This is a genomic window from Vibrio aestuarianus, from assembly GCF_012395185.1.
Classification (GTDB): domain Bacteria; phylum Pseudomonadota; class Gammaproteobacteria; order Enterobacterales; family Vibrionaceae; genus Vibrio; species Vibrio aestuarianus.
In genome coordinates, this window is sequence record NZ_JAAZTU010000004.1 from 1 (window position 1) to 57,671 (window position 57,671).

The 57,671-nt window shown below is 43.0% G+C and carries 50 protein-coding genes (1 of these 50 running past the window's edge); 33 read left to right on the plus strand and 17 right to left on the minus strand.

Features of this window, described 5'->3' with window-relative positions; all coding sequences use genetic code 11:
• Positions 1-192 precede the first annotated feature (192 nt).
• The 3 genes from nfo to HGG78_RS02400 all read left to right on the plus strand — a co-directional run bounded on the left by nfo (position 193) and on the right by HGG78_RS02400 (position 2,680).
• On the plus strand, positions 193-1,086 hold the full coding sequence (nfo, locus tag HGG78_RS02390; RefSeq protein WP_172531972.1) for a deoxyribonuclease IV: 894 nt from the start codon (positions 193-195) through the stop codon (positions 1,084-1,086).
• A gap of 273 nt (positions 1,087-1,359) precedes the next feature.
• Positions 1,360-2,040, plus strand: coding sequence for a uracil-DNA glycosylase (gene ung, locus HGG78_RS02395; RefSeq protein ID WP_172531973.1), 681 nt, complete (start codon positions 1,360-1,362; stop codon positions 2,038-2,040).
• An 88-nt stretch (positions 2,041-2,128) separates the two neighbouring features.
• Positions 2,129-2,680 (plus strand): hemerythrin domain-containing protein, encoded by a 552-nt coding sequence (locus tag HGG78_RS02400; RefSeq protein WP_172531974.1) that lies wholly within the window; start codon positions 2,129-2,131, stop codon positions 2,678-2,680.
• A gap of 47 nt (positions 2,681-2,727) precedes the next feature.
• Here HGG78_RS02400 and HGG78_RS02405 read toward each other — a convergent pair whose 3' ends face one another.
• A complete protein-coding gene (locus HGG78_RS02405; protein WP_053310814.1) occupies positions 2,728-2,907 on the minus strand; it encodes a DUF3545 family protein in 180 nt (59 codons plus the stop codon).
• A 707-nt stretch (positions 2,908-3,614) separates the two neighbouring features.
• Between HGG78_RS02405 and HGG78_RS02410 the strand changes: the two genes are divergently transcribed.
• From HGG78_RS02410 to deoD, 9 genes are all read left to right on the plus strand, one after another.
• A complete protein-coding gene (locus HGG78_RS02410) occupies positions 3,615-5,042 on the plus strand; it encodes an alanine/glycine:cation symporter family protein (protein ID WP_172531975.1) in 1,428 nt (475 codons plus the stop codon).
• 157 nt (positions 5,043-5,199) lie between these two features.
• Positions 5,200-5,973, plus strand: a complete 774-nt coding sequence (gene yaaA / locus HGG78_RS02415) for a peroxide stress protein YaaA (RefSeq protein ID WP_053310816.1) — start codon at positions 5,200-5,202, stop codon at positions 5,971-5,973.
• Between the two features lie 146 nt (positions 5,974-6,119).
• Complete coding sequence (locus tag HGG78_RS02420; protein ID WP_168521133.1) at positions 6,120-6,263, plus strand: DUF5363 family protein; 144 nt, start codon at positions 6,120-6,122, stop codon at positions 6,261-6,263.
• Positions 6,250-7,035 carry a TatD family hydrolase gene (locus tag HGG78_RS02425; protein ID WP_216835413.1) on the plus strand — a complete coding sequence of 262 codons (786 nt, stop codon included), beginning with the start codon at positions 6,250-6,252 and terminating at the stop codon, positions 7,033-7,035. Before HGG78_RS02420 ends, HGG78_RS02425 begins: the two co-directional genes overlap by 14 nt.
• Positions 7,036-7,242: 207 nt before the next feature.
• Positions 7,243-8,526, plus strand: coding sequence for a NupC/NupG family nucleoside CNT transporter (locus HGG78_RS02430; protein ID WP_172531977.1), 1,284 nt, complete (start codon positions 7,243-7,245; stop codon positions 8,524-8,526).
• Between the two features lie 529 nt (positions 8,527-9,055).
• Complete coding sequence (gene deoC / locus HGG78_RS02435; protein ID WP_172531978.1) at positions 9,056-9,832, plus strand: deoxyribose-phosphate aldolase; 777 nt, start codon at positions 9,056-9,058, stop codon at positions 9,830-9,832.
• A gap of 112 nt (positions 9,833-9,944) precedes the next feature.
• Positions 9,945-11,273 carry a thymidine phosphorylase gene (gene deoA / locus HGG78_RS02440; RefSeq protein ID WP_172531979.1) on the plus strand — a complete coding sequence of 443 codons (1,329 nt, stop codon included), beginning with the start codon at positions 9,945-9,947 and terminating at the stop codon, positions 11,271-11,273.
• A gap of 20 nt (positions 11,274-11,293) precedes the next feature.
• Positions 11,294-12,514, plus strand: a complete 1,221-nt coding sequence (deoB, locus tag HGG78_RS02445) for a phosphopentomutase (RefSeq protein ID WP_172531980.1) — start codon at positions 11,294-11,296, stop codon at positions 12,512-12,514.
• A gap of 78 nt (positions 12,515-12,592) precedes the next feature.
• Positions 12,593-13,312: a purine-nucleoside phosphorylase gene (deoD, locus tag HGG78_RS02450; protein WP_053310822.1), complete on the plus strand. Its 720-nt coding sequence runs from the start codon at positions 12,593-12,595 to the stop codon at positions 13,310-13,312.
• Positions 13,313-13,404: 92 nt separating this feature from the next.
• On the opposite strand, the gene HGG78_RS02455 is transcribed toward deoD, so the two are convergent.
• Positions 13,405-14,019: a YtjB family periplasmic protein gene (locus HGG78_RS02455; RefSeq protein WP_172531981.1), complete on the minus strand. Its 615-nt coding sequence runs from the start codon at positions 14,017-14,019 to the stop codon at positions 13,405-13,407.
• A 186-nt stretch (positions 14,020-14,205) separates the two neighbouring features.
• Here HGG78_RS02455 and serB point away from each other — a divergent pair, with 186 nt between their 5' ends.
• Positions 14,206-15,186 carry a phosphoserine phosphatase gene (serB, locus tag HGG78_RS02460; protein ID WP_053310824.1) on the plus strand — a complete coding sequence of 327 codons (981 nt, stop codon included), beginning with the start codon at positions 14,206-14,208 and terminating at the stop codon, positions 15,184-15,186.
• 61 nt (positions 15,187-15,247) lie between these two features.
• Here the strand turns inward: serB and HGG78_RS02465 are convergent, their stop codons facing one another.
• The gene (locus HGG78_RS02465; RefSeq protein ID WP_172531982.1) at positions 15,248-17,593 is read right to left on the minus strand and encodes a PilZ domain-containing protein; all 2,346 of its coding nucleotides are present in this window, start codon (positions 17,591-17,593) and stop codon (positions 15,248-15,250) included.
• A 191-nt stretch (positions 17,594-17,784) separates the two neighbouring features.
• On the opposite strand from HGG78_RS02465, the gene radA reads away from it, so the two are divergent.
• Positions 17,785-19,164 carry a DNA repair protein RadA gene (radA, locus tag HGG78_RS02470; RefSeq protein ID WP_053310826.1) on the plus strand — a complete coding sequence of 460 codons (1,380 nt, stop codon included), beginning with the start codon at positions 17,785-17,787 and terminating at the stop codon, positions 19,162-19,164.
• Between the two features lie 229 nt (positions 19,165-19,393).
• Positions 19,394-21,484 carry an elongation factor G gene (gene fusA, locus HGG78_RS02475; protein WP_172531983.1) on the plus strand — a complete coding sequence of 697 codons (2,091 nt, stop codon included), beginning with the start codon at positions 19,394-19,396 and terminating at the stop codon, positions 21,482-21,484.
• A gap of 151 nt (positions 21,485-21,635) precedes the next feature.
• Here fusA and HGG78_RS02480 read toward each other — a convergent pair whose 3' ends face one another.
• The 3 genes from HGG78_RS02480 to HGG78_RS02490 form a co-directional block, all read right to left on the minus strand.
• Positions 21,636-21,848 carry a VF530 family protein gene (locus HGG78_RS02480; protein ID WP_172531984.1) on the minus strand — a complete coding sequence of 71 codons (213 nt, stop codon included), beginning with the start codon at positions 21,846-21,848 and terminating at the stop codon, positions 21,636-21,638.
• A gap of 164 nt (positions 21,849-22,012) precedes the next feature.
• A complete protein-coding gene (locus tag HGG78_RS02485; protein ID WP_172531985.1) occupies positions 22,013-23,698 on the minus strand; it encodes an AMP-binding protein in 1,686 nt (561 codons plus the stop codon).
• Between the two features lie 131 nt (positions 23,699-23,829).
• Positions 23,830-24,564 carry a helix-turn-helix domain-containing protein gene (locus HGG78_RS02490; RefSeq protein WP_172531986.1) on the minus strand — a complete coding sequence of 245 codons (735 nt, stop codon included), beginning with the start codon at positions 24,562-24,564 and terminating at the stop codon, positions 23,830-23,832.
• A 331-nt stretch (positions 24,565-24,895) separates the two neighbouring features.
• Here HGG78_RS02490 and HGG78_RS02495 point away from each other — a divergent pair, with 331 nt between their 5' ends.
• The 15 genes from HGG78_RS02495 to HGG78_RS02565 all read left to right on the plus strand — a co-directional run bounded on the left by HGG78_RS02495 (position 24,896) and on the right by HGG78_RS02565 (position 37,594).
• Positions 24,896-25,072, plus strand: coding sequence for a Flp family type IVb pilin (locus tag HGG78_RS02495; protein ID WP_172531987.1), 177 nt, complete (start codon positions 24,896-24,898; stop codon positions 25,070-25,072).
• A 113-nt stretch (positions 25,073-25,185) separates the two neighbouring features.
• A complete protein-coding gene (locus HGG78_RS02500) occupies positions 25,186-25,347 on the plus strand; it encodes a hypothetical protein (protein WP_053310832.1) in 162 nt (53 codons plus the stop codon).
• Between the two features lie 70 nt (positions 25,348-25,417).
• Entirely contained in the window at positions 25,418-25,933 is a 516-nt protein-coding gene (locus tag HGG78_RS02505; protein WP_172531988.1) for a prepilin peptidase, read from the plus strand.
• 18 nt (positions 25,934-25,951) lie between these two features.
• Positions 25,952-27,295 carry an ATP-binding protein gene (locus HGG78_RS02510; protein WP_172531989.1) on the plus strand — a complete coding sequence of 448 codons (1,344 nt, stop codon included), beginning with the start codon at positions 25,952-25,954 and terminating at the stop codon, positions 27,293-27,295.
• Positions 27,292-28,041: a Flp pilus assembly protein CpaB gene (gene cpaB / locus HGG78_RS02515; RefSeq protein WP_168521162.1), complete on the plus strand. Its 750-nt coding sequence runs from the start codon at positions 27,292-27,294 to the stop codon at positions 28,039-28,041. The genes HGG78_RS02510 and cpaB overlap by 4 nt, the downstream gene beginning before the upstream one ends.
• 8 nt (positions 28,042-28,049) lie before the next feature.
• Entirely contained in the window at positions 28,050-29,507 is a 1,458-nt protein-coding gene (locus tag HGG78_RS02520; protein ID WP_053310836.1) for a type II and III secretion system protein family protein, read from the plus strand.
• A gap of 9 nt (positions 29,508-29,516) precedes the next feature.
• Positions 29,517-29,786 carry a hypothetical protein gene (locus HGG78_RS02525; protein ID WP_172531990.1) on the plus strand — a complete coding sequence of 90 codons (270 nt, stop codon included), beginning with the start codon at positions 29,517-29,519 and terminating at the stop codon, positions 29,784-29,786.
• Positions 29,787-29,801: 15 nt separating this feature from the next.
• Positions 29,802-31,040, plus strand: coding sequence for a TadE/TadG family type IV pilus assembly protein (locus HGG78_RS02530; RefSeq protein ID WP_172531991.1), 1,239 nt, complete (start codon positions 29,802-29,804; stop codon positions 31,038-31,040).
• A complete protein-coding gene (locus HGG78_RS02535) occupies positions 31,037-31,465 on the plus strand; it encodes a TadE/TadG family type IV pilus assembly protein (RefSeq protein WP_053310839.1) in 429 nt (142 codons plus the stop codon). Before HGG78_RS02530 ends, HGG78_RS02535 begins: the two co-directional genes overlap by 4 nt.
• A complete protein-coding gene (locus HGG78_RS02540) occupies positions 31,462-31,929 on the plus strand; it encodes a TadE/TadG family type IV pilus assembly protein (protein WP_071233060.1) in 468 nt (155 codons plus the stop codon). The genes HGG78_RS02535 and HGG78_RS02540 overlap by 4 nt, the downstream gene beginning before the upstream one ends.
• A gap of 9 nt (positions 31,930-31,938) precedes the next feature.
• Positions 31,939-33,159, plus strand: a complete 1,221-nt coding sequence (locus HGG78_RS02545; RefSeq protein ID WP_053310840.1) for an AAA family ATPase — start codon at positions 31,939-31,941, stop codon at positions 33,157-33,159.
• A 17-nt stretch (positions 33,160-33,176) separates the two neighbouring features.
• Positions 33,177-34,643, plus strand: a complete 1,467-nt coding sequence (locus HGG78_RS02550; RefSeq protein ID WP_053310841.1) for a TadA family conjugal transfer-associated ATPase — start codon at positions 33,177-33,179, stop codon at positions 34,641-34,643.
• 2 nt (positions 34,644-34,645) lie between these two features.
• Positions 34,646-35,617 (plus strand): type II secretion system F family protein, encoded by a 972-nt coding sequence (locus HGG78_RS02555; protein WP_053310842.1) that lies wholly within the window; start codon positions 34,646-34,648, stop codon positions 35,615-35,617.
• 2 nt (positions 35,618-35,619) lie between these two features.
• Positions 35,620-36,561, plus strand: a complete 942-nt coding sequence (locus tag HGG78_RS02560) for a type II secretion system F family protein (protein WP_053310999.1) — start codon at positions 35,620-35,622, stop codon at positions 36,559-36,561.
• A gap of 16 nt (positions 36,562-36,577) precedes the next feature.
• Positions 36,578-37,594, plus strand: coding sequence for a tetratricopeptide repeat protein (locus HGG78_RS02565; RefSeq protein ID WP_420911164.1), 1,017 nt, complete (start codon positions 36,578-36,580; stop codon positions 37,592-37,594).
• 43 nt (positions 37,595-37,637) lie between these two features.
• On the opposite strand, the gene HGG78_RS02570 is transcribed toward HGG78_RS02565, so the two are convergent.
• The 4 genes from HGG78_RS02570 to HGG78_RS02585 form a co-directional block, all read right to left on the minus strand.
• Positions 37,638-38,957 carry an O-antigen ligase family protein gene (locus tag HGG78_RS02570; RefSeq protein ID WP_172531993.1) on the minus strand — a complete coding sequence of 440 codons (1,320 nt, stop codon included), beginning with the start codon at positions 38,955-38,957 and terminating at the stop codon, positions 37,638-37,640.
• Between the two features lie 124 nt (positions 38,958-39,081).
• Positions 39,082-40,230 (minus strand): HD domain-containing phosphohydrolase, encoded by a 1,149-nt coding sequence (locus HGG78_RS02575; RefSeq protein ID WP_172531994.1) that lies wholly within the window; start codon positions 40,228-40,230, stop codon positions 39,082-39,084.
• Between the two features lie 125 nt (positions 40,231-40,355).
• A complete protein-coding gene (chrA, locus tag HGG78_RS02580) occupies positions 40,356-41,498 on the minus strand; it encodes a chromate efflux transporter (protein ID WP_172531995.1) in 1,143 nt (380 codons plus the stop codon).
• Positions 41,499-41,608: 110 nt separating this feature from the next.
• Positions 41,609-42,952, minus strand: coding sequence for an MATE family efflux transporter (locus tag HGG78_RS02585; protein WP_420911162.1), 1,344 nt, complete (start codon positions 42,950-42,952; stop codon positions 41,609-41,611).
• A 28-nt stretch (positions 42,953-42,980) separates the two neighbouring features.
• On the opposite strand from HGG78_RS02585, the gene HGG78_RS02590 reads away from it, so the two are divergent.
• The gene (locus tag HGG78_RS02590) at positions 42,981-43,232 is read left to right on the plus strand and encodes a hypothetical protein (protein ID WP_172531996.1); all 252 of its coding nucleotides are present in this window, start codon (positions 42,981-42,983) and stop codon (positions 43,230-43,232) included.
• On the opposite strand, the gene ygjK is transcribed toward HGG78_RS02590, so the two are convergent.
• The 7 genes from ygjK to ebgR form a co-directional block, all read right to left on the minus strand.
• Positions 43,233-45,608, minus strand: a complete 2,376-nt coding sequence (gene ygjK / locus HGG78_RS02595) for an alpha-glucosidase (RefSeq protein ID WP_172531997.1) — start codon at positions 45,606-45,608, stop codon at positions 43,233-43,235.
• Positions 45,609-45,623: 15 nt separating this feature from the next.
• Complete coding sequence (gene ygjJ / locus HGG78_RS02600) at positions 45,624-46,688, minus strand: protein YgjJ (protein ID WP_172531998.1); 1,065 nt, start codon at positions 46,686-46,688, stop codon at positions 45,624-45,626.
• 426 nt (positions 46,689-47,114) lie between these two features.
• Complete coding sequence (locus HGG78_RS02605; protein WP_172531999.1) at positions 47,115-48,548, minus strand: amino acid permease; 1,434 nt, start codon at positions 48,546-48,548, stop codon at positions 47,115-47,117.
• Positions 48,549-49,118: 570 nt separating this feature from the next.
• Complete coding sequence (locus HGG78_RS02610; protein WP_172532000.1) at positions 49,119-50,543, minus strand: amino acid permease; 1,425 nt, start codon at positions 50,541-50,543, stop codon at positions 49,119-49,121.
• A 177-nt stretch (positions 50,544-50,720) separates the two neighbouring features.
• Positions 50,721-51,173, minus strand: coding sequence for a beta-galactosidase subunit beta (locus tag HGG78_RS02615; protein ID WP_168521189.1), 453 nt, complete (start codon positions 51,171-51,173; stop codon positions 50,721-50,723).
• A gap of 3 nt (positions 51,174-51,176) precedes the next feature.
• Positions 51,177-54,278 carry a beta-galactosidase subunit alpha gene (ebgA, locus tag HGG78_RS02620; RefSeq protein ID WP_172532001.1) on the minus strand — a complete coding sequence of 1,034 codons (3,102 nt, stop codon included), beginning with the start codon at positions 54,276-54,278 and terminating at the stop codon, positions 51,177-51,179.
• 325 nt (positions 54,279-54,603) lie between these two features.
• The gene (gene ebgR, locus HGG78_RS02625; protein ID WP_171979487.1) at positions 54,604-55,587 is read right to left on the minus strand and encodes a transcriptional regulator EbgR; all 984 of its coding nucleotides are present in this window, start codon (positions 55,585-55,587) and stop codon (positions 54,604-54,606) included.
• A gap of 393 nt (positions 55,588-55,980) precedes the next feature.
• On the opposite strand from ebgR, the gene galE reads away from it, so the two are divergent.
• Together galE and HGG78_RS02635 are read left to right on the plus strand one after the other, a co-directional pair.
• Complete coding sequence (gene galE / locus HGG78_RS02630) at positions 55,981-57,000, plus strand: UDP-glucose 4-epimerase GalE (protein WP_172532045.1); 1,020 nt, start codon at positions 55,981-55,983, stop codon at positions 56,998-57,000.
• A 294-nt stretch (positions 57,001-57,294) separates the two neighbouring features.
• Positions 57,295-57,671, plus strand: partial view of a UDP-glucose--hexose-1-phosphate uridylyltransferase gene (locus HGG78_RS02635; RefSeq protein ID WP_172532002.1) — the start only. Its footprint extends 676 nt past the window's final position; 377 of the gene's 1,053 nt are visible here — the first part of the coding sequence; its start codon is at positions 57,295-57,297; its stop codon lies off the right edge, out of view.

Genomic DNA, 57,671 nt, shown 5'->3' on the forward strand with positions numbered 1-57,671 from the left:
TTTATGGTGGTTAATGTTTTGATTTGAATCAATAAATCTTTTAAAAACAATGATTTTAATTTTATTTTAAACCATAAAAAATATTTTAATGGTAATTTTGTTGTAATTTTACTACATAAGCGGGGTGGGTTTGACCTGCTCAATGTAAAATCAGACAATTAGAAACTAATGTTGAAAGTATAAAGTGATTTAATGACAAACAGAAAACAAGGTATCGGAAATAAGTTTATTGGGGCTCATGTATCTGCCGCAGGTGGTGTCGATCAAGCCCCACTAAGAGCAAGAGAAATTGGGGCTAATGCATTTGCCTTGTTTACTAAAAATCAGCGGCAATGGGTGGCCAAGCCTTTAGAGGAGGCAACCATTCGTGCCTTTAAGGCCAATTGTTTGATGCTAGGGTTTAATTCTGAACACATTCTGCCGCATGACTCCTATCTGATTAACTTGGGTGCTCCAGAAGCGGATAAGCTCGAAAAATCACGGCAAGCTTTTATCGATGAAATGGAGCGCTGCCAACAACTTGGACTGACGTTACTTAATTTTCACCCTGGCAGCCATCTAAAAAAAGTGTCGGAAAGCGAGTGTCTTGCCACTATTGCCGAGTCGATCAATTTGGCACATCAAGCTGTACCTGATGTGATTGCTGTTATTGAAAATACAGCTGGGCAAGGTACCAATTTAGGGTGGCGCTTTGAGCATTTGGCGCAAATCATTAAACAAGTGAATGACAAATCACGAGTTGGAGTGTGTTTGGATACTTGTCACACCTTTACTGCTGGTTATGACCTACGCTCGACAGAGGCTTGTGAGGCGACGTTTGCTGAGTTTGATCGCGTCGTCGGTATGCACTATTTACGGGCAATGCATATTAATGATTCAAAAGCAGAATTTGCTAGTCGAGTCGATCGCCATCATTCACTGGGCAAAGGGGAAATCGGTTGGGCCTGTTTTGAATATATTGCTAAAGACTCACGATTTGATGGTATCCCTTTGATTTTAGAAACAATTGATCCTGATATTTGGTCACAAGAAATTCAGACACTAAGGCAATTTCATGTTGAATCGCTCTCTATAATTGAATCGTAACTAAAGTTGGCATCTTTCTTTCATAGTGGCTTATGCATAGCTAAGTCTGTAATGAAGGAGGATGCCACTATGTTTCATTCAATGCCACGTACTGTAAATACTCACAGACCTGTTCGACTACCAATACCTAACCGCCATGTTACGGGGCAAGGACATGCTCGAACGCCGCAACAAAAGTCTCATTAATCAGCTAAAGCTCTGTGAAGTTGACTCATGCAGTAATGAGTATTTGTGGGTACAATGTTAGCCATACTTACTTCACAGGGCTCTTTTATGACTCAATCACTGACTTGGCATGATGTTATCGGCCACGAAAAGCAACAAGACTATTTTCAGCAAACAATGGCGTTTGTAGAAAAAGAAAGGTCGTCAGGGAAAGTCATTTATCCTCCAGCTAATGATGTGTTCAACGCATTTCGTTTTACTGAATTTGATGAAGTCAAAGTGGTTATCCTAGGGCAGGATCCTTACCATGGACCAAAGCAAGCGCATGGGTTGTGCTTTTCTGTATTACCGGGGGTGAAAACGCCACCTTCTTTAGTCAATATGTATAAAGAACTGGCGCAGGATATTCCGGGTTTTCAAATTCCCTCGCATGGATATTTAAAAAGTTGGGCGCAACAAGGTGTGTTGTTACTCAATACGGTTTTGACCGTTGAACAAGGTCAAGCTCATTCGCATGCCAATACGGGGTGGGAAACGTTCACAGATAGAGTCATAGATGCTGTTAATCAGCAGTGTGATGGCGTGGTATTTTTATTGTGGGGAGCTCATGCCCAGAAAAAAGGCCGTATGATCGATCGCAGCAAACATCATGTATTAATGGCTCCTCATCCTTCTCCTCTATCGGCCCATCGAGGCTTCTTTGGTTGTAAACATTTCTCTCAAACGAATCAATTACTTATCCAGCAAGGTAAAGAGCCTATTAATTGGCAACCTCTGCTCGATGAATGATAATTTGATGTTTTTTCGAGCAGTGTCAAAGCGTGGAGTGCAATCTTTTTATACACTTAGCTAAAGTTATGTGTAATGGAGAAGCACAATGATGATTGAAAGGATCCGAAGAGAGCATGGCTACATGGCGCGCTTGCTTGCAATTTTGCGTAGTAAATTGCACCAACTCAAGAATGAGCAAAGTGTTAACTATGCGTTGCTCAGAGAAATTGTAGATTATCTGGGGAGCCACTCCGAAACAGTGCACCACCCGAAAGAAGACATCATTTATCGCTACTATATTGAACACTATGGTCAACAAAATGAGATCGAAAATTTAGAGAAAGAACACTCGGAACTATCGGGTATAACCCATGATTTCCTAGATATTGTCGATATGATTTTGCAAGATGCAGTGGTTCCACAGCATGTATTCATTGAGCAGTTAGAAGCGTTCATCTCTTCCCAGAAGCAGCATTTAGAACTTGAAGAGCAGTCGATACTTCCATTGATTAGTCAAACCTTTACCATTGCGGATTGGCAAGCGGTAGAGGTTCAATGGAGTCAATCAGAGGATGACCCGGTATTTGGTGAAACGATTGCAGAACAGTATCAGCAACTGGCTCAGCGAGTGAGACAAACCGCTTCTGAATGCCAATAACGCGCAGTGAAAAAAGAGGCATCTACTCAAGATGCCTCTTTTTACGGTTAAATTTTGCTCAGTTCTGCTTCGAAGCAGACATCCATCTCCATCAATTCTCTTTGCAATCGTTTTTGATCTTGAATTAATTCTATTTCTCGCCACATTCGCTTTACTGGTTTAGCGCGGCTGGAGCGTATTTTCGTGATTTCCATTTCCAACATTTCGTCAAATTGCAAGCCTTCCATAAGCAACCTCTTGTTGTTGTGATTACGCCATGTCGTGCATTCTAGATAGCACATTTTCACTTAGCCTAACTATGATTTGTTTCTCATTTGTTTCCTTTTTATGAAGCTTTTATTGGATTTTGACCAGAATTTCACATTTTCAGTTGAGATGTTTGGTATGAAAAGCGAGCGATTAACCAAAGCAAACGATTTTATTCATATTTGAGAATGTTAACTAATTGTTGTTTTGAGTGTTTTGACGTGGGTGGGTGGTTTTTTTTTGAGCGCTTAACGAAAAATAATTATCTAATTATGCAAAATTCTTTAATCAATCGAATGAACCCTTGATTCTCAATGGCTGAGATTAAGTTGATGCAACTGAGTTTCTATGGTTGTTTTTTATTCTGCAATGTTGGTTTTTTGATTGTTATTTGTTTTATTGTTGTTGGTGTTTTGATTGATCTAATGTTAATCGAAGGTGATTTTATGGTGAAAAATAACATTTTAACTAAACTTGATGCATATTGATTTTTCACCTTTCAGGTTGCATTATCCGTTCGTCAAAAAATACGCGGCCTCTGCAAAATGTGAGATCTCTCGCGTTTTGGATGAATAGAACACATCTAATAATATCGATAAAAGCATGCTCGAAAGGATGTTGAACGAGACATGTGTGTTCTTTCATTAAATTTTCTGCGGCCAGCGCTATCACTCTATGAGAGGTTCTTGTGACAGACTTAATCAATTTAATGAATGATCTACTTTGGGGATCAATTCTTGTTTATCTTTTAGTCGGTGTTGGGGTTTACTTCACCGTTCGCTTAGGGTTTATCCAGTTTCGCCACTTTGGCCACATGTTCAGTGTGCTAAAAAATAGCCGTAAAGCAGACAAAGCGGGTATCTCCTCTTTTCAAGCATTATGTACTAGCCTTGCTGCTCGTGTCGGTACCGGAAATATGGCGGGGGTTGCTGTTGCTCTAACCGCTGGTGGGCCTGGTGCTATTTTCTGGATGTGGTTAATCGCCATGTTAGGTATGGCTACTTCTTTTGCAGAAAGTACGCTTGCTCAGTTGTACAAAACTCGTGACAAAGACGGTAACTATCGTGGTGGGCCTGCCTACTACATGGAAAAAGGTCTTGGCATGCGTTGGATGGGGGTCTTGTTCTCTATCTTCCTTATTATCGCTTTCGGTTTGGTGTTCAATGCCGTTCAAGCAAACTCCATTGCTGGAGCAATGAATAACGCATTTGGCTTTGAACCGCTTCATGTGGGTATTTTCATTGTTGCGATTTCAGCCTTTGTTATTTTTGGTGGTATTCGTAAAATTGCACGCACCGCTGAATTGATTGTGCCTTTCATGGCATTAGCCTATCTAGCGATAGCAATGTTTGTGATGGTAACCAATATTGAAAAATTGCCAGCCGTGCTCACGTTGATTTTCAAGAGCGCATTTGGCTTGCAAGAAGCCGCTGCGGGTGGTTTGGGTTACGCAATTGCACAAGCGATGATCAATGGTATCAAGCGTGGTTTGTTCTCAAATGAAGCGGGTATGGGTTCTGCACCAAATGCTGCAGCATCTGCAACTCCCTATCCGCCGCATCCTGCTTCACAAGGTTATGTGCAAATGTTGGGTGTGTTTATCGATACTATCGTGATCTGTTCAGCGACGGTTGCCATTATCCTAATGTCTGGTGAATATGTACCACATGGTGAAATTACGGGTATTGAATTAACTCAGCGCGCGTTAAGTTCTCAAGTTGGTAGTTGGGGGAGCATCTTTGTTGCACTTGCGATTTTCTTCTTCGCCTTTACTTCCATTATTGCTAACTACTCCTATGCTGAAACCAACCTCATCTTTTTAGAGCATAACAATAAGAAAGGGTTAACAGTTTTCCGAATTGTATTCCTTTCTATGGTGATGTTTGGTTCTTTGGCTACGTTGCCAACCGTATGGGCAATGGCGGATGTTTCGATGGGCTTGATGGCGATTGTTAACTTAGTGGCGATTCTGTTGCTGTCTGGCATCGTAATTAAACTGGCGAAAGACTATAACCGCCAGTTAAAGGCAGGCAAGGTTCCAACCTTTGATGCCAATGAATATCCAGAGCTAAAATCCCAGTTAGAAGATGGTATTTGGGATAACAACAATAAATAACCATTGTTACGAACAATTGAATAGATTGGCAAAGCCATGCAGACACTGCATGGCTTTTTTTGTACTCTGTTATCCATAAGATGAATTGAAGCCGTTGACTGCTTTGATTAAATAACCTCAACTCGGGTTAAATAATAAATATAGAGGAAAGAAAGGTATGCTTATTGTTGTATCTCCAGCTAAAACGTTAGATTACGAATCCCCGCTAGTCACCAATAAATTCACTCAGCCTGAACTCGTCGATCATTCCGCGGAGCTCATTGAGGTATGTCGTCGTCTAACTCCTAGCGACATTTCTCAATTAATGAAGGTCAGTGATAAAATTGCTGGCTTGAATGTGGCACGTTTTGCTCAATGGAGTAAAACCTTCACTACAGATAATGCAAGGCCTGCTATTTTGGCTTTCAAAGGCGATGTTTATACTGGTTTTGAGGCTGAAACGTTATCAGATGCTGACTTTGATTATGCTCAACAGCATCTAAGAATGTTGTCTGGTTTGTACGGCCTGTTGAAGCCGCTTGATTTAATGCAGCCCTATCGTTTGGAAATGGGAACGAAATTGAGCAATGCGAGAGGAGCTAATTTGTATCAGTTTTGGGGAGATATCATTACTGATAAGTTGAACCAAGCTCTGCAAGAGCAGGGGGATAATGTATTGATTAATTTAGCCTCTAATGAATACTTTAAAGCCGTCAATCATAAAAAGTTAGATGGTCAGATCGTTACTCCCGTTTTTAAGGATTGTAAAAAAGGACAATATAAGGTCATCAGCTTTTATGCGAAAAAAGCGCGCGGCATGATGGCGCGTTATATCATCGATAATCAAGTGTCCTCGCTTGAGCAATTGACTCAGTTTGATCGTGCAGGTTACTACTTTGTTGAACAAGAATCTTCAGCGACTGAGCTCGTTTTCAAGCGTGAAGAGCAGTAGTGATATAGTTATACCCTTCCTACTTGAAGTTGCAGCGGTGTTGGCTACGTTCCCTCACCCCAATCACATAGTTTATCTATGCTCATGGGGATTCACTTACTTGCCGCCTACCTGCAACTTCAAGTGGTTTGGGTATAGGTGGTAATATGTGGCAGTGGTTGAAAAGGCAAATCTCACGTTATGATCGTTGGTGCGAAAGTATGGGGCTGACACCTGATAAAAAGCGCAGTTGTGTCCCTTATCGACAAGACCCGGCTACGGATAAAGAGACTAAACGTGAGCATCAGTAAGTTACGTCTGTTTGATACTCATTGCCATCTTGATTTTTCTGTTTTTTCTGAAAATGTTGATCTACACATTAAACTTGCTCAGAAATCTGGAGTTGAGAAATTACTGGTTCCAGCGATTGGTCCAAGCAATTGGCAGCGAGTTGCTCAGTTGGCGGAAAGTTATCCTGCTCTCTATTTTTCTTTAGGTTTTCATCCTTATTTTTTATCTCAATCATCACATTCTTATATAGATCAGTTTGAACAAGCGTTAGATAACAGACACGAGAAGTGCCTGGCTTTAGGGGAATGTGGTCTTGATTTCGCTATAGATGTTGACTCTAAGTTGCAAGAATCGATGTTTGAAGTTCAAATTGAGTTAGCGAAAAAGACGGCTTTACCTCTTATAATACATAGCCGCAAAGCTCACAATCGTGTTCTCCAGCTTTTGAAAAAACACCACTTTAACCAAGGTGGAATATTACACGCCTTTTCCGGAAGTGAGCAGCAAGCGAGGCAGTTTATTGATCTTGGTTTTAAAATTGGAGTGGGGGGAATCATCACCTATCCAAGGGCCAATAAAACTCGTTTGGCCATTTGTGCTTTGCCTATCGAAAGTTTAGTGCTCGAAACGGATGCACCAGATATGCCGTTGAATGGCTTACAAGGTAAAGTGAATCACCCTAAATATCTGCCAATTATTGTGCAAACGCTTGCTTTACTAAGGGGACAGTCAGAGCAATCGATTGCTGAGGCTTTATGGGCAAATAGTCACTCGCTGCTATTTTCTTTGTGAATGAATTCGAAATGAAATGTATGGCTAGTGATTTTTGTATCAGTAAATGGTGAGTTGGCTCACATAAGTGAGTGAATGCGAGCTGAATCTTATAAGAAAGTGTGAGGCTGGCATTACTTTATCTAAGGAGGGATGAGTATAATCACCTCGCTTTATAGCTCCATTTTGTAACACGCCAATAAATAACTTATAAGGAAGTCATAAACTATGAGCCTGTTTATGAGCCTAGTCGGTATGGTAGTGCTTCTTGCTATTGCATTTGCATTCTCATCTAACCGTAAAGCTATCAATATCAGAACTGTGGGCGGCGCTTTTGCCATCCAATTTGCATTAGGTGCATTTGTTCTTTACGTACCTTGGGGCCGTGATCTTTTAAACGGTTTCTCAACTGGTGTATCTAACGTTATCAACTACGGTAACGATGGTTCATCATTCTTGTTCGGTGGTCTTGTTTCTAACAAGATGTTCGAAGTGTTCGGTGGTGGTGGTTTCATCTTCGCTTTCCGTGTTCTTCCTACACTGATCTTCTTCTCTGCACTTATTTCTGTACTTTACTACATCGGTGTTATGCAGTGGGTTATCAAGATTCTTGGTGGCGCGCTTCAAAAAGCTCTGGGTACTTCTCGTGCGGAATCAATGTCAGCTGCGGCAAACATTTTCGTAGGTCAAACTGAAGCACCACTTGTTGTTCGTCCGTTTGTACCTAAGATGACACAATCTGAACTATTCGCAGTAATGTGTGGTGGTCTTGCTTCTGTTGCTGGTGGTGTATTGGCTGGTTATGCTTCAATGGGTGTTCCTCTAGAGTACCTTGTTGCAGCATCATTTATGGCAGCACCTGGTGGTCTTCTATTTGCTAAGATTCTTCACCCAGAGACTGATAAGCCTCATGAAGATTTCGATGAAGCATTAGACGGCGGCGACGATAAGCCAGCTAACGTTATCGACGCAGCAGCGGGCGGTGCGGCATCTGGTCTACAACTAGCGCTAAACGTTGGTGCAATGTTGATTGCCTTCGTTGGTTTGATTGCTCTTGTTAACGGCATGTTGGGCGGTATCGGTGGTTGGTTCGGTATGCCTGAGCTAACTCTAGAGCTGATTCTAGGTTATGCATTCTCTCCACTAGCATTCCTTATCGGTGTGCCATGGGCTGAAGCGGTGACCGCTGGTTCATTCATCGGTCAGAAATTAGTGGTTAACGAATTCGTTGCTTACCTAAACTTCACACCTTACTTAGGTGAGAACGCGCAAGTTATTGCTGCAACTGGTGAAGTGATGTCTGAGAAGACGACTGCAATTATTTCATTCGCTCTATGTGGTTTTGCGAACCTTTCTTCTATCGCAATCCTACTTGGTGGTCTTGGTAGCCTTGCTCCAAACCGTCGTAGCGATATTGCTCGTATGGGTATTAAAGCGGTACTTGCTGGTACGTTGTCTAACCTTATGGCAGCGACAATTGCAGGCTTCTGCTTAAGCCTAGCTGCGCTATAATTTAGTTAGAAAGTAATTAATTTATAGACGCCATTTAATATCGCCCCGTAGCAAGAAATTGCTGCGGGGCTTTTTTGTTTCTGGGTTTAATTTCATTATTGAGCCATGCAAAAAAAGAGAGATAGTCTAAGGTTATTTAGACTCTTTTTGAGATACAAACCGTTTGCTCTATGAATGGTGCTACAGTTTTGTAGCGAAAATCTATACTGTATCGGTGAGATTAATTTTCAATGGAATATTGAAAGTTTTTAGCTAGCACTAATCAATACATGGAGTATGATCTGGAGCTAGGGCAACTGTGTTGCCTTGATATACGTTAGACACAGCAATAAAAGCTCAATATTGGAGCAACATTGTTTGTGCCATAGGCCAAATTGGTACTGTGCGGTGACAGGGATAGCAATTGGAATGTTCAACATTCCGAGTCTTCAGGGAACCAAGTCCGTTCATTTGTGGCTACTGGGAAAAAGCGCACCAACAACTCGCGTGCCAGTAGTGAACTATTTGAATATATTGATCGGAGATAGAAATGAGCGATTTAAAAGCAGCAGCACTTCGTGCACTAAAATTGATGGATTTGACTACGCTAAACGATGATGACACAGACGCGAAAGTGATCGCCCTTTGTCATGATGCGAAAACAGCAGTAGGCAATACAGCTGCAATTTGTATTTACCCTCGCTTTATTCCTATTGCTAAGAAGACACTTCGTGAGCAAGGCACACCAGAGATTCGTATTGCGACAGTAACGAACTTCCCTCATGGTAATGATGATATTGAAATCGCAGTGGCTGAAACAAAAGCAGCTGTTGCGTATGGTGCTGATGAAGTCGATGTTGTTTTCCCTTACCGTGCATTAATCGCAGGTAACGAACAAGTCGGTTTTGAGCTTGTTAAGCAATGTAAAGAAGCATGTGGCGATATCCTTTTGAAAGTGATTATCGAAACAGGTGAATTGAAAGAAGAAGCATTGATCAAAAAAGCGTCGCAAATTTGTATTGAAGCTGGTGCTGACTTTATCAAAACTTCAACCGGTAAAGTGCCAGTGAATGCTACGCCAGAATACGCACGTATGATGTTAGAAGTGATTCGTGATATGGGCGTTGCTAAAACCGTTGGCTTTAAACCAGCTGGTGGTGTTCGTACTGCAGAAGATGCGGCATTGTACCTCGCTATGGCTGATGAGCTATTAGGTGCCGACTGGGCCGATAACATGCATTACCGTTTTGGTGCATCAAGTCTACTGACTAACCTTTTAAATACATTAGAAGTAACAGACCAAACAGCAGATCCTGCCGCGTACTAATCGTAGGTTACATCTGAACTGATAACAATAAGTCTGATTTGTGGGGCTGTTTTTATGGCTCCGCATTACCTCTTTACCCTACTGACCAAAGCGTATTGCTTGGGAGGATCTAATGTATTTACCACAAGAAATCATTCGTAAAAAACGTGACGGCGAAACACTTACCGCTGACGAAATTAACTTCTTTATTCAAGGCGTAGCAAAAAATACGGTATCTGAAGGTCAGATAGCTGCTTTTGCTATGACTATTTTCTTTAATGAAATGACCATGCCAGAGCGCATTGCATTGACTTGTGCGATGCGCGATTCAGGCATGGTGATCGATTGGGACTACATGAACTTTGATGGCCCTATAGTCGATAAGCATTCAACTGGTGGTGTTGGTGATGTAACCTCACTAATGCTTGGCCCAATGGTAGCTGCTTGTGGCGGTTTTGTGCCGATGATTTCAGGCCGAGGGCTTGGCCACACCGGTGGAACACTGGATAAATTGGAATCTATTCCTGGCTATAACATCACACCAACTAACGATGTTTTTGGTCAAGTGACGAAAGAGGCTGGGGTGGCGATCATTGGTCAAACGGGTGATCTTGCTCCTGCGGATAAACGTGTGTATGCCACGCGTGATATTACGGCAACGGTGGACAATATTTCACTGATCACAGCCTCTATTCTCTCGAAAAAACTGGCAGCAGGTTTAGATTCTCTAGTGATGGATGTCAAAGTGGGTTCGGGCGCTTTCATGCCAACCTACGAAGCTTCTGAAGAGTTAGCGAAATCGATCGTTGCGGTAGCAAATGGTGCTGGCACCAAAACTACGGCTATTTTAACGGACATGAACCAAGTGTTAGCCTCTTCTGCGGGGAATGCAGTTGAAGTGCGTGAAGCAGTTCGTTTCTTAACTGGAGAGTACCGTAACCCTCGCTTACTTGAAATTACCTTGGCTTCTTGTGCTGAAATGCTGGTACTCGGTCACTTAGCGAAAGATAGCGATGAAGCACGCACTAAACTGATGGCGGTGCTCGATAACGGTAAAGCTGCGCAGTGCTTTGGCAAAATGGTCAAAGGTTTAGGCGGTCCTGCTGATTTCGTCGAAAATTATGATCATTACCTTGATAAAGCCGAGATCATTAAACCCGTTTACGCACTAGAAAGTGGTGTGGTATCGGCAATGGATACTCGTGTAATTGGTATGGCTGTTGTGGGCATGGGTGGCGGACGCCGCGTTGCAACAGACAGCATTGATTACGCGGTGGGTTTTGACCAATTTATCCGTTTAGGCGAGGTCGCTGATAGCAACAAACCACTGGCTATGATTCATGCGCGTAATGAAGAGCAGTGGCAAGAGGCGGCAAAAGCCTTACAAAACGCCATTAAAGTGGGCGGAGAATATACACCAACACCAGATGTTTACCGTCAAATTCGTGCAGAAGACGTGTAACACGCTGGTTGGAGAGAGCAATGAAAAGAGCATTTATTTTAGTATTAGATTCATTTGGTATTGGCGAAGCGGCAGACGCAGAAAAGTTCGGTGATGTCGGTTCAGATACGCTTGGCCACATTGCAGAGCAATGTGCAAAAGGCGATGCAGATAATGCAGACCGTAAAGGGGCGTTAACCTTACCAAACTTATCCAAATTAGGTTTGGCGATGGCTCACAAAGAGTCAACTGGGCGTTTTGCTCCAGGGTTGGATGCCAACGCTGAGATTATTGGTGCCTATGGCCATGCGGCAGAGTTGTCATCAGGTAAAGATACGCCATCAGGTCACTGGGAAATTGCCGGCGTGCCTGTGCTGTTTGAATGGGGCTACTTTAGCGATAAGCAAAACAGCTTCCCCAAAGAGCTTACTGACCGAATTCTAAAGCGTGCTAACCTTCCTGGCTTTTTGGGTAACTGCCATGCTTCTGGTACGCAAGTATTAGATGATTTAGGCGAAGAACACATGAAGACGGGCATGCCGATTTTCTATACGTCTGCTGATTCAGTATTCCAAATTGCTTGTCATGAAGAAACGTTTGGTCTTGATCGTTTACTTGAACTTTGCCAAATCGCTCGTGAAGAATTGGAAGATTACAACATTGGTCGCGTTATCGCTCGTCCATTCATTGGCCCTAAAGCGGGAGAGTTTGCGCGTACCGGCAACCGTCGTGATCTTTCTTTAGAGCCACCTGCGGCTACTGTGTTGCAAAAATTGGTTGATGAGAAACAAGGCAACGTCGTTTCTATTGGTAAAATTGCCGATATCTATGCCAACTGCGGTATTACGAAAAAAGTAAAAGCAACAGGTATTCCTGCGTTGTTTGATGCAACTTTAGAGCAAATTAAAGTTGCGGAAGATAACACCATTGTCTTTACTAACTTTGTTGATTTCGACTCAGCTTATGGCCACCGTCGCGATGTGGCAGGTTATGCGGCTGCACTTGAATATTTTGATAATCGTCTGCCAGAAGTATTGGCGCTTATGGAAGAAGACGACATCCTCATCCTAACGGCGGATCACGGTTGTGACCCAACTTGGCCGGGTACGGATCATACTCGTGAGCACATTCCTGTATTAGTGTATGGCCAAAAAGTGGCTGCAGGATCGTTGGGCTGTCGTGATACCTTCGCAGACATCGGTCAATCTATCGCGCAGTACTTTGGTACTTCGGCAATGGATTATGGTAAGAACTTTCTTTAAGTGCTCATTGCATTTTTGAATATGAATAGAGAGGGTACTCTCTATTCTTTCGTCAATTTTAGATAAAGGATATTTTCAATGGCAACTCCACATATTAACGCGGAAATGGGTGCATTCGCTGACGTCGTTTTAATGCCTGGTGACCCACTTCGTGCAAAATACATTGCAGAAACTTTCCTCGATGATGTCGTTCAAGTGTGCGATGTTCGTAACATGTTTGGTTACACTGGCACTTATAAAGGCCGTAAAATTTCAGTAATGGGACATGGTATGGGTATTCCATCATGTTCTATCTATGTGACCGAGCTGATTAAAGACTTTGGTGTGAAAAAGGTTATCCGTGTTGGTAGCTGTGGCGCAGTAAGTGAAGACATCAAAGTACGTGATGTCGTGATCGGCATGGGCGCATGTACGGATTCAAAAGTGAACCGTATTCGCTTCAAAGATCACGATTTCGCTGCAATAGCCGATTACAAAATGGTAAAGGCGGCTGAAGAAGCAGCAACGGCTCGTGGCATTGATGTCAAAGTAGGCAACCTATTTTCAGCTGAGCTTTTCTACACACCTGATCCAGAAATGTTTGATGTGATGGATAAGTACGGCATTGTTGGTGTGGAAATGGAAGCGGCAGGTATTTATGGTGTTGCTGCTGAATACGGCGCAAAAGCATTGACGATTTGTACCGTATCTGATCATATCAAAACAGGTGAACAAACGACTTCAGAGGAGCGTCAAAACACCTTTAATGAGATGATTGAAATAGCCTTAGATTCAGTATTAATTGGTGATGCACAGTAATTAATGTGCTCTGATTAAGATCTTTAATCATTAGCTCAAATAAAAAACCTCAGCGTTAACACTGAGGTTTTTTTATCGCTACATATTGATGGTTAAGAGAGGTCATCAACATTTTGTAGTAACAGGTTTTCGCCTTTATTTTTCGGTTTACGGCGTAGTACTAACGTAAGTAACACTCCGCTGACAAAACTGGTTAGCAGCATCAGATACATATAGCGATCGCTTTTTCTGTAGTGGTGGTCCGAAATAGCAGTAACCTTGCCAGTTTCAAAGGTTATACGGACAAAACCAATAATGCTACCGTCGTGGTAAACGGGCTCTACAAGTTGCTGACGGCCGATGCGAGCGGTTTCCAGCGGTGTATCTAGCCCTAACACTTCCCTAACGCTTAGCGCACTTTCGCTGGCAGCGAGCTTGATACCTTCTGCATCATAAATGGTGGCATCAAACACTAAGCTGTCTTGCGCCAACTGGTTGGTTAATGCAAGTAAGCGCTCTTGGTCTTGTTCGGCAATCATGCTACCTGCTGATAGCGAGGCTTGTGAAATGAGCACATTAGTGAGCGTCTCTAGCTGGTTGGCTTGAATTCGTTCATTTCCTTTGCTGATCACGACACTATTTTGTACGGTAAAGAAAAACATCCCGGCTAAGAAAACAACCGTGATCACGCGGATTGCGACACGAAATGAAAATAATGAGCCATCCATAATCAACCTAACGGAATTAATTGAAACTTTGCCCATATTGATACTTGCGTTTTTAAATTGCAATAGGGTAACGTCTTGCTAATAGAGCCTGATGAGAGATACTCGAAATAAAATAAAGTGGCGATCAATTTTTTTGATGACACCTTGTTCATTGAGGCTGAAAGCATTAACTAAGGAATGATAAACATGGATGCGCTAAAAACCTTGCCAATTAAAAGGCATACCACACTACTTAACCGTTTACCTGAGACTCGTTTCTCTTCTCAATTAGATAAATCTAAAGCGAGCTGGATTATTTTCGCACCGTATTTATCGACCCAATGTTTTGATGATATTGACTTCTTTACCGGATATTACAATCCGGTGCTTGATATGTGGAAGGTCGGTCACTACGAAGTCGCGTTAATGGCGGGGAAGTTCACTAGTGAACATGAAAAGGTTTTACAAGGTCTTGAAATCGACTATGCGCGCTTAAATGAAGTGCCTGACTTATCGAAACCGGGTCTTATTGTGATGGATATGGATTCAACGGCTATTCAAATTGAATGTATTGATGAGATTGCCAAGTTAGCCGGGGTTGGAGACGAGGTTGCTGAAGTGACAGAGCGAGCGATGCAGGGGGAGTTAGATTTTGAGCAAAGCCTGCGCCAGCGGGTAGCTAAGCTCGCCGGAGCGGATGAATCGATTCTTGAAAGTGTACGCTCCACATTGCCTTACATGCCAGATCTCAAAGAATTTGTTGCCACTTTAAATGCATTGGGCTGGAAAACGGCGATAGCATCGGGCGGTTTTACCTATTTCTCGGACTATTTAAAAGAGGTTTTACAGCTCGATCATGCTCAATCAAATACGCTTGAAATTATAGACGGCAAGCTAACAGGCAAGGTGTTAGGCGATGTTGTCTCTGCTCAAACCAAGGCTGATATATTGCATGAACTCGCCGAAAAATATGATATTGAAGTGCACAATACAGTGGCAGTCGGTGATGGTGCTAATGACTTAGTAATGATGTCAGCCGCTGGGTTGGGGGTGGCTTATCATGCAAAACCGAAAGTAGAAGCACAAGCGCAAAGCGCAGTGCGTTATGCTGGTTTGGGGGGCGTGTTGTGTATTCTTTCTGCTGAACTGGTCAAAAAACAAAAAATCAGTTGGCAAGCGAAGCCTTAGTCTGTTGTCGTTATTAATGATGAAAAGAGCGCAGAAAACAGCGCAGAAAACAGCGCTCTTTTTAAAGCGTTAGTTCTAAACGAATTAATATTTCATCAGTAATATCAACAAGTTCTCCATATCCGACAATGGCAGTGATCTCTTTTTCTAAAGCTCGGGCGTGGTGAATGCTGATTTGTGCAAGCTCATTAAGATCACTGCGCAGTAGTGTTGTTATGGGGTCAAATACTGGTGCACTGCAAATACGCAACACGTAGATTTCCCCCATCAGCTGCGCTTTTTGAATGAAGGCAATGCGTTCTTTGGTACTTTCAAAATCACTCAACAGCTTAGATTGGATTGATTGAATACGCCCGCCAAATTTGATCGCCGCGATATACACTTCATTATATTGAGGTGTTGCCCCCTCGATACGCTTCATAGGTTTGGCTAGCAATGTATTGGTGTGGTTTTTAAAAATCGGTTCCAATGAAATTCGATGCTCTTGTCCAAGTTTAGCAAGCAATACCAAATGCGGGGGAAGCGGGTAGTTAACGCCGATTACTTTCGGTCGGAGGTTCACCCCATGTTTATCAATAAATATCGGGGTGCTGATCATCTTATCCAATAAAATATTGTGTAGCCCTTCCAAAAGCTGGTGGCTTGGCAAAACTTCTTCTTTGGCTGGTAGTTTGTCTTGATTATTTTCAATAAGACTATTGAAAAAAGCGATCGTTTTGGTTGTCTGAGTATTGTCTTCGATCATCAATTGCAAACGACGGCCTTCAGGACCAATACGCACTACGCTGTAAGGAACACGATTGAGAGGTAATTTTTTATCATAGAGTTGCAGCTCGCGGAAATTGACGCTGACTGTATCTCCAGCCTTCACTGTTAGCGGCGTATCTACAATTAAGCTTAGCCCTCGCTTTGATAAGTCGACAGTATAACCTTCAGCCGTAGCATCCCCTTTGCTTGATATGGTGAGAGGTGATTTGAGACTATAGCGGGGTTCTTTTCTACGCGAGCGAGCATCGAAATAAATACCAGTTGGCTCACCAATGATTTTTCTTGAGTGTCTGAACGCATTGAGTTCGCTATTTGCTAACTTAGGCTTGTCGATCAGTAGATAATCTTTGGCGGACTGTTCATCACCAATTTCTTGCAATATCCCGCAGTGGGTCAGTTCACTGGAGCGATCAGAGAGTTCACTGGCATGATTAGCGAGTTCTTTGCGTTCTTCATCTGAAAGCTCAAAGACGAATAAACGGAATGCTTTCCAGCTGTCGCGACGAGCTCCGACATGCCAGAACATTTTACGTTGTTCACGACTTGCTTCTGGCATCATCATTGAGAAGAACAGTGTCTTACCTTGATGCTCATGCTTAAATGAATACATCACGTTATTACTACCGCGAATTCCCGGTTTGGTCAGTTGCTGCATGCGCTCTTTTTTAAATAAAGAACCGAGAGCCTGCTGATTGCGCTCATCATGCCAATATTGCCAGATTGGTTGATTATTCTCTGTCAGCAATACGAGTTTTAGTTCATCACCGCTAAAAAAGACGGGTAAGTTACAGGTATGTTTAAGATAAGTATGTTCGTAACCACGGGTGCGAGCTCTAATTAACTTGTCTTGGTTATCATGACGCGTTTTTTGCGAATTATTCTGAAGTGCTTCGTCGATAACCTTTTCGATGACATTGGTGTCAGAAAGCTTCAAGGTTCGTAAAAACTTAACCGCATCGTTATCGTAGGACTCTTCAATCCCAAGGATGCGATATTCAATGGTATTGTGCAGGCCAACTACTTCAGACGATTTATTAAGCTCTGAAAAATGAACCTTAATAACTTCGCCCAATTTGTAGTCGAATGCAGCCGGAACTTTGAATTTTGCACCTGAAGCTGAGAGATCAACACTTAAGCCATTCACTAGCTGCTTATTTTGTAAGTGGATTTCAACTTGAGATGTCACTCTTAAGCGATTTTCTTGACGTTTGAGGTCGTAGCCCAGTTTGACGGGTTCTGCTTCAAAGAGGGAATTCGCATTGGTTGATTTTTGTGGATTGTTGGTGCCGCGCTGCTGCATGACTCGAAAGTTATTACGAGTATTATTTAACGCCTCCCATACACCATCGGTATAAGAACCAAATTTTTTTATGCTCTTATGATAGGCATTGAATGCAACATCATCTAACCAATGCTTACGACCATCTAATAAGTATTCTCGGCACTCGCCCTGCACTCGCCCTCGTAAGTCGATACTTCTAATACAAGGAGCCATAAGGCGGTTGAGTTCCATCTTTACCAATAATTTGACCGACGGCGGCTCATCTTCTGTCATTTGTAACAAAAGGTATTCAAAATCGGTGGATCCATAAGCCGGAATCAAACGCTCGGCGATTGATAGAATTTCAGATTGCTGCATACTTTTCTGCTAAAGTGTTGCTCTCATAGGTTAATCGGCACAGTTATCATAATCTTTAGTTATCTGTAGCGAAGGTTCAACCTTTATTTAAACAGAAATTAACCTGCATCACTGCAATATATTTTATTGGCTTACTATTTGAGCCAATTGATTATAAATGAACGGCAATAAATCAGAATGGTTGAGGGCTCATGGCAAAAGTAAAACGCGCATATGTTTGTAATGATTGCGGCGCCGATTTCCCGCGTTGGCAAGGTCAATGTGGCGCATGTGGTGCTTGGAACACTATTTCTGAGGTTCGTTTGGCTGCATCTCCCCAAGTTGCGCGTAATGAGCGTTTAAGTGGTTATGCAGGCGCGGTGTCTGAATCGCAAGTACAAGTGCTTTCTGACATAAACTTACAGGAAGTACCTCGATTCTCTAGCGGCTTTAAAGAGCTTGATCGCGTATTGGGTGGTGGTGTCGTTCCTGGCGCAGCGATACTGATTGGTGGAAATCCAGGAGCAGGTAAATCAACCTTATTGCTGCAAACTATGTGTCAGCTTTCAGCTTCAATGCCAACTTTATATGTGACTGGTGAAGAGTCGTTACAGCAAGTTGCGATGCGCGCGTCTAGACTGGGGCTGCCCAAAGATAATCTGAAAATGTTGTCTGAAACTAACGTTGACCGTATTTGCCAGATAGCAGAAAAAGAGCAACCTCGAATTATGGTGATAGATTCTATTCAGGTTATGCATGTCGCTGATGTTCAATCATCTCCGGGTACGGTTGCTCAAGTCAGAGAATCCGCAACCGCACTGACTCGTTACGCTAAGCAAAATAATGTAGCGGTGTTTTTAGTCGGGCACGTAACCAAAGATGGAACGTTAGCAGGACCTAAAGTTCTGGAACACATTATTGATTGCTCGGTATTACTTGATGGTGGAACCGATAGTCGTTTTCGAACCTTACGCAGTCATAAAAATCGATTTGGAGCGGTTAATGAGCTTGGTGTGTTTGCGATGACTGGCCAAGGTTTGCGTGAAGTAAGTAACCCCTCTGCCATTTTCCTATCACGCGGTGAAGAAGATACATCAGGCAGTTCGGTGATGGTGGTTTGGGAAGGAACTCGCCCATTACTGGTTGAAATCCAAGCACTGGTCGATTACTCCCAACTTGCTAATCCAAGACGAGTCGCGGTTGGTTTGGAGCAAAACCGGTTGTCATTATTGCTTGCAGTGCTGCATAAGCATGGCGGTTTACAAATGGCAGACCAAGATGTATTTGTGAATGTGGTTGGTGGGGTGAAAGTAACGGAAACCAGTGCCGATTTAGCACTATTAATGGCCCTACTTTCTAGTTTTCGCGATAAACCGCTACCTAAAGATGTGGTCGTATTTGGTGAGGTTGGGCTAGCTGGCGAGATTCGCCCAGTGCCGAGTGGTCAAGAGCGGCTCAACGAAGCATTTAAACATGGTTTTAAAAGAGCGGTGGTGCCAATAGCAAACATGCCTAAAGGTGGTATTGCTGGCATGCAAATACACGGAGTAAAAAAATTGTCAGAAGCGATAGAAGCGTTTGATGAGTTGTAATTTCGTATGAGCTTTCGTTTAAAATACAGCAAATGATGTGAATTTAGCTATCCTTCTTAGGTAGGGAAATACGCTGAAATTACGTAAATCAAATAAATTGATATCGTTTGATTTTGGCATGCAGTAACATAGACAAGTTTTTTTTCTTCTAGAGCACGCAGAGCTATCAGTCTTGACAGATTGTGGTATACTCTGCGCGCAATTTATATCCTATTAACAGAGTAAGACAATGGCAGATTTATCGAAATACAGAAACATTGGTATTTTCGCGCACGTTGATGCGGGTAAAACAACTACCACTGAGCGTATCCTTAAGCTAACTGGTCAAATCCACAAAACTGGTGAAGTACATGATGGCGAATCGACCACTGACTTCATGGAACAGGAAGCTGAGCGCGGTATTACAATCCAGTCAGCAGCTGTAAGTTGTTTCTGGAAAGGCCACCGTTTCAACGTTATCGACACCCCGGGACACGTTGACTTCACTGTTGAAGTTTATCGTTCTCTTAAAGTGCTTGATGGCGGTATCGGTGTATTCTGTGGTTCAGGCGGTGTTGAACCTCAGTCTGAAACTAACTGGCGTTACGCGAACGATTCAGAAGTATCTCGTCTGATCTTCGTTAACAAACTAGACCGTATGGGTGCAGACTTCTACCGCGTTGTTGAGCAAGTTAAAAACGTACTTGGCGCTCGTCCACTAGTAATGACCCTACCAATCGGTATCGAAGACAACTTCGTTGGTGTGGTTGATGTCCTAACTCGTCAAGCTTACGTTTGGGATGAAACAGGTCTTCCTGAAAACTACACAATTCAAGATATCCCAGCGGATATGGTTGATGATGTTGAAGCTTACCGTGAAGAGATGGTTGAAACTGCTGTAGAGCAAGACGACGATCTTATGGAAGCTTACATGGAAGGTGAAGAGCCTTCTATCGAAGATATCAAACGTTGTATCCGTAAAGGTACTCGTGATCTAGCATTCTTCCCAACATTCTGTGGTTCTGCATTTAAGAATAAAGGTATGCAACTAGTACTTGATGCTGTGGTTGATTACCTACCAGCTCCAACAGAAGTTGATCCACAACCTTTGATGGACGAAGAAGGCAACGAAACTGGCCGTCACGCTATCGTTTCTGCTGATGAAACTTTCAAAGCACTAGCATTTAAGATCATGGACGACCGTTTCGGCGCCCTAACTTTCGTTCGTATTTACTCTGGTAAACTGAACAAAGGTGACACCATCCTTAACTCGTTCACTGGTAAAACAGAACGTGTTGGTCGTATGGTTGAGATGCAAGCGAATGATCGTAATGAACTGACTTCTGCACAAGCGGGTGACATCATCGCTATCGTGGGCATGAAAAACGTTCAAACTGGTCACACGCTATGTGATCCAAAAGACGAAGTTACTCTAGAGCCTATGGTGTTCCCTGCACCTGTAATCTCTATCGCAGTACAGCCTAAAGATAAAGGCGGTTCTGAGAAAATGGGTATCGCGATCGGTAAAATGGTTGCAGAAGATCCAACGTTCCAAGTTGAAACTGACGAAGATTCAGGCGAAACCATCCTTAAAGGTATGGGCGAACTTCACCTAGACATCAAAGTAGATATCTTGAAGCGTACTTACGGCGTTGACCTAATTGTAGGTAAACCACAAGTAGCTTACCGTGAAACTATCACTCAAGCAGTTGAAGATAGCTACACGCATAAGAAACAGTCTGGTGGTTCTGGTCAATTCGGTAAGATCGACTACCGTATCAAACCTGGTGAAGTGAACACTGGCTTTACGTTCAAATCAACAGTTGTTGGTGGTAACGTACCTAAAGAATTCTGGCCTGCAGTTGAGAAAGGCTTCAAGTCAATGATGAACGAAGGTGTTCTAGCTGGCTTCCCAGTTCTTGACGTTGAAGTTGAACTGTTCGACGGTGGTTTCCACGCAGTTGACTCATCAGCTATCGCATTTGAAATCGCAGCGAAAGGCGCATTCCGCCAATCTATGCCTAAAGCAGGTGCACAACTTCTTGAGCCTATCATGAAAGTTGACGTGTTCACTCCAGACGATCACGTTGGTGATGTTATCGGTGACCTTAACCGTCGCCGTGGTATGATCAAAGACCAAGAAGCTGGTGTAACTGGCGTTCGCGTTAAAGCTGACGTACCACTATCAGAAATGTTTGGCTACATCGGTACACTACGTACTATGACATCAGGCCGTGGTCAGTTCTCTATGGAGTTCTCACACTACTCTGCATGTCCTGCTAACGTTTCTGAGCAAGTAATTGCTGAAGTGAAAGCACGTAAAGAAGCTGAGAAGAAGTAATTCTTTAAATAAGCTAATACGTAAAACCCCCGCAAGCGAAAGCTTGCGGGGGTTTATTTTTTGTAATAGTGATTAGTGCTGATTTAAATAAAAACGAATGACGTTTTTGAATTGATACCAACCGTAGCAAATAACCGCTCAACCTAGCTTGCTAGCTTTTTAGACTGACATAAATCTCTTCTACCTTAACGCGTGCCCATTCCGTTTTCCGTAAAAACTTAAGGCTAGACTTAATGCTAGGGTCTTTTTTGAAACAGTTGATATTGACCATATAGCTGAGTTCTTCCCAACCGTAATATTCAACCAGTTCTGTCAGTAGCTTTTCCAAAGTAATACCGTGTAGCGGATTGTTGGCTTGTGTCATGGGATATCTTTTATGTTTGAGTTTTTCTTAGTATAACAGCCAAGATAACGCTATCTAGGGTAGAAAAGCTTCTCGAGCCGAAAAACGAATAAATACGCTATAAATCTGCACAGAAAAAAGGCTAATAAAATTATTAGCCTTTACTTTTAGCCTGTTAGATATAGTTATTCTTCCCACACCACCAGTTGACCTTTCGGCCAGTTATGGCCAATCTCATGATATTTTTGCTCTAACACGTGACGTTTAATTTTCAATGTTGGAGTGAGGACGCCATTTTCTATCGACCATGGATCTTTGATCATTAATACGCCTTTAATTTGTTCATGAGATTCCAGTTCGGAATTGATACGTGCAATGACTTTCTTCGTAGTTCGCTCATATCGGGCGCGATCGAAATGAGGGAAATTATGTGGAACGACAAGTAAGATAGGTGCGGGAAGCCCCAAACCTATCAAGCACATCATTTCAACTCGACTGTATTCAAATAACTTATTTTCAATTGGGACTGGGGCAACAAATTTACCTTTGGCGGTTTTGAAGGTGTCTTTTTTACGACCCTGGATGGTTAGATAACCTTCTGCGTCAATAAAACCAATATCTCCAGTGTGTAGCCAACCTTCTTTATCAAATGACTCTTGGGTTGCAATATCATTTTTGTAGTAACCAGAAAATAAGCCGTTACCGCGAACCATGATTTCATTGTCATTGGCAATCTTCAGTTCAATACCTGGGCCTGCTTGTCCAACGGAACCAATTTTATCGGCTCTAAATGGGTAGTTGAGGGTGCTATAGGCAAATGATTCGGTCATCCCCCACGCTTCGGTAATGTTTAATCCAATACTGTGGTACCACTCTAGCAGTGATGGTGATACCGGGGCACTACCGCAGCCTAAAACACGTGCATGATTTAACCCTAAACCCTCGGCTAATTTCTTTTTGATTAGCGAATTTACAAAAGGAATTTTAAGTAGGAAGTTGAGCTTTTTCTGGGGGAGCTTATCTTGAATACGTTGTTGGAACAGTGTCCATAACCGAGGCACCGAAATAAACAGAGTAGGGCGCTGCATTTTTACATCTTCAATAAAGGTGTCCAATGACTCTGGAAACGCGGTAAGAACCCCGCCCATAATTGATGAGCCAAAGATGTAGACACGCTCAGTAATGTGCGCCAATGGTAAATAAGAAAAAAGGCGATCATCTTCTTGAATACCAATATGGTTAATCAACTGTTGAGCTGACCAGCAAAAGGCACCATATGTCAGCATAGCGCCTTTTGGTAAACCAGACGTGCCAGAGGTATAGACTATCGACATCAGTTTGTTGTCGTGGTGCTGAGGTCTTAATTGACTTGGTTGATGCTGCTCTATCAGTGAAATGAATTGGTATTTGCATTCTGGCGCAGAATCGTAAGGCAAAGCGATACTGATGAGATCAGGCATGTTCTGTAAAACCTGACTGGTCTCCTTGGCATCATCAAGCTTGCCTGCTAGCAAAATTTTACTTTCACTGTGCGTGATACAATACTCGATGGTATCGGCCCCTGCGGTTGGGAAGATAGGAACGCTGATAAAGTCACCGAGCATCATCGCCAAATCACAAATAAACCATTCGGCGCAGTTTTTTGAAATTAAGGCGATTTTATCTTGCGGCTTGGCCCCTAGTTCTTGTAGCGCAGACACCAGCTTAAGGGCTTTGTCGGCCACTTCGGCATAGGTGTATTCAACAAATTGCCGGTTGATAATTTGTTTTAGATAAACCTGATTTGGGCGTTCCTGTGCCCATTTTAGGATCATCTCATTGGGTGGTGGGAGAGCGCAGGTTTGTTTGCTTAACTCGTTAGGCTGAATCATTCTCTAACTCCATGTTATTGGCAAAATCATTATTGTTGTTATGTTAATTTCTTGTTAACTCTATCATGTTGAAATGATTGAGTGAAAGGAGATTTTCTCTTTGTTTGTCGGAATTTTGACCAAGGTAAAATTTAATGAAACGAATGGGTTTGTCGAAACACTCCCGGGCTAACCCCTGTTTTTTTCTTAAACATTCGTGAAAAATAGGACACATCTTTGTAGCCACATTGGTAAGCAATATATTCAATTTTACAATTAGGCTCACTGATCAATAAACGTTTTGCATTAGCAATTCTTTTAAAAGTGAGATAATCAATAAAACTTTTCCCTGTGTGTTTATGAAATATTTTAGAAAAATAAGTGACTGAGTAGTGACAATGTTCAGCAATGTCTTTCTCTTGTATAGGGTTAGCTATGTGCTGTTCAATGTATTGAATGGCTTTGACTAAATCGTCACTAACTCGGTTGTTTAGTGTTTGGTCATGGGTGTTTAATCTTGCTTTAACTTTATCAAAATCATGAGTTAGGTAACTTTGAATCCTATCTAGCTCTAAATTATAATCTGATTGATTTGTTTGTATTTTTTCTAAAATAAAATCGCGGTTCGTTATTTCACATTCACCATGGTATACGATAACTAATTGACGATTTAAATTTTCACACAAATTAATCGCAAAATTAAGTAATTCACGGTTTATATCTTGGTTGTAAAAAAAGAAACATAGCCTTACCTCAGAATTACTGAGAACAGAAATGTCGTTACCACACTCAATAAAGGTGAATTTTTCATTTAGGGTGCTAAATAATCGGTTTGGCAGCAGGGCAAGTGGCTGTCCAATCCAATAGAGTGCATTTTCTTCCATCATGAATTATCCATTGCGTTATACTCACTTTAAACTACTCCTTTTAGATTAGATGTAGCTTAAGAAAGTACAAGTCATACCAGAAAAATGCCATAGATAATTGCCTTGAAAAGTAAGTTACATGGGGTTTTTTATAAAGTTTTTTTGATAAACATCTTTTTTATCAATGGTTTTTTGTTTTTAACTACTGGGCAGTTACCTAAACATTAGTATTGTTTGATGGCAATAAAGTACCAGAACTAGACATAAAAATTCTAACTGATAATTTTATTATTAACTAACGTTGTTAGTAGCAATCAATTTGTTGTATTGCAGTTTGGAAGGAGACCGAGCGATGAAACGATTTTATGAGCAGGTAAAGACCTTTGTGCAAGATGAAGAAGGCCTTTCCGTTGTCGAGTATGTGGTGGGTGCCGCGCTATTGGTTGGTGCTTTGAGTGCAGTTTTCACCACTTTAGGAACGAGCTTAACCAGCAGTCTATCAAGTAGCTTAAGTAGCATTGGTAGTTAAGGTTCATAGTTTGGTGAGTGTTCAAGACTCTTAATGCGGTGTTTAATATTTTTTTAGCAAAGAAGGGAATTTATTTCCTTCTTTGTTAATCCGATAATTAATCGAGGTTAACTATGTCATTTTTACGTAAGCTATACTTTTTCCTCGAAGATGAATCGGGTTTGTCAGTTGTGGAGTATGTTGTAGGTGCCGCCTTATTAGTTGGCGTTTTGACTGCGTTTTTCAGTTTTCAAGGTGATCTACTCAACCAGACACTTGCTGGTGTTTTTAACTAAGGTGGCTGATTGGATAAAATTATCACTATCTAATAAATTTTAACTGTTAATTATCCCTAAGGCATTTGGTATGAATAATTACATGATATTGGTTATATGGGGATTGCTTATTATTATTGCTATCTTTGACTTAAAAGAGAATCGTATACCAAATAAATATTTATTACTGATTGTTTTTTTTACGTCTATGCTTAAATTAACCAGTCAAGAAGCCATATCAACCTCTTTTATTAATGGTTTTCTCGGTGCGAGTATCATGTTTTCTGGCGCATTAATTTTACACTTGATTAAAGCGCTAGCGCCTGGTGACGTCAAACTTTTAGGTTGTATTGGTTATTTAGTCGGATGGGGGAATTTAACCACTACCAGTTACTGGTTAGTTATTGCTAGCGGAATGATTGCTGCTCTTTTTGGTCTTTTTATGGTTGCCGGTGAGGGGGCCATCATTCGCAGCAAAAAAGATTATTATCTCTCTCTTTTTTTAGGTGGCAGTTCTAATTTTTATAATGGTGATACCAGTGGGAAATTACGCATGCCATTAGCACCTTCTGTGGTTGTCGGTCTAGCGCTTAGCCACTATTTTTGATTGTTATCTGGGGGCACTATGGAAAGTCATGCCAATAGCCAGCATCGGGAAATCTTAATTCCGCAGACCGATCCACCGAAAGTGCCCACCGCGTTTGATGAGCTAAAGATACCCAAAGTTGTACTAGAAAACCTGCTGATCAAACATTTGGCCGCTTATCCAAAATCAGACTTGTTAGCTTTAACAAAGCTGATGGCGATTAGCAGTTATATGATCGAAGATCTACTCGCGAGTCTAAGAAAAAAATCACTGGTTGAAGTTTTCCAGCCGGATATTGGAAGTTTTGCGGCTCAATCTACAGGGCAAGTGCGTTATGGTTTGTCAGAAATGGGTAGCCAAGAGGCGGATGCCGCTTTCATCAAGGATGCCTATCTAGGTCCCGCCCCAATATGCCTTGCTGATTACCATGATATGGTTGAAGCGCAGGACGTGAGAAAAAATCCGATAACAAGGCCGGATGTGGAATACGCACTTAAAGATGTTTTAGGTGTGCAACGAATGATTTCAGTTCTAGGGCCTGCGATAAACTCAGGCCGAGCGTTACTTTTATACGGTGGTGCTGGGACAGGTAAAACCTTTGTCGCAACACGCATTCTCAATTCATTAAATACTTCGGTTTACATTCCTTATGCTGTATATGCGGCAGGGAACATAATCAAAGTTTTTTCCTCTCAGCATCATCACAAAGTTTCTCAACATGACAGCCAATCTATTGCTTACAAAGAACAGTATGATCGGCGCTGGGTTTTGTGTGAAAGACCCAGCGTACAAGTAGGTGGAGAGCTAACCATGGAGATGCTTGAAGTCAATCATACGGAACATAATCGTGTATGGATGGCTCCACTGCAAATGATGGCAAATAATGGCATTTTGATTATTGACGATTTAGGTCGCCAGCCGATGCCTGTGGATACTTTATTGAATCGCTGGATAGTGCCGATGGAGTATTTTTACGATTACTTATCACTACCCAATGGTCAACAAATATCCATTCCATTTATTTTGACGCTCGCATTTTCAACCAATTTGGATCCTGAAAAGATCAGTGATCCTGCATTTCTAAGACGGTTAGGTTACAAGATCCAGTTCCAGCCGTTACCTCAAGAAAGTTACATCGAGCTTTGGCAACGAGTATCGAAAAGTCGTTCGCTAGCCATTAATGATGCAGTTCTTGATGCGGTACTTAATCTTCATAAAAATCATAACATCGGCTATTTCCCATGTTTACCTAAAGATCTGAGCGGTATTTGCAGAGACATTATTGTGTTTGAAGCCTCTGAACCGGTGTTAACGCCAGATCTCGTCCAACAAGCTTGGGAAGTGTATTTCACAGCCGATGGCAACGGAGGTGGTGCAAGATGACTAGAAAACAAGTGATAATATTGTTTTTATTGTCGATTTTATTTGGTCTTGGCGCTGTGTTTTTTGCCAAGAAATGGATGGAAGGACAGGCGCAACCTCAAGTTGAGGTCGAAGTTGTTGAACGTGAACCTGTCGTGATTGCAGCTCAAGATATTGAGGCAGGAGCCGTGATTGAAGAGCAACATGTGATGACTAAATTATTGGAGAAAAGTTGGCGCAATGACGATCAATTTACTTCTAGTGAATTGCTGGTTGGCAAAGTAGTTGCCACAACGATATATCAAGGTGAAATATTGTCATCGTTAAGGCTTAGCACGCCAGGTGAAGGGTCAACACTAGCAGCATTAATTCCAGAAAATAAAAGAGCGGTAACCATCCGTGTAAATGACGTTATCGGTGTGGCGGGTTTTCTATTGCCAGGTAACCGAGTCGATATTCTTAATACTATGAAGTATGGCGCTAATTCTGCAACCACACTGACTGTGCTTAAGGACATTAAAGTGTTGGCGGTTGACCAAACAGCGAAAACCAAAGAGAACAAGCCAATCATTGTTCGGGCTGTGACCTTGGAAGTGACCCCTAAAGAAGCTGAAAAATTATTGTCAGCTCAGAGTAAAGGGCTAATACAGCTTGCATTACGAAACCCGCACGAGCCTGAAGAAAAAGTGGTGAAGCGCTACATTCCACCGCCAAGCGTTACCATTATCAAAGGGACTAATTCTTCAAATATTAAAGTCAAGGATTGAGGTGGAATATGAAAATTATCACAACAGTATTATTGACCACCTTATTTATCTGCACTTCAGCTTTCGCTGTGTCACAGGTCGGTAAGGTGGTTAGTGTACCGCATCACAAATCCACTTATGTGAAACTCCCCGCCAAAGCTAGTAGGGTTTCTTTAGGTGACCCTGAAGTGCTGGATATTGTGATGCTCAAATCGAATGAGCTCTTTTTGATCGGTAAAAAACTCGGGTCAACAAACCTAATGGCTTGGAACCGAAGTGGTGAGTTAATTGAGTCGATTGATATAGAGGTGACACATGATTTGAACAGCTTGAAAGCCAAGCTGTACGAATTTTTACCCGACGAGAAAATAGAGGTGCACAGTACTCAGAATCGCCTTATTTTAAGCGGTCAAATTAGCTCTCAAGCACAAATGAATATTGCATTAAGAGTCGCTGAAACGTACACCTCAGGTCAGTCTATCGATAAGGAAGGAGAGTCACTCAGCCAACAAGTTGATAAAACGGGTGTGATTAACCTGATGACTATTGGTGGTGCTCAACAAGTAATGCTTGAAGTCACGGTAGCGGAGGTTCAGCGCAGTTTGGTGAGAAAATTTGATGCCAATTTTGCCTTTTTCCAATCCAGCGGTTCAAATTTCAAGTGGGGGGCTTCTTCGGTTGCATCTGGAATTGCAGGGGCTACGCCTATTTTTGGTGTCCCCAGTATCGGCAATTACGGGATATTAGGCTCTTTTTTGGATGAGAATACTTTTTTTTCATTTTCATTAGATATGGCGAAACAAAATGGAACCGCAAAAGTATTGGCGGAGCCGAATTTAACGGCATTAAGTGGTTCCAAGGCTGAATTTCTTGCTGGTGGTGAGTTCCCTATTCCTGTACCCAATCAAGACGGAATTACCATTGAATATAAAGAATATGGTGTGGGGCTTAAATTTATACCAACCATTTTAAGCGATAAAAAAATCAATTTATCACTGGCGGTTGATGTCAGTGAAATTGCTAACTCAAGCGCTTTAACCTTAGCGCCCGGGGAAACCAATGGGACTTACGTTATTCCTCCGATCACGCGGCGCAGTGCCTCTTCGACGCTAGAGCTTGCTGATGGACAAACTATCGGTATCGCTGGTTTGCTCAGTGAGAATGTACGGGATGTGGCCAGTAAAATGCCGGGCTTTGGTGATATTCCAGTGTTAGGGCAATTATTTAATAGCCAAGAGTTTGTTTCCGGTGAAACGGAATTAGTGATCTTGGTTACCCCAAGGCTTGCACAGCCTATTGATAGAAACCGAATCACCTTACCTACCGATGCCTATGTTGAGCCTACCGATGTGAAGTATTACTTATTAGGTCAAGGCGCCTATATTAAAGCTCCGAATGCACAGAAAACAACAAAGACAGAAGAAGCAATTGAAGGGCTTAATAGCAACCAAGGTGGTTCTGAAGGGTCATTTGGCCACAGTCTGTAGGAGCAAAATATGAAGGTTCAATTAAGAGTACTGACGACTTTATTGACTATACTATTAATATCGAGTTGCGCCAATGAAACCAAGTTGGGGCATCATGTATCGCTCGTCCGTGCTGAGCAAACTTATAATCCTAAAGCATCACAAGATAATTTAGGTGTAGTTCCTACAGGGAGCGGTGAACGAATGGAAGGGGCGTATCAAAGCTATACCGGAAAATCTGAAAGTGATTTATCCAGTAGTGAAAGTGAAAGCCAATTCCTTGATGGGTTTAGTAAATGACCCTAAGGATGCATTATGAGCCACAGAACGAGATCGACATTAGCTCATAAACAATCGGGATTAGTGTTGGTAGTGATAACGGCAGCGATGGTTGTTTTTATCGCAGTTGCCGCCTTTGCGATTGATATTACCCATGTAGTGGTCAACAAAACACGCTTGCAAAATGCCTTGGATTCCGTTGCATTAGCCGCCGCCTCTATTGCCAACTCGACTCGCTCGGAAAGTGACACTCAAGCCACGGTCATTCAGGTCTATCAAAAGGTGGTGGCCGCTTCGGGGAATAGCGAGCTTGCACTTTCTTCGGCGGAGGATGGTGCAACGCTCAATTTATTAGCCATTGAATACTCATCGACCCCCAATAGTGGTTTTTCTGCCGCTTTTCCCTCTTCATCAGCAGAACATATTTATGTGCGAGTGAGTGTTAGTGGTTTAGGCATGCCCGAATTTCTCATTCAAGCGTTTAATTTGGAAAAGAGTGTTTCAGCCAGTGCGGTTGCTGGCCCGACTTATGTTAATGATACGACCAATATATTGCCAATTGGCATGTGTGAAGGTGATGAAGCAGGTCCTTCTGGCTACAGCGTTGGAACCGTCTATGAAATTAAGTCAGGCAGCCAATCCTCTGGAGATGGATTGGGCGCTGGAAACTACCATTTGCTTGATATGGGTAGCGGTAAAAGTGACGTTAGTGATGCATTGGTCGGTAAAAATACAACCGTTGTTACTATTGGTGAAGACCTATATACAGAGCCTGGTAATGCTGTTGGGCCGACAGGAAGTATCGATAGTCGTTTTGAAGGGGAAACCTTGGGGGGAATTTACTACCCGCCAGATCTGATCATCACCGAACCTAGCACGACCATTACCTTGGATAACCTAGCCAGTTACAACGACTCAGTTGATCCAGGCAAGTGGTCATTCGATAAATACCAAACAGAGACAAGCGAATGCCTGCTTAATGCCGACTGTGATAAAAGCGGATCCGTGGCATGGAGACGTATTCTCCCCGTACCAATTTTAGACTGTGCATCCTCGACCAAGTCGGGAGGGAAAATCGAATTTCAAGTTAATAATATTGGTTGTTTTTTCTTGATTCAGCGCTATTCAAGCAATTCTGGTGGGGCGGGTAAACAGAGTATTTTCGGTGAGTTTATTGAACATTGCAGTGTAGTTGATGGTGGCATTTCAGACACCACAACAGGGGTGACGCGCATGGTTCTTTTTAAAGATCCGATGCTCGGAGGTGGCGTATGAGTAGTGCTTCTCAAAAAGGGTTTGCTGCCATTGAGTTATTAATCGCACTGCCGGTTTTACTTTTAATTTTGGTCGCGGTAATAGAGCTATCACGGATGATGCTTGAGCTAAACACGCTCAATAAAGCGGTTCGTATTGGCGCTCGCTATGCGTCTACTCAAACGGATGCGTCTGGCTGTGGTCCTGTCATCGCGATTACTAGCGATATTCAAAAAATGGTCGTTTATGGAACCGTTAATGGCAATAAGTCGCAGCTACGTAATTGGCAAGTCAGTGATGTAGCGGTGAGCTGTGTCGATAATCAATACGTCACGGTGACGACCAGTTATCAGTTTAAACCAAGTATTGCATCGACATTACCATTTTCAGATGCCAGTTTAACGGTGCCGATGAGCTCTTCTTCGATCATGAGGATAAGTCAATGATTAGACGAATCCAACCTATTCAAGGTATCGCGGTGATCGAATTTACCTTGGCCTCATCAGTGCTATTTGTATTGCTGTTTAGCATCATTTCTATTGGCTACTTAATGTTTTCGCTACAGGCGATAAATGATGTCACCCGAAAAGCAGCCCGTTTAGCAGCCGTTTGTCAAATCAGCCAAAGTCAGCAAATTGCATCGTCAGTGGCCGCTAGTAGCGTGATTGCAGGGATTGATGCCGATAGCATTGAAATTGAATATTTAGACCAAGATGGAGTGGTGTTGGCATCACCTACCGCGCAAAATGTGAGGTTTGTCCGAGCAAGGGTTGTCAGCTTAACCTATCAATTGCTCTCGTTATTAGATTTTTTGGGTGAGAGTGGCTTGATCGATATTCCCAGCTTTGAAACTACCATTCCTAGTGAAAGTCTAGGTATTGTTCCGAACGGAACTAACACCAATTGTTAGGAGTTATTTATGGGTGAGGCCGTCCAATTCCCTCGAAACGATAGTAACAAAATAAGATTCAAAACCAATTTATCGATTTGGGTTATCTATTCGAGTGATGTTTTTAAAGTCCATATCCAAAATGAACTTGGACAATGTAGGAACGTGAACTTTGAGCTGATATTTCTTGCCGACTTAGTGGCCGCTAATCTTAGTAAGTTTTCTTCACCAGATTTGATCTTTGTCGAGACAGGGCTTAATTGGGCTCAAAAAGTGGTGGAATTGCATAACTATGATGACAATTCGTCAGAGCAAAATCATGAGGCCGCTTTGGTTGTTTTTGGTGATGAAAGTGATAGTGCGGCATTAAAAATGGCGCTGAGAATTGGCGCGGCTGACTTTATGTCAGACCAAGCCATGCTCGATGAATTCTTGCCGCTGTTAACAAATATCGCGGATGAAAAAGTGATGAATCGGCATTTTGGTGAGCTGTTCATCTTCTTAAATACCAAAGGAGGATCGGGCGCATCAACATTATCGGTCAATACCGCTGTCGACATCGCTCATCGCTATCCAGGCAAAGTGCTGCTATTGGATCTCGATTTGCAGTTTGGAACTATTGACGATTACTTGAACCTGATCCCTAGTTATGGGTTGTCAGATGTCATTGCCAGTGTCGCTGATCTTGATGAAGTCTCGCTTAATAGCCTAGTAACAAAACACTCCAGTGGACTGCACGTACTGAGTTTTAAACATGGAAATAGTCACGATAATTACGATAAAGCCAAAGATATCAGCAAACTTCTTCCTCTATTAAGAGAGATCTATCCCTTCGTTATTATTGATCTTTCGCGAGGGGTCGATCGTCTATTTTCATCGGTTATTTCTCCTGCCACGAAAATATTTCTCGTTACGCAACAAAATCTTGCGGCACTAAAAAATACTAGCCGTATCGCTAAGTCACTGGTGTTTGATTTTGGTTTATCAAAAGAGCAGATGGCGATTTTGGTCAATCGTTATGAAAAACGCCAATCTATCAAGCTCAAAGATGTTCAGGAAACGATTGAAGGGATCGATGTGCAAGTTTTTCCGAACGATTTTAAAGTTGCTGTTGAGGGGGCGAACTTAGGCCGTCCATTCGTCGAAACGAAGAAAGGTAGCCCATTATCCAAATCCGTTATCCAATTTGTATGTAGTCAGCTACCGGATGTTGAGGTTAAGCAAGGATGGTTTAAACGCATTTTCTCTTAGCAGAGCAAGGAGGCACTATGTTTTTCAAACGAAAAAATATAAGCACAGAACTTCAAGAAAAACTCGCAGCGGCAGAACGGCTAGAAGCTCAAGAGGTCAAGCCGAGTGTGGATGAAGGGGAAAATAGGGACCTTTTGCGACATGAAAAAAAGCAACAAGAATCAGAGGCAAAAGATCGCGCAGTCGATGAGGCGAAAAAACAGCTTAGCCAAGAATTAGAAACCAAACATTATTACCATCAAAAGCTGTTGGAGACGTTAGATCTAGGGTTGTTATCAAGCTTAGAAAAAGGCCGAGCAAGAAAAGACCTCCATGATGCAATAGTACAGTTAATGGCCGATGATCAGGCTCATGCTCTGAGTGCCGAAGGGCGTAAAAGGGTGATTAAGCAGATTGAAGATGAAGTGTTTGGTTTAGGGCCTTTAGAGCCACTGCTCAATGACCAAACGGTTTCCGATATTTTAGTTAACGGCCCCAAAAATGTGTTTGTTGAAAGAAAAGGCAAACTTGAAAGAACACCCTACACATTTTTAGATGAGCGTCACTTGAGAAACATCATTGACCGAATTGTCAGCCAGGTTGGACGCCGGATTGATGAGGCATCACCAATGGTAGATGCCCGCTTATTAGATGGCTCTCGTGTCAATGCGATTATACCGCCTCTCGCCTTGGATGGTTCGTCCATTTCTATTCGCCGTTTTGCCGTCGATCGGCTGACGATGGATAACTTACTTTCGTTTGATTCACTCTCAAAGCAAATGGCCACCTTCGTTGAAGCTGCAGTGAAAGGGGAGCTCAACATCTTAATTTCTGGTGGTACAGGGTCAGGAAAAACTACCACTTTGAATATCTTTTCAGGGTTCATTCCACGCGATCAACGAATTATTACAATTGAAGACTCCGCCGAACTGCAACTTCAACAACCTCATGTTGTGCGTCTAGAAACCAGACCGGCTAACTTAGAAGGCAAGGGTGAAATTAGCCAGCGAGAGTTGGTAAAAAACTCATTACGTATGCGGCCTGATCGCATTGTGCTTGGCGAAGTCCGTGGTAGTGAAGCCGTCGATATGCTGGCGGCAATGAATACTGGGCATGATGGTTCCTTGGCGACCATACATGCTAACACACCAAGAGATGCACTCAGCCGTGTCGAAAATATGTTCTCAATGGCTGGGTGGAATATTTCGACTAAAAATTTACGCTCTCAAATTGCATCAGCTATCCACCTTGTTGTGCAGATGGAACGTCAAGAAGATGGTAAGCGTCGGATGGTGAGTATTTGTGAGATCAATGGCATGGAAGGTGAAGTGATTACCATGTCAGAGCTGTTCAAATTTAAGCGACAAGGTCTTGATGAAGACGGGAACGTGATCGGCTACTACACTTCAACTGGTGTGGTACCAAGCTGTCATGATCAGCTCTCTAAACGTGGCTTTCATCTGCCCTTTGAGATCTTTAATGAAGATTTCCCACAGGAGAGATAACCATGGCAACTGATGATATTACTTTTTTCTTGGTGTTGTTGTTTTTCGCGGTGGTGTTTATTTCTCAAGCATTAATCCTTCCCGCCGCAGGTTCTAAAGCCAAGCATAAAGAGCTGGCTAATCGTCTCAAAGCCACACACTCCAATTTGGATGAAGAAACGCAGACGTTACTTAAAGAGCACTATTTAAAAAGTTTGTCACCGATTGATCGAAAATTGGTGTCGATAAAAATACTGTCTGAATTTAGAAAGTCAGTTGAATTGTCAGGCTTGCATTGGACGTTAGCGCAAACTTTAGGGATAACTACGTTGATGGGCTTTGTGTTAGCGCTGGTGGTTTTGATTATTGGTCAGCCATGGTTTGTCGCTGTTGCCACATTTATCGGTTCTTTCGTCGTGGTTCACTTTTATATCCAGAAAAAAATATCCGACCGACTAGCAAAGTTTGAATCACAATTACCAGAGGCTCTTGATGTTATTCGACGCATGCTACAAGCCGGACAGCCGGTGACACAAGCGTTCAGTGAAGTCGGCAATGAAATGCCTGATCCTGTCGGTGTTGAATTCAAGAATACCTTCAATTTGCTGAATTATGGCTACGATATGCGCTTGGCGATCATGCAAATGGCGGATCGTACCCCGACGGTATCGATGCTCGCCTTTGCCAGTGCAGTATTGCTGCAAAAAGAGACTGGGGGCAATCTCTCTGAAAATTTAGACAAAGTTGGGGCTGTGCTACGCTCGCGTTTTAAGTTAGCCAGAAAAATCAAAACCATCTCCGCCGAGAGTCGCATTTCTGCTTGGATATTGGTGCTATCGCCCTTTGTTCTCTTTGTTGGTTTAGCCATTTTTAACCCAACCTATGTTGAACCTCTGTATATGGATCCTCGAGGGATGAAAATCGTCAGTATCGGGGTGGTGAGTCTTGCGATTGGCGCAGTGTGGATCCGTAACATTATCAATTTTGAGGTGTAATGATGGATGACATACTCAACATTCTCTCGAGTTTTAACTTGGATGAACAGACCATGATTCTGAGCCTCATTCTTGTTTCCGTATCTATGCTGGTTTTAACGGCGGGTTTTATTGTTATTGGTTCTAAATCGCCGCTTAAACGTAAACTTCATTCACTGCGAGAAAGTAATTCGTCAGGAACATTAAGAAAATCAGAGCGGTTTGGTAACACATTGGAATCGCTGGTGCCCATTGTGGCGCCTAAAAGTGGCCGTGAACGGGAATCGATTCGTCAAAAGTTGATGCATGCGGGCTTCCACGACAGCTCTACTCTTACCTTTTTTTATGCGGTAAAAGTGATGACATCAGCGGTTGGTGTTGGACTTGCTGGTGGGGTGTTTTTTTTCCAGCCTGATCTCGCTCATCGTGATTTATTGATGATAATTCTGGTCGCTTTGGGTCTATTTGCCCCTAACTTTGTGTTGGGGCGTATGGTCACCAAACGGCAAAGAAGAGTGAGGGCTGGTGTCCCTGATGCCTTAGATTTACTCGTGGTTTGTACAGAATCGGGGCTTGGTTTTAAGGCCGCACTAAGACGTGTTGGTGATGAAATGCTGATTTCTCACCCGGATTTTGCCGATGAATTGCTGACAGTATGTGCCAAAATTAAAGCGGGTGTCGAAATGTCTGATGCCTTTCAAGAGTTGATTCAACGTACTGGTGTGACGGAAATTCAAGGGTTAGTGAGTATGCTGGCTCATGCTTCTCGCATTGGTGGTAGTTTATCTAAAACATTAAGGGATTACACCGAAGATTTTCGTGATAAACGTAACCAAGAAGTGGAAGAAATTGCAGCGAAGATACCCACTAAAATGATATTTCCATTGCTTATGTTTATTTGGCCATGTTTCTTCATTGTTGCTGTGGGACCCGCCATCATAAAATTGCTAGACGCATTAAGCTAATGGAGTGGCTATGAATATCAATAAATCAAATTACATTGTTGGATTATTAATATCGCAACTGTTATACGGATGCGCTTCACAACCCAAAAATTCAGACTTTAACGAAGCTCTATACAGTGGAAAGCCGATTGATACCTTGACCTCTGAGGCGATGCCGTTGAATGAGAAAGAGGCAATAATGCGCGGTGATCTCGCCTTGCAGAATAACAATGTTGATTTAGCCTTGTATGAATATATTCGCTCACTGACCTTTCCCCAAACACAGTTTAAAGATAAAACGCTCTACAATATTGGACAGATACACAATTCGAAAGGTAACCAAGAGCTTGCTGAACGAGCCTACCTATTAGCGCTTGATGATAATGCCAATAATATAAAAGTATTGGAGCAGCTTGGGATGATTTATATGAAATCTGGAAGCGTTGAGTCTGGTTCGACCTATTTTTATCGTGCGCTTAATGCTGATCAGGTTCGTTTAAATAGTGGTAAGAGTATTAGTGCGAATCAAGAACTAACGGTAGAAGAAGTGTCAGCGTTGTCAATTGACAACTATTCACCAGCTAAAGCGTATATGGGTATTGGCATATTGGCGGATATAAAAACGCATCATAAATTGGCGCAAGCTTTTTATAATAAAGTTCTGCAAATCGAACCAAAATCAGTCGATGCCTTGCTCAATACTGGTTACTCATATTACATGGCAGGAGATTACAAAACGGCTCAACGTTTTACCGTTCTCGCGTTAGAGAAAGAACCCGATAATGAAAAAGCGCAAAATAATTTGGCTCTTATTTATTTGGCCAAAGGTGAAGAAACTCGTGCTGTTAACGTATTTATGCGTCATATGGATGCCGCCGAGGCTTTGAATAACGTCGGTTATTTCTTGATTTTGCAGGGCGAATCAGAAAAAGCTATTCCTTACTTACAGCAAGCTATTAATAAGAAAGCATCCTATTACGCGATTGCGAACCAAAACTTAGAAAGAGCGTTGGCTGAAGTGAGAGCCAAAACAGATAATAAGCCAACAGAATAACAGTAGTGGTCGCTGTTAATGCTTTATGGCCGCCAAGTAAATCCTAGTCATGATAGGCATTTATAAAAGGTGGCTGAAGGCTTTGAGGGCAATTTAAGCCTAACCAAAATTTGGGCTTTAATTGCTCATTCACAGTCAGAATCTCATACCTATCCCAGCGGGTATACATCTGTTCTGCGACAAAATAGACGCTACAAATACAGATCAATATGATGATTTGATGCGGAACAGAACGCCACTTGCAGCATGAAGTATTGCCCATTTTTTTGTATGAACACCAAAACAGAGCTAATGCGATGATGGCCATTAACTGACTGAGAGCATTATCGAAGACTGATGAAACCAAACTATAAGCTATGCCGACAAGAAGGTTGATCCCCATCATTCTTTGAAAGCGTTTTTTCGTTTTAATCACACTCAGCAGTAGATAGGTTGATATACCGATAAAGCCAAGGCTAGGAATGAGGCCCCAATTGACGAGCAGCAGTAAAACTGAATTGTGTGGCCCGTAATACCCTGTAGATTTACAAATATAGCCGTCGCCCCCCAACCCAAAAAAACTTGATAAACTCAATACTTCTTGCCAAATATCCCACCTTCCTGAAGAAGAGGTCCGAATTGAACCAAGCTCAAATGCTTGGTCTGAAAATAACATGGAGGGAACTGGGTGCAAAAAGAGTAGTTTGATTACATAGCCGATTAAGATAGCTTGCATCACGATAGTTAATATCTGTTGGCGTTTTTTCGGCTCTAACCATATTAGCAAGACAATACCGCCAGTTAATGCAATTGCTGCACCTCTCACATCGGTAATGATCAATAGTGCCACGTCAATCGATAGGACAGTTTTGAGTAGAGTGCGAGATTTTGGCGTACGTGCAATCAGGTAAAGATATAGAGCCGGAATAATGAGCCAAATATGAAGGCGATTAAGAAAGCGAATGTTCGCAAAACCGAACACGGAATGTACGCTAAGCGGGTAGGTGAAGTAAACCTGTAACCAGATCATAAGAGCAATAGACAGCATTAATAACAAGCTAATCCATACCAATGAGATCAGTAATTGACTTTTGTGGTCAGAGATATAAATCATTACTATGGGAGCGGTAAGTAGCAATGCTAAAGTAAAGAAAAAATCAAGCTGGGCAAGCCAGAAATAGTCACTAAAAATATTAGATATACTAGCGAAAAGGAAAGTGATACCGATTAATAATTGAATGTTTTTCGGGATACTTGACAGTGTTGCTATTACATTTTCTCGAACAGCTGTGCTAAAAATGAGTAATAGAGAGCTAAATATAACGATTGAACAGACAAAATAACGTTTGGAGTCATACAGCAGTACTAGGTTATTTCTTGGCATGAAAATATTGAAGCTGAAAAGAAATAAACCTAATAACACGTAAATAGAGAGGAGTTTGGATAATTGCTTTTCAATATTCAAATTAAATGATCCATCAATTATTTTATGATTTAGTCAGACACTATTAATTTATCCTATCTTTGGGGTCCATTTCAGGGTGAGCGGCGATAACTTGTTTGAGATAGTCTTGATGGTAGCGTAGCGCATTAACACAGTGTCTATCCAGTTTTCCATCGACAACCATTTTTTCCAACTCTAACAGCGCAAACGGTACTGACCATGCTTGTTTATACGGTCGATGACTGGTGAGCGCGTCAAAGACATTGGCCACAGCAATGATACGAGCTGAAACCGGAATATCATCTTTACTTAAACCGTAGGGGTAACCACTACCATCTAAAAACTCATGATGATAAGCGACAATCTCTTTCAGTACTGATACACAAGGGTGATGAGGTGAACCCACGTCATCAATAATATGGTTAATGATATCAATCCCTTTTTCGATGTGGCCATAGAGTTGTTGGCGTTCGTTGGCCCCAAAGGTTTCCGTTTTCAATAACATCGAAAGTGGTAACGAGAGTTTTCCTATATCGTGATATCGAGAAAACTGCGTAATGTTGTCAATCATTTCGTCATCAAGCTGATAAATATCGGCAACCTCAGTGGCAATCACTTTGGCATAGCTGCTGATCCTTACTTGATGTTCTAGGCTTTCTTGTAAGTGCTTAGGTGAGCGCAGCTGAGTATGACGAGCCGTTTCTAAAATCGTATGGATTAAATGATATTCAGAGCAGACAGCAAAGCGCACCATGTCAATAAAGGGCTCTAATGTTTCTTGGAGAGATTCACTAAAATATTGTGCTTGTTTCGAATTGAGGAAGATGAAACCGATAAAACAACCATCGTGATAAGTCGGTATCGCCATTGAAGAGATAAAACCTTGTTCAATCAGCCATTTGGTGTGAGGATGATTTGGCTTTAGTTGACTCGGTATATTACCAATACTACGACTTTTTTCGGTTGTTGAGCACTCTTTTAAGGCCGGTAAATCAGCAAGGGGAAATTCATAATGCTGTAGCTCATAAGCGTTGTAAGTGCTGTCTGCGTAAGTTTTAAGATGCTCGGAGTCTGGGTCGTACAATGCAAAAGAAATACGATCAATATGAGGGACACTGACACGCAATCGGTCATGAAGGTCGGACAGTTGCTTATTGAGTGTACCGACATGTTGAAAAAATGAATGATCACCATTTTTGCTGTGCGTGTCCATTGCTCGTTCCTCTACCCTTTATTCGCCAGCTTATGGGGCTGAAAATTTTTATGCCTAATGAATAAGTTTAGGATAGAGAAGCGAGGTTTGTGGGAAATTACTCAAATAATTTCCCTTTGATTGATCTAGATTAGCTCAATCGCGATGCCACCCAACATGAAAAAGATGACCATCCAAATAATCGGCAATTTAAGCTGTCTTAGCAAATAAAAACCGATCAGAATAAGTGCCATATCTACACTAGCTGACACGGCACTGTTAAATACAGGTTGATAAAGGGCTGCTGCCAATAACCCGACTACGGCAGCGTTCACTCCATTGATTGCGCCAGCGATTTTGGGTTGATTGGCTAACACTTGCCAGTTCTTTAACACACCTAAGAGCAGCAAAAATCCCGGTAAAAAAACCGCTAGGGTGGCGAGTATCGCTCCAAGAATAGGCGAGTGTGGTAAAAGTTCGTAGCCAATATAAGTGGCGAAAGTGAACATTGGCCCAGGTACAGCTTGCGCCGCAGCATAACCGGTTAAAAATACATCTGAAGAGAGTTGGTCGCCGACTAAGTTTTGTAACAAAGGAAGTACGACATGACCACCGCCAAAGACTAAACTACCCGCTTGATAGAAATGGTTAAACAGCGCGAGTTCAGGCATAAAATGAGCGACTAGAGGCAAGCCGAACAGTAAACCGACAAATAGAATTAATGGTAGCACTGAAGGGGAGAATGATTTTGTCGGGAGTAAATCTTGGCTCGGTAGCCATCTTGCGCCAATGAGAGCGGCGACAATCAACACACCGATTTGAGTACTAATACTGGGCGCAATCAGCAACATCACCGCTGTTGCAACGCACAAAGCAACGGCAATGCGATGGCTACAGAAATTTTTGTACATTCCCCAAGTCGCATCAGCTACTACCACTACGGCAAGCAGTTTTAGGCCATGAACAATATGCTGGAACAGCGGCATTTCAGTCAATTGGCTACTGACCATCGCCAACAACACCATGATGATCACGGAAGGCAGAGTAAAGCCAATAAAGGCCGAACATGCTCCGAGTAAGCCGCCACGTTGATAGCCGACCGCAAAACCAACTTGGCTTGAGCCAGGTCCCGGCAGGAACTGACTTAAAGCAACGAGCTGGGCGTACTCTTTATCTTCGATCCACTTTAGTTTGTCGACGAACGTGTTACGAAAATAGCCAATATGTGCCGCAGGGCCACCAAAGCTAATCCATCCAAGCCAAAAGAAAGTTTTGAAAATCGTGAACATGGGTGAAAGTACTCAAAGTTTGGTATAGAACTACTTTAAAGGCTCGATTTTACAGATTCAAATTTATTGATTAAGCAATTGTAAATCAAACCACTTTAAAAGAAGAATGACTAACTAAGCTTAAACTTGGTCCATGCTTTAGAGCGCCAACGTTTGAACATGATAATGCCACGAAACCATTCGTCTACGGAAATCGCGACCCACGCTCCCACCACGCCCCATCCCCAATGCAAACCGAATAAATAGGTCAAACCAGCACCAAAGATCCACATGCTCAATATGCCCATTTGTACCGGAAAACGAATGTCGCCAGCGCCTTTTAAGGCTGCGATAAAAATCAGGTTAAATGCTCGTCCTGCTTCCATCACAATCGACCCTGTAATCAACATGGCAACTAACAGTGTGATTTCTGGATCGGAAGTGAAAAGGGCAATAATATCAAAACGCAACAGGTAAATAGAGACGGTTAACGCCGTTGAAACCAGAAAACCGACCACGAAGTACTTCTGCACTTTAGTCAGAATTTCATCCACCCAACCTTTACCGATATAATAGCTAGTTTGAATTTGCCCTGCTTGCCCTAGTGCTACTGAAAATGCAAACGCAATGCGGGCAATATTTTGTGCATAGGTAAATGCTGCCAGTGAAGCCGTGCCCATTTTCACTACGAAGAAAATCACCGTCAGCTGCATCATATTGTAAGAGAGGATCTCGCCAGCATTCATCATGCCGATTTTAATGATCTTCTGGTAAAGTTTTTTCGGGATGATGTTCCATTCTGAAAATGGCAAAGCAATGTGATAGTGCTTAGCAGTGAAGTACAGCAATATGGTGCTGACTATTTGGCTAAATACCGTTGAAATGGCTACCCCTTCCACGCCATAAACCGGCAAGCCAAACGGTTGGAAAATAGCAATATAGTTACCAATGACGTTGAGCAAGCCTGCAAATAAGTTAATAAACATCGGAGCTTTAGAGTAGCCATTACTGCGTAAGATCGTCGCAAACACGATGCCAATGGTAACGTTTACCGTAAAGCTGCCACTGATGATCAGATATTCATACCCGTATTGGGCTACTTGTGCTTCGAGTCCATAGGCGTTCATCACCGCATTAGCACTTAAAAATGAAGCTAAACTTAAAGCACTGCCAATAGCCAGCCCCAATAATAAGCTTGCGATATTGACATGTGCCGATTCACTTTGGCGGCCTGAGCCATTGTACTGACCAATCAGAATGCCCGTACCGCTACTGACCATCATCGATACAATCAAAAGAAAGAAATTGATTTGAGTGATAACCCCAACCGCAGATACAGCCTTATCTGAATAGCTACTAAGCATAAATACATCGCTAGTGTTAATTGCGGTGCGCAATAAAATTTCGATGAAAATCGGCCAAGTTAAGGTGACGATATTCATTCGAGTATTAAGATCGATACTGCTTTTTGTCATGGGTTATAGCTCAAAAGAGAAATCAAATATGGTCAGGAATGACAACAAATTTTTTGGTGGCGAAGGATTGCACAGAATTTATCCTATTGTGTTAATTAACGGAAAGGAATTCGCTTTGAAACGGCGATACGATGTACTTACTCCTAAGCTTCGATTTATGTATCTTCTGTTCAAAGTCAATAAAGCAGTATCCATGATTTCAGGCTATGATTTGTATGATGATGCTTCTTCTTTTTTTTTAAAAAAAAGCGCCATTTATAGGCGCTTTAGTCGAGAATAATTAGTGAGTGTCAGTAAAGAAATCGTTGTAAAGCATGTACAAGTGAGCCGCACTCCAAGAGAAGTTTGGTGCACCTTGCTGTTTACCGTTTAGTGGGTTGTAGTTCTCACGGATAGGGCCGTCTTGTACTAAACCATCGGCGTGGTCAAAGAACGCGCTTGCCATTTCAATCGCATCGTCACGGTAACCGTAGCTGTCCATACCTTTTAGGCCGAAGTAGAATTGGTCTACCCATACGCGTCCACGCCAGTAAATATCTGGGCCGAATGCTGGGCTAGAAAGCGCCGCTGTGCCCAGTGGAACGTAGGTGTTGAACTCAGATGTATCTTTCATCACAGAGACAACCGCATCAGCGTGCTCTTGAGTTGCCACGCCGTTGAATAGTGGTGACCAACCTTCAGGGCCTTTGCCACGTTCTACAATCGGTTTACCTGCACAGCCATTGGCGAGTGGTTTGTCTTCGATGCGAATGTCGTAAAAGAAGTTAGTGCCTTCGTCGAACATACAAGTGTTGATGTAGTTCGATAGGTGCTCCGCTTTTTCGCGGAACTCTTTCGCTTCAGCCTTTTTACCTAGAATATCAGCCATTTCTGCTAGGTACTTGTTATCGCTGTACATGTAGCTGGCTTGGTCAACAGACTCTTGCAGTAGTGAATAGCCTAGCAATGTGCCGTCTTCAGCGCGGTTTTGAGCGAACTCAACGTCCCAATCGCTGCGCTTGCCGCCGTTAGCAACGTATGCGTCTAGCTGATCTTTATCGATGAAACCAAATGCTGCGGCATCGTCACGACCAGACTCCCAAGAAGCGGCTGTTTGAGCTGGGCTTTCGATGCGATCGTAATCACCTTTAGCCATCACTTCATTTAGTGCTTTTTGGCCAATGATGGTCTCGTGTTTATCGCCACGAACCACGGTGAAGTACATTTCGCCTTCAGGTGTGTTGTGTGCTTTGTCGCGCGCTGCACCATATTCAGGTACACCGTTGCCGTTGTGATCACGGTTACGTAGCCACCAATCATGGTACGCGACTAGCTTTGGATACATTTCTTCCAACCAAGCTTTATCGCTGGTGGTCTTGTAGACTTCCATTACCGCCCAAGCAGCAAGGCTAGGCTTAGTGTTACGCTCGTTCCAGTTGCCACCGTCACCGCCACGTTCAGGGCTTAGGTTGTAAGCGAGTAGATCTGGTACGTAACCTTCATCCCAAGGACGAACCGCATCGTCTGCTTGGATTTGGTAAGCGAACATCGCGCGGATGTTGTCTTTTGCTACGTCTGGGTTGAAGTGAGCCATTGCGTAAGCTTGCTTCCATGTGTCCCACGGCCAAGTTTGGTTGCCTGAAAACCAACGCGCCGTTACTGATGGGGTCACAGAATCAAACTTCATTGCACCTGCTGCGCCACGCCAGTTACCGTTTAGGGTTTCCATCGCTTTAACCGCAACACGCTCTTGTTCTGGCGTTGCATTCGGGTTGGTCAGACCCATCTCTAGGTAACCTTCCCAACGTGCTTCAGATGTGGCTAAGAAGTCGGTAGGGTTTGCCATGATCTTTTTGATTTTAGGTTGTTCCGCTTGCGCTTCTTTTGCGGTTAGCACATGCGAGTATGTGGTGTAGATGGTCGTTGATTGTTCAATGCTTGCGGTTGAAGTAAACGCTAGGCCATCCACCTTGGTTTGGGTTGGAATCGATTTATGAACTTGGTACTCAGACTCACCTGAGGTCAGTAGATCCCACGTTGAACGTACTTTACCGAACGTTACCTTTAGGCCATCATCTGTTGCAATGATTTGACGGTCGTACTCAGGGTAAGTCTCTGCAATGGTTTTAGCGGTTTGCGCTACGCCTTCTTTCGCGTGTGTTTTTTCAAGCAGTTCTCCATCCCACACTAACTCAACAGGAGAGTCTGTGGTGACTTTAGTCTCTAGCAGAGAGGTACGGTTAGAAGCAAAACGCATCGTCAACTCGACCGTTACGTCATCTGATTTGAGTATCTGAACCAATGCGCCCGGTAAGCTGTAAGCTTCCATGGTGAACGCGACTTTTTTGCCATCTTTGAACACGCTTAGGCGGTCAAAGTTATCAGCCATGAAGTTGATGTACTCTTCGGTAAGCAGTGCAGTCCCTGGGAATCCGCCCATGCCTTCTGCACTGTCTGGCAGCAGGTGACCGTGCCATGCGCCTAGGTCGAAGAATGGGTTAAAGCGTTGGTGGTCATCAAAGTCATAGTCACGCATGTATTCTGGTGAGCCAGTGCGGTCAATAACATTCTTAAATTCGTTAGCTTGCAGTTGCTCCGAGCCAGAGTTTGATGCACAACCAGTAACAACAAGGGCTGCGCCGATAGCGAGAGCTGTGAATGATTTATTCAGTTTCATTATTAATTCCTGTTATTACCAGTAGAAGTATTGCATTGCGAATACTTGAGCGTCGCCGATTTCAGTGTCGCTGCCTACGCCAAAGCGGCTATCGAAAGCAGTCGCAAACGCGCCATTTCCGTATTCGTACCAAACACCAGCGTTGATGAAAGAGGTGATTTCTTTTTCTCCATTGTCGCCATCAAAGTTTGCGTAGTTGTAAGCGGCCGATAGGTAAACGCCCTGAGCTGCTTCGTACCAAGCACTGGTTTGAATACCCGTTTCGCTGCCAAATGATTCTTGGTTGCCTTTATCTGTGTCGTGCCAAATACGCGTCGCAAAGTTTTTGTATTCAGCACCCAATAGCAATAGTTCACCGCCATCGTTGTTACGAACTTCACCACCACCCATTAGGGTTAAGTCGTCGGTCAGATCGTATTGGAGGTAGCCATTGACCATTGCGTTCTTATCTTTCCATTGGTCTGCAAAGCTGTCGTATTTACCGAAGTGAATTAGAGCATCGTCTTCAGAGAAGTCAGACTCTGGCGCGAAAGAAACGCTGTAGCGAAGCTTGCCTTCTAGGTTTTGGATCTTCACACCAAGGTGTACGTCTCGTGTGTTTGAGATTGCGTAACCGTATTCAACCGTAGGGTCACCCCACCATTGAACGTCATCTAATGAAGAGTCCATACGACCAATCATGAATTCTGTTTTGTTGTCTGTGCGGTAGCCAGCGTAAAAGCGGTTAAAACCACCTTCAAAGCCGCCCCAGCCGTGGCCCGTTGCCCAAGCATTACCTTCGTCGTCGGCTTGTACTGTCCAGCCTTCCATGTAGGCAAGGCCAAACCAATTACCATGCTCGATAGCCAAACCAGCTTCGATGTAAGTACCGTCTGCGTAACGGCCTTTATCATCACCTTCTAGTGCTACGTGACCACCGAGGCCAAGTTCACCATAAAAGTTAAATAGGGTTTCAGTATCTGTTTTCGGAGGCTGAGTATCACTGTGGTTTGCGGCGGATTCTTCCGCATGGACAGTGGTACTTAAGGCAGCAAGAATACAGCTTGTAATAAGAGTTTTTTTAGTAAAACTACTTTTCATTTTAATCACTTCTATGTCGGGGTTATAAATGAAGATTCGTAAGCAGTTCTGACTTCTAATATGGGGTGCTCTTCAAGGCGTATTGGTCAGGTCACTTACGATCGCAAGACAAATATTAATGATAATTTTGCTGTTTAAAATTAATTCAGTTTAAAAGTGTGATCTATTTTTAGTAAATATTTACTTTATTTTTGTTTTTAATTTGAGTTGAATTTGTAGAGATATGACTAGGGAGGTAAGTATTTGTTAAGTGAATCTTTTTGTGGGCTGATAGATTGTTGATTTGCATGTTTTCTTTCTGTATGACTTTGGTGAAATTGACCTGTTGGGGAGAAATGTATCAACAAATAAAAAGGCACTCACTGTATGGTGAGTGCCTGTAATCGTTCAAATCAATACCAAGATGATGATCAAGGTTAAGATCGACTAGGCGTTAGCCGCTTCCGGTTTTGCCTCTAGTTTCTTCTCTTCAGGAGATAAGCTTTTCTCGTATTTGCCGTATTTCCACCATGCATAACCAAGGAAAATTACAATACCACCCACGTTGTAGAAGATGATGGTCATGATGTCTGCGCCTGTTGGGAAGGTAGAGGCGAAGAAGCCAACGGTGAAAATCGCGATAAGAATCGACACTGCTGTAATACCGACTGTACGGGAGCCCATGCGGAAGTCACGTGGTAGATGGTCCAACTTCACACGCAGATGAAGGTAAGCAATCATGATGAACAGTGGTGGTAGCATAGAAGCCGCTGCTGTCATATTGATGATGGTGCTCATCAGATCTTGTACTGTGTCAGATGCCAATGTTGGGATGAACATTAATGGAATCACGATGAAGAACTGAACCCATGCGGCACGCTCTGGAACACCTTGTTTGTTTAATGCAACGGTTTTCTCGCCGAAGATACCTTTAGGGATTTCTGAGAAGAAGATCTTAACCGGTGTCGCCGTCCACATAAGTAGAGAGCCCAACATTGCCGTGAATGAAACCACACCAACGAAACGGTTCATCAAGATTTCAGACAGTCCAAAGTGTCTTGCTAGTCCTTCAAATACCTGAACAGAGCCGCCTGTAAATTTAAGCTCTTCACGAGCAACAAATACGTTCGCTAACACAGACCCTACCGAGTAAAGCGCACCGATGAAGATACCGGCAATGATGATTACTTTAACGAAAGATTTGTGACCGCCTTTGATGTCGTTGACGTAAACCGCAACTGATTCTGCACCGCCTGCCGCCATGAATATCCAAGTGATTACACCAAGGAAAGCCCAGTTAAAGCTTGGTGTCATTGCTTCGATGGTGATTGGGTCAACTGGTTCGATACCACCAATTAAAGCGCCGCCAGATAACAAGATGTAAGACAGAGTTAGCAGCAGCATCAGTGATGATGTTAGTGAAGTGATAGGGCCCAGTAATTTCGCGCCGTTGTTAGAGATATGGGTCGCGACCGCAAATAAAATGGTACTCAATATCGCGGTGGTCATTGGCGTGAAGATGTACTCGAAACCTAAGAACGCATAAGACGCGTAAGCGATGATTCTAGGCAGCAGAGAGGTGAAGAAGAACAGGTTAACAAACCAGTAGGTGTAAGCTGAAATAAACGCCCAGCGGCCGCCTAGAGAGCTTTTAACCCAAGAATAAACACCCGCTTCAGAGTCTTTATTCAGTGACACAAACTCAGCGACTATCAGACAGAAAGGAACAAAATAAAAGATGGTTGCTAGAAAGAACATCGGAGCCGAAGAAAGGCCGATCTCGATGTTGTTATTAATGATGTTATTGAAGCTGTATACCGCCGCGAAGGTCATAGACAGTAGGGCAAATTTGCCTATCGTACTGCGTTTATTTTCGGACATGATGTTCTCCGGTGAATCACGTTGATGATCGTTATAACTTGGTCCTAGAGAGGGAAGCTCTAAGCCGCACTTTTATTGTTATGTTGGTTTGGCAAACACCCGCTTTGTTTTGTCAGGGTTGGCTCATTGTTGTTTTTATAGATTTACGATCGGACTTATTAATACTTTGTCTCTTGGTTTTCAGTAAACTTATTACCAAAACAAAGAGTTAGAGATTAAGAAGCTCATTGAAGAGGTTGTTTGTTTCATAATCGACGATTTATAAGGCTTGTAGGGGCTTTTTGTCGCTTTTTTATATGAGTTAGTTTGTCTCTTCAGCAAGAAGATTAAAGATTAAGCGGCGGGAAGTTAATCGAAATTGATCAAATATGTGACCTTGAGTAAGTAAATTTAGTTAATGTTTTACCTTGGTTTTTATTCGAGTTTTATTACCTGTTAATTGGTGTGTTTCGTGAACTGAAGCCTTGACGAAATACCGTTTTTATTTTTCGATTTGTTATTTAATTGCCTGATTTAAAACAAAAAAAGCGCCTTGCTAGGCGCTTTTAAAGTTGGGGGTAATGAGGAGTGCTACGATTGCTTAGCTGTTTCTAGCTTTGCGTCTTTACCTGCCTGCTTTTTTTCAAAGCGCGAGATCCACCACCATGCAATGCCAGAGAATACCGCTGTCATGAATACGTTGATAAAGAAGGCTTGAACTAGGTCAACACCTGTTGGGAATGCCGATGCAGTCATGCTCACAACGAAGATACCAATAAGTACAGATACAACAGCCATACCTTGAACTCGAGTACCCATGCGGAAATCACGCGGTGTATCGTCATGCTTCAAGCGGAATACAAAGTATGCCACCATGATGAAGATAGGCGGTAACATTGCAGTACCTGCTGTCAGGTTGATTGCAGTGTTCATCATGTCTTGTACTGATTCAGAGCCGAAGCCGTTAACTACAAGCATCACGAATACGAACGCAAACTGCCACCATGCTGCACGAACTGGAACACCGTGTTCGTTAAGCTCTGTCGTTTTCTCACCGTAAACGCCTTTAGGAATCTCAGAAAAGTGAATTTTTACAGGCGCTGCCGTCCACATCATCATCGAGCCAAACATAGCAACGAACAGTACGATACCAACGAAACGGCCAACGAGAGATTCAGAGATATTGAAGAATTGCGCCATACCAGTAAAGATTTCAACCATACCACCGGCGTAAGTTAAGTCTTCACGAGCAACGAACACGTTTACCAGTAGCGAACCTACGGCGTACATTGAACCGATAGCGATGCCCGCACCGATAATTACTTTGATGAAAGACTTGTGACCGCCTTTTACATCGTTTAGGTATGCCGCTGCAGTTTCTGCCCCCCCGGCTGCTTGGAAGATCCAGCACATGATACCTAGTGTTGCCCAGTTAATGGTCGGTGTCATTGCCTGAAGTGTGATTGGTTCTACTGGTTCATGGTTGCCGCCCAGTGCCATTAGTGCACCAATAACGTAGATCGCGAACAGTGCGAATACACCGTAAGCCACTATTTCAGAGATCTTACCTAGCCAGCTCGCCCCCTTGGTTGAGATGTGTGTTGCTGCTGCAAACAGAACAATCGAGATCACTGATGTGACAAATGGAGAGAAGGCGTATTCGTAGCCAAGCATCGCGTAAGACGCATAAGCGATAACATTAGGTAGCAGAGATACAAACCAGAATAGGTTTACGAACCAGTACAAAAATGAGCCCAAGTATGCAGCTTTAGAACCCAGTGGCTTTTTAAGCCAGTCGTACATGCCTGACTCTGAATTTTTATTTGCTGATACGAATTCTGCAATGATGAACACAAACGGAATGAAGTAAATAAGGGTCGCAAGCAAAAAGATAGGAGCAGAACTTAATCCCAATTCGATGTTGTTGTTTACGATGTTGCGAACGTTAAATACCGCTGCAAATGTCATGGAAAGCAAGGCAAATTTGCCTAACTTACCGCGCACAGATTCAGACATAGTGTCCTCCAAGGAATCACGTAATTATAGTCGTCATTTCTCTATGCTTCCTTGTAGGGAAGAAGCATAAAGGCGTTTGCAGTGTGACTGAGCCTTGAACGGCAAGCCTCAGTCACACTGTGAATAGATCTTGTTGTTGCTACTTTCGGCTGTTTGGCTTCAGTAACTTAATGTCGGTTATTTATTGAGGAAGTAACCGTCTTCGATAGTCACTTTCAGTACCACTTTGCGAACTCGGTTATCACCGTGAAAGCGGTAAGCTTTGCTGTTATCAAAGATCGCCACTTGGCCTTCAACTAACTCACGAGTCTCGCCGTTACCCATTAGGTGTTCACGGTCAGTTTCATCGCTGTAAGCTTGGGTCTGTTCAAGTTGAGACTTATCTGCAAACTCAACTGTTTCACGACCTTCCAAGTAGTAGTGCACATCAAAGTAACGGCGGTTACCGGTGAAGTTTTCAGTGTTACGAGCGACACCGTCTTCAATCATGTAAGCCAGTGAGTCACCAATGGAATACATCACGCCATCTTTAATGTTGCCAATGTTTTCAATCGCTTCTATACAGCGTTGCCATTTACGACCGTCGCGGTAAACGACTTTAAATTGCTCTAGGTTGTCTAAAACGATCATCGCTTATGCCTCGTTTTGTTGTGGTTGAGTTTTTGGCGTATTCACCGTGAAGAACTCGTCACCAAAGTTGTGATTGATTAGGTGTTGCGCGCCGCAATCGCCTGCTTGGAATGGAATTAGCGTTAAGCCGTAACGGAACTCATCCATGTACACGCGGTAAGAATCCAACACTTCACTGCCCCAAGAGTTTGAACCTAAGCCCATCACTTGGTGGTCTAGATTTAGCGTGATGTAACCGCTCTTCTCTAGCTCAATCGTGTGTTGTGCTTGATGCAAGTTTTGGTTGGTGTAGAACCACGCGCTGAAGTTGATTTCTTGTTGTGGTTTCACCGCAATACCATTGCCAGCACGGCTTGAAAACGCAGCCCAACGAACGTGTTGGCGGTTGCCGTTGTTTTGTGGGAACGGGTAGTTCTCAAACATATCTGCAACCGTTGATTGGTATACATCAATCATGTTGGCTTGCTTGCTGTCTTGGTAGTTCTCTTCTGGGCCGCGGCCATAGTATTGAACTTGGTCGAAGTCGCCATTGATGCCCATATCGAAACCAATTACTGGAATCACGTGCGGGTACTCACCGTAGCGTTCGCCACTCAGTTCCACGTTCAGGTGGCCTTCAGTATTGATTTGGTAACGGTATTTACAACGCATACCGAAATCGAAGACTGGCGGAGCAATGATGCTTGTTGTGGTGATTTCAATCTTGCCGTTAACCTGTTCAACATCCAGTGTGCGGAAGTGCTCCTGCATGATCTGTAGGTGTGCAGGTTGCCAGTAACCATCGTGCTCTTGCTTGTGGTTATCGATCATTGGCTTGAAGAAGTTGATTCGTGGTTCAGACTTAATCATCTCTTCGCCATTGACTAACCATGACGTCAGCTTGCCGTTCACTTTCGAGAAGTTCAGCACAAAGTTGTGACCTTTGATTAAGTAAGCGAGACGAGACTCTTCAACATTCAGTACTGTTGCATTGTTATTGGTGAACGCTTCTAGTTGTGCTGTGTTCTCTTTCACTTGGAATTGGTAAACAGCGATGTCGTGGTTCGCTTTGCTGTATGAAGTCCGGGAATTCTTACGAACCGTAAAGTTCACAAACACTTCTCGCTCATCAAGCTCTGGCAAGTTTAAAGTCAGTTCGCGGCTAGAGTTTTCAGCGAGATCTTCAACCTTGATGTGTTGTACCGCAATGGTTTCACCCTCAGCACGGATCTCCGCTGTGATGGTGTAGTCATCGATGTTTGAGAACCAAAATTTGTTATCGACGGTGAAGGTGCCCGTTTGTGCATCAAAATCGCGAATCTTCACTGGGGCAATAACTTGCTTGTACTCTTTCAAGCCTGGGCTTGGAGTTTGGTCTGAGTAGATCAAACCATCCATACAGAAGTTGTAGTTGTTCGGGTAGTCACCGTAGTCCCCCCCATACTTGTAGAATTCAGTGCCCGCTTCATCACGCGCTAGAATTCCGTGGTCACACCATTCCCAAACATAGTGGCCTTGAATCGCATCATGCTTGTAGAACACGTTTTGGTATTCGGTTAGCCCGCCTGGGCCGTTACCCATTGCGTGTGCGTATTCACAGATGATGCGTGGTTTTTCGTGAGGGAATTCACCGAAGGCATTCATCAGTTGAGCACGTGAGTACATGGTTGAAATTATGTCGACTACTTCAGCATCACGGTCTTCTTCGTAGTGAACCAGACGCGTGTCATCAATTGCTTTTGCCGCATCGTACATAGCACGGATGTTGCAGCCGTAACCCGACTCGTTGCCCAGTGACCACATGATGATTGAAGGGTGGTTCTTTTGAGCGTGGATGTGACGTTCGATACGTTCGACAAACACCGCTTCCCATGCTGCATCGTTAGTGATGCGGCTTAGGTCGCCAACGTTAGCAAAGCCGTGTGTTTCGACATCGGTTTCGCCCATCACGAATAGGCCGTAGATGTCACACAGTTCGTAGAAGCGTGGGTCGTTCGGGTAGTGCGCAGTGCGTACTGAGTTGATGTTGTGCTGTTTCATCAATATCAAGTCTTTCTCTACGCGATCCATGCCGACAGCACGACCTTTTAAATGGTCGTTGTCGTGACGGTTCACGCCGTGCAGCATCACGTATTTGTTATTGATGTAGAACAGACCATCGCGAACTTTAATGTCACGGAAACCAACGCGTTGTGGAATCACTTCCAGCATCTTACCGTCAGCGTCTTTCAGCGTCAGTAGCAGCTGGTACAGGTAAGGGTTTTCAGCGTTCCATTGAACCGGGTTAACCACATCAATAGAGAATTGAGTATTCGCACTGCCGTCGACGGTGAGGTTATCTACTGAGCCTTGCGAGATAACTTGATTGCCATCAAGCAATGCGTACTCAAGGGTTGCGTTTGTCGCTGCGGCTAAGTTTTCTAGTTCCACTTTGCACGATAGGGTAGCGCTTTGGTAAGCATCGTCGAAGTCAGTGCGAACTGTAACGTCTTGAATGTGCAGTTGTTCTTTACCTACTAGGTACACGTCACGGAATATACCGCCCGTCCACCACATGTCTTGGTCTTCAATGTAGGTTGAATCGGCCCACTGCATTACACGAATAGAAAGTAGGTTGTTGCCTGCTTTTACGTGACTAGAGATATCGAACTCGGCGGTTAGGCGGCTGCCTTTGCTGAAACCTACGTACTCACCGTTTACGTAAACTTCGAAGTAAGTCTCAACGCCATCAAATTTGATGATGGTTTGCTTCTTGTCCCAGCTTTCGCCAAGGAAGAAAGAGCGTTGGTAAGCGCCTGTTGGGTTGTCTGATGGTACGAAAGGTACATCAATTGGGAATGGGAAACCTTCATCTGTGTATTGAAGATCGCCGTGGCCTTCCATTTGCCACATGTTTGGAACCGTAATGTGGCCCCAGTCTTTCATTTCTTGAGAGTAGAACTCTTCAGGAACCAATAGTGGATTGGTGAAATAGCTGAAATTCCATTGGCCACTCAATAGTTGGAAGTGGCTGCTAAGTTCACGCTGAAACGTTTTTGCATTCTTTTCTGATGCGTATGAGAAGAAGTATGCACGCGGTGCCATACGGTTCTCATGTAAGTTCAGGAAGTTTTCCCAGTTGTTCACGTTGCCTCTCTCTCGGCCTAGATGCAATTTGCTGACCGACGTTCTTATGCGTAATTGGGTCGTAGTGAATACGAGTATGTTGGACTGGGGTAATTATTAGTAAAAGTTTTACTAAATAAAATTGGTGAAAACGTTTTACTTTAACTCAATCACGTTTTTTATGGTTTTTTTGCGGTGCTGTGTGATCCACTTAAAAGAATGCTATTGGCTGTTTTATGAAGCAGGTTAAAGAGGGGGAGAGTGTGTACATTGATGTATGTGATGGGCACAAAAAAGGCCACCTTTAACAAAGGTAGCCTTGGTTTATCTATTTGATATATTTTAATTATTTTGTTGTGTCTCGCAGCTTGAGTTTGCTTGGTACATAGACGCGTAATGGGATGGTACGGCCGTCGCGCGCTTTCTCTATCAGAAGGTTAACACCTTGAATTCCCATCAGTTCAGAGTGGATACGAACTGTTGATAAAGATGGGAAGGTAAACTTAGCGGTTGGGATGTCGTTTACACTGATCAGCGCAATATCTTCAGGAATGTGCAATCCGTGTTCATGAATCGCTCGTAAAACGCCAATTGCGATGGAATCTGACGCAATAAACATGGCTTTCGGGTAGTCGCCCGTCGCGAGCATCTGTTTTGCAAGCTTGTAACCTGAAGAGCTAGAGAAGTCACCACGATAGATATCTTGTTCACTGACAACGTTCTTGAGGCTGCCATATTCAGCAAAGGCGACTTCACGAATGTCAGGGGTGTTGACGTCGTCTTGTCCACCAATAAAGCCGATGCGCTCATAGCCTTGGTTGATAAAGAAGTTGGTGATCTCTTTGCTGATCAAAGCCAAGTCGATATCGACAGAGTCATAAGGTTCTGAATGATCAGTAAAATCGACATAACAGATATTATCGCTCAGCTTTTTGGCTTGCTCGAGAACCTCTGGTGTCATTCTGCCTACCAGAAGTACACCGGTGATAGGACTTGAGTTGATGTGTAGTTTACTTTCATAACAGTTGGTTAGCTTAACTTCCATTTTTTCACACTGAGTTTCAATCCCGTGGCGAATCGATAGGTAATAAGGGTCGTTAACCTCAGCTTCTTGTTTGTAGTTATATAAGGCAAGGAAGTGGTGATTTTGTTTTTTATTGCTAACTGCTTTTCGTGAGCTGCTGGTTTTGTATTCCAACTTCTCTGCAATTTCAAAGATACGCCTTTTAGTCTCTTCCTTGACGTTTAATGTAGGATCTTCATTGAGAACCCTTGAAACTGTAGCCAATGATACATTCGCTTCAGTCGCGATATCTTTTAATGTTGCCATATTCACTTCCTGTTATTGGAACATTGCGTTGCTTTGAAATTGGTATTTAGTAAAAAAGCAATGCACCTCTTTATTCTGCAGACCTATTGTAATCAAACTGAAAGTCATTGCATTAACTTTTAGTAAAATAAATGCTTAACTCCTCTATGATGTCCAAAATCTAACCATCTATAATTATCTTATTAAAATTCAATAGATTAGCTTTAATTGAACCCGAGTTATCTCTATGCCATGTTCAATTACAATGATGAAAGTTAGTGTAAACGTTTACACTTCGTGGTTTTGATCACAGAATTATAGTCAAAATGGCTGCTACTATTTCTGACATACGGTGCTACTGAGCTGAATATTAGTTCGAGTTAGCCGACGAATGACGACAAAGAGAGGTTGATGGTGAAAGTACTGGTTACAGGCGGCATGGGTTACATCGGAAGTCATACATGCATTCAAATGATACAGGCAGGTATGGAGCCAATCATTGTTGATAACCTTTGCAATAGCAAAGAGCTAGTGCTGGAACGAATTGAATCCTTAACTGGCAAGCGCCCAATTTTTTATCTTGGCGACATTCGTGACCAATCTTTTCTAGATAGCGTGTTCTCAGAAAACGACATCCAATCTGTTATTCATTTTGCGGGCCTGAAAGCGGTTGGGGAGTCGGTGGCTAAGCCTTTGGAATACTATGATAATAACGTCAATGGTTCACTGGTGCTGGCTCGAAGCATGAAGAAAGCGGGTGTGAAAAGCATCGTATTTAGCTCTTCTGCTACCGTTTACGGTGACCCTGAAGTCGTACCAATTACTGAAACTTCACCAACTGGCGCAACAACCAACCCTTATGGGCGTAGTAAGTACATGGTCGAAGAATGTTTGAGCGATTTGTTCAATGCTGAAAACGATTGGAGTATTACACTACTGCGTTATTTCAACCCAGTTGGAGCACACCCATCAGGCACAATGGGTGAAGATCCTCAAGGTATCCCCAATAACCTGATGCCGTTTATTGCTCAGGTTGCAGTTGGCCGCAGAGAGAAGCTTTCTATATTTGGAAACGATTACCCAACGATTGATGGTACTGGTGTTCGTGACTATATCCACGTGATGGATTTAGCCGATGGTCACATTGCAGCACTAAAAGCGGTTGGTGAGAAAGCGGGGTTGCATATTTACAACCTAGGTACAGGTAAGGGGTCGAGTGTGCTTGAGATGGTTGACGCCTTCGCACAAGCATCAGGTAAGCCCGTACCTTATGAACTTTGCCCACGCCGCGCTGGTGACATTGCAGAATGTTGGGCAAGCACAGAAAAAGCAGAGCGTGAGTTAGGTTGGAAAGCGACTCGCAGCGTGATGGAGATGACGGCGGATACGTGGAATTGGCAGTCGAATAACCCGAACGGCTATTCCCCTTCGTAATTGAAGCCGCAGCGTTGTTAGCTGCGCTTACCAATTCCAATCACATAGAAGATTTATGCTCATGGATATTGGAAATCTTGCTGCCTGGCTGCAACTACAATTTCTTTGGGGAATACAGATGAAGAGAGATTCCAGATATCTCGAACCTCGATTCTGGAATGACGAATTTTAAAACTACGATTTCTGAACATCATTCCCTACAGCGAGGAACGAGCGTGATAGGGAATCTCCTTGTAGAAGAATTATTCATCTTGGTGAATTGACCAAGACACAAAATTTGAGAGCAATCTAAACATGTCAAAAGTTGAATTTAACCCAGTAGACCATCCGCACCGTCGTTATAATCCATTAACGGGTCAGTGGATCTTAGTATCGCCGCACCGTGCGAAACGTCCGTGGAGTGGCCAAGATGAAAAGCCATCGACCGCGCAGCTTCCTGTATACGAGAAAGAGTGTTTCTTGTGCCCAACCAATACGCGTATCTCGGGTGATGAAAACCCAGATTACGACGGTACTTATGTATTCAATAATGATTTCGCGGCGCTGATGCCTGATTCACCTGACGCTCCAGAGTCTGATAACCCTCTATTCAATACTCAAGGTGTACGTGGGTTGAGCCGCGTGATCTGTTTCTCTCCGGACCACAGCAAAACGCTGCCAGAGTTACCAGT

Excerpts from the sequence above, each read along its gene's own strand:
- nfo (WP_172531972.1), top strand. The coding sequence starts at position 193 with ATGACAAACAGAAAACAAGGTATCGGAAATAAGTTTATTGGGGCTCAT.
- ung (WP_172531973.1), top strand. The coding sequence starts at position 1,360 with ATGACTCAATCACTGACTTGGCATGATGTTATCGGCCACGAAAAGCAA.
- HGG78_RS02400 (WP_172531974.1), top strand. The coding sequence starts at position 2,129 with ATGATGATTGAAAGGATCCGAAGAGAGCATGGCTACATGGCGCGCTTG.
- HGG78_RS02405 (WP_053310814.1), bottom strand. The coding sequence starts at position 2,907 with ATGGAAGGCTTGCAATTTGACGAAATGTTGGAAATGGAAATCACGAAA.
- yaaA (WP_053310816.1), top strand. The coding sequence starts at position 5,200 with ATGCTTATTGTTGTATCTCCAGCTAAAACGTTAGATTACGAATCCCCG.
- HGG78_RS02420 (WP_168521133.1), top strand. The coding sequence starts at position 6,120 with ATGTGGCAGTGGTTGAAAAGGCAAATCTCACGTTATGATCGTTGGTGC.
- HGG78_RS02430 (WP_172531977.1), top strand. The coding sequence starts at position 7,243 with ATGAGCCTGTTTATGAGCCTAGTCGGTATGGTAGTGCTTCTTGCTATT.
- deoC (WP_172531978.1), top strand. The coding sequence starts at position 9,056 with ATGAGCGATTTAAAAGCAGCAGCACTTCGTGCACTAAAATTGATGGAT.
- deoA (WP_172531979.1), top strand. The coding sequence starts at position 9,945 with ATGTATTTACCACAAGAAATCATTCGTAAAAAACGTGACGGCGAAACA.
- deoB (WP_172531980.1), top strand. The coding sequence starts at position 11,294 with ATGAAAAGAGCATTTATTTTAGTATTAGATTCATTTGGTATTGGCGAA.
- deoD (WP_053310822.1), top strand. The coding sequence starts at position 12,593 with ATGGCAACTCCACATATTAACGCGGAAATGGGTGCATTCGCTGACGTC.
- HGG78_RS02455 (WP_172531981.1), bottom strand. The coding sequence starts at position 14,019 with ATGGATGGCTCATTATTTTCATTTCGTGTCGCAATCCGCGTGATCACG.
- serB (WP_053310824.1), top strand. The coding sequence starts at position 14,206 with ATGGATGCGCTAAAAACCTTGCCAATTAAAAGGCATACCACACTACTT.
- HGG78_RS02465 (WP_172531982.1), bottom strand. The coding sequence starts at position 17,593 with ATGCAGCAATCTGAAATTCTATCAATCGCCGAGCGTTTGATTCCGGCT.
- radA (WP_053310826.1), top strand. The coding sequence starts at position 17,785 with ATGGCAAAAGTAAAACGCGCATATGTTTGTAATGATTGCGGCGCCGAT.
- fusA (WP_172531983.1), top strand. The coding sequence starts at position 19,394 with ATGGCAGATTTATCGAAATACAGAAACATTGGTATTTTCGCGCACGTT.
- HGG78_RS02480 (WP_172531984.1), bottom strand. The coding sequence starts at position 21,848 with ATGACACAAGCCAACAATCCGCTACACGGTATTACTTTGGAAAAGCTA.
- HGG78_RS02485 (WP_172531985.1), bottom strand. The coding sequence starts at position 23,698 with ATGATTCAGCCTAACGAGTTAAGCAAACAAACCTGCGCTCTCCCACCA.
- HGG78_RS02490 (WP_172531986.1), bottom strand. The coding sequence starts at position 24,564 with ATGATGGAAGAAAATGCACTCTATTGGATTGGACAGCCACTTGCCCTG.
- HGG78_RS02495 (WP_172531987.1), top strand. The coding sequence starts at position 24,896 with ATGAAACGATTTTATGAGCAGGTAAAGACCTTTGTGCAAGATGAAGAA.
- HGG78_RS02500 (WP_053310832.1), top strand. The coding sequence starts at position 25,186 with ATGTCATTTTTACGTAAGCTATACTTTTTCCTCGAAGATGAATCGGGT.
- HGG78_RS02505 (WP_172531988.1), top strand. The coding sequence starts at position 25,418 with ATGAATAATTACATGATATTGGTTATATGGGGATTGCTTATTATTATT.
- HGG78_RS02510 (WP_172531989.1), top strand. The coding sequence starts at position 25,952 with ATGGAAAGTCATGCCAATAGCCAGCATCGGGAAATCTTAATTCCGCAG.
- cpaB (WP_168521162.1), top strand. The coding sequence starts at position 27,292 with ATGACTAGAAAACAAGTGATAATATTGTTTTTATTGTCGATTTTATTT.
- HGG78_RS02520 (WP_053310836.1), top strand. The coding sequence starts at position 28,050 with ATGAAAATTATCACAACAGTATTATTGACCACCTTATTTATCTGCACT.
- HGG78_RS02525 (WP_172531990.1), top strand. The coding sequence starts at position 29,517 with ATGAAGGTTCAATTAAGAGTACTGACGACTTTATTGACTATACTATTA.
- HGG78_RS02530 (WP_172531991.1), top strand. The coding sequence starts at position 29,802 with ATGAGCCACAGAACGAGATCGACATTAGCTCATAAACAATCGGGATTA.
- HGG78_RS02535 (WP_053310839.1), top strand. The coding sequence starts at position 31,037 with ATGAGTAGTGCTTCTCAAAAAGGGTTTGCTGCCATTGAGTTATTAATC.
- HGG78_RS02540 (WP_071233060.1), top strand. The coding sequence starts at position 31,462 with ATGATTAGACGAATCCAACCTATTCAAGGTATCGCGGTGATCGAATTT.
- HGG78_RS02545 (WP_053310840.1), top strand. The coding sequence starts at position 31,939 with ATGGGTGAGGCCGTCCAATTCCCTCGAAACGATAGTAACAAAATAAGA.
- HGG78_RS02550 (WP_053310841.1), top strand. The coding sequence starts at position 33,177 with ATGTTTTTCAAACGAAAAAATATAAGCACAGAACTTCAAGAAAAACTC.
- HGG78_RS02555 (WP_053310842.1), top strand. The coding sequence starts at position 34,646 with ATGGCAACTGATGATATTACTTTTTTCTTGGTGTTGTTGTTTTTCGCG.
- HGG78_RS02560 (WP_053310999.1), top strand. The coding sequence starts at position 35,620 with ATGGATGACATACTCAACATTCTCTCGAGTTTTAACTTGGATGAACAG.
- HGG78_RS02570 (WP_172531993.1), bottom strand. The coding sequence starts at position 38,957 with ATGCCAAGAAATAACCTAGTACTGCTGTATGACTCCAAACGTTATTTT.
- HGG78_RS02575 (WP_172531994.1), bottom strand. The coding sequence starts at position 40,230 with ATGGACACGCACAGCAAAAATGGTGATCATTCATTTTTTCAACATGTC.
- chrA (WP_172531995.1), bottom strand. The coding sequence starts at position 41,498 with ATGTTCACGATTTTCAAAACTTTCTTTTGGCTTGGATGGATTAGCTTT.
- HGG78_RS02585 (WP_420911162.1), bottom strand. The coding sequence starts at position 42,952 with ATGACAAAAAGCAGTATCGATCTTAATACTCGAATGAATATCGTCACC.
- HGG78_RS02590 (WP_172531996.1), top strand. The coding sequence starts at position 42,981 with ATGGTCAGGAATGACAACAAATTTTTTGGTGGCGAAGGATTGCACAGA.
- ygjK (WP_172531997.1), bottom strand. The coding sequence starts at position 45,608 with ATGAAACTGAATAAATCATTCACAGCTCTCGCTATCGGCGCAGCCCTT.
- ygjJ (WP_172531998.1), bottom strand. The coding sequence starts at position 46,688 with ATGAAAAGTAGTTTTACTAAAAAAACTCTTATTACAAGCTGTATTCTT.
- HGG78_RS02605 (WP_172531999.1), bottom strand. The coding sequence starts at position 48,548 with ATGTCCGAAAATAAACGCAGTACGATAGGCAAATTTGCCCTACTGTCT.
- HGG78_RS02610 (WP_172532000.1), bottom strand. The coding sequence starts at position 50,543 with ATGTCTGAATCTGTGCGCGGTAAGTTAGGCAAATTTGCCTTGCTTTCC.
- HGG78_RS02615 (WP_168521189.1), bottom strand. The coding sequence starts at position 51,173 with ATGATCGTTTTAGACAACCTAGAGCAATTTAAAGTCGTTTACCGCGAC.
- ebgR (WP_171979487.1), bottom strand. The coding sequence starts at position 55,587 with ATGGCAACATTAAAAGATATCGCGACTGAAGCGAATGTATCATTGGCT.